This window comes from Pseudomonas sp. B23(2017) (genome assembly GCF_002113725.1).
GTDB lineage: Bacteria > Pseudomonadota > Gammaproteobacteria > Pseudomonadales > Pseudomonadaceae > Aquipseudomonas > Aquipseudomonas putida_Z.
Window position 1 is genome coordinate 1 of record NZ_NEJM01000023.1, and the last position, 51,229, is coordinate 51,229.

52 protein-coding genes are annotated in these 51,229 nt (G+C 63.5%); 15 read left to right on the forward strand and 37 right to left on the reverse strand.

Features of this window, described 5'->3' with window-relative positions:
- Nucleotides 1-107: 107 nt before the first annotated feature.
- Both CAG46_RS25975 and CAG46_RS25980 read right to left on the reverse strand, forming a co-directional pair.
- Nucleotides 108-1,490, reverse strand: coding sequence for a sensor histidine kinase (locus CAG46_RS25975; protein ID WP_085619256.1), 1,383 nt, complete (start codon nucleotides 1,488-1,490; stop codon nucleotides 108-110).
- Between the two features lie 3 nt (nucleotides 1,491-1,493).
- Nucleotides 1,494-2,213 (reverse strand): response regulator transcription factor, encoded by a 720-nt coding sequence (locus CAG46_RS25980; RefSeq protein WP_085619258.1) that lies wholly within the window; start codon nucleotides 2,211-2,213, stop codon nucleotides 1,494-1,496.
- 193 nt (nucleotides 2,214-2,406) lie between these two features.
- Between CAG46_RS25980 and CAG46_RS25985 the strand changes: the two genes are divergently transcribed.
- From CAG46_RS25985 to CAG46_RS26000, 4 genes are all read left to right on the forward strand, one after another.
- Entirely contained in the window at nucleotides 2,407-5,163 is a 2,757-nt protein-coding gene (locus CAG46_RS25985) for a response regulator (RefSeq protein WP_075044003.1), read from the forward strand.
- A 168-nt stretch (nucleotides 5,164-5,331) separates the two neighbouring features.
- Nucleotides 5,332-6,321, forward strand: a complete 990-nt coding sequence (locus CAG46_RS25990) for a 2-hydroxyacid dehydrogenase (protein ID WP_085619260.1) — start codon at nucleotides 5,332-5,334, stop codon at nucleotides 6,319-6,321.
- Nucleotides 6,322-6,352: 31 nt separating this feature from the next.
- Complete coding sequence (locus CAG46_RS25995) at nucleotides 6,353-6,790, forward strand: hypothetical protein (RefSeq protein ID WP_004375491.1); 438 nt, start codon at nucleotides 6,353-6,355, stop codon at nucleotides 6,788-6,790.
- Nucleotides 6,787-7,191: an META domain-containing protein gene (locus tag CAG46_RS26000; protein WP_004375489.1), complete on the forward strand. Its 405-nt coding sequence runs from the start codon at nucleotides 6,787-6,789 to the stop codon at nucleotides 7,189-7,191. The genes CAG46_RS25995 and CAG46_RS26000 overlap by 4 nt, the downstream gene beginning before the upstream one ends.
- A 119-nt stretch (nucleotides 7,192-7,310) precedes the next feature.
- Here the strand turns inward: CAG46_RS26000 and CAG46_RS26005 are convergent, their stop codons facing one another.
- Nucleotides 7,311-7,775 carry a TlpA disulfide reductase family protein gene (locus CAG46_RS26005; protein ID WP_085619262.1) on the reverse strand — a complete coding sequence of 155 codons (465 nt, stop codon included), beginning with the start codon at nucleotides 7,773-7,775 and terminating at the stop codon, nucleotides 7,311-7,313.
- Between the two features lie 85 nt (nucleotides 7,776-7,860).
- Between CAG46_RS26005 and arsC the strand changes: the two genes are divergently transcribed.
- From arsC to CAG46_RS26020, 3 genes are read left to right on the forward strand one after another with little or no spacing between them, the layout of a single operon-like run.
- Entirely contained in the window at nucleotides 7,861-8,214 is a 354-nt protein-coding gene (gene arsC, locus CAG46_RS26010) for an arsenate reductase (glutaredoxin) (RefSeq protein WP_085619264.1), read from the forward strand.
- The gene (gene wrbA, locus CAG46_RS26015) at nucleotides 8,211-8,816 is read left to right on the forward strand and encodes an NAD(P)H:quinone oxidoreductase (RefSeq protein ID WP_085593198.1); all 606 of its coding nucleotides are present in this window, start codon (nucleotides 8,211-8,213) and stop codon (nucleotides 8,814-8,816) included. The genes arsC and wrbA overlap by 4 nt, the downstream gene beginning before the upstream one ends.
- On the forward strand, nucleotides 8,809-9,222 hold the full coding sequence (locus CAG46_RS26020) for a DUF2069 domain-containing protein (RefSeq protein WP_085619266.1): 414 nt from the start codon (nucleotides 8,809-8,811) through the stop codon (nucleotides 9,220-9,222). Before wrbA ends, CAG46_RS26020 begins: the two co-directional genes overlap by 8 nt.
- A gap of 102 nt (nucleotides 9,223-9,324) precedes the next feature.
- Here CAG46_RS26020 and CAG46_RS26025 read toward each other — a convergent pair whose 3' ends face one another.
- Both CAG46_RS26025 and ttcA read right to left on the reverse strand, forming a co-directional pair.
- Nucleotides 9,325-9,996: a DNA-3-methyladenine glycosylase I gene (locus tag CAG46_RS26025; protein WP_054573186.1), complete on the reverse strand. Its 672-nt coding sequence runs from the start codon at nucleotides 9,994-9,996 to the stop codon at nucleotides 9,325-9,327.
- Nucleotides 9,997-10,000: 4 nt separating this feature from the next.
- Entirely contained in the window at nucleotides 10,001-10,825 is an 825-nt protein-coding gene (gene ttcA / locus CAG46_RS26030) for a tRNA 2-thiocytidine(32) synthetase TtcA (RefSeq protein ID WP_012270926.1), read from the reverse strand.
- 262 nt (nucleotides 10,826-11,087) lie between these two features.
- Here ttcA and CAG46_RS26035 point away from each other — a divergent pair, with 262 nt between their 5' ends.
- Entirely contained in the window at nucleotides 11,088-11,687 is a 600-nt protein-coding gene (locus tag CAG46_RS26035; RefSeq protein ID WP_012270925.1) for a Yip1 family protein, read from the forward strand.
- A 131-nt stretch (nucleotides 11,688-11,818) separates the two neighbouring features.
- Complete coding sequence (locus CAG46_RS26040; RefSeq protein ID WP_025338002.1) at nucleotides 11,819-12,313, forward strand: SprT family zinc-dependent metalloprotease; 495 nt, start codon at nucleotides 11,819-11,821, stop codon at nucleotides 12,311-12,313.
- Between the two features lie 125 nt (nucleotides 12,314-12,438).
- Here CAG46_RS26040 and fpr read toward each other — a convergent pair whose 3' ends face one another.
- Nucleotides 12,439-13,218: a ferredoxin-NADP reductase gene (gene fpr, locus CAG46_RS26045; RefSeq protein WP_004375483.1), complete on the reverse strand. Its 780-nt coding sequence runs from the start codon at nucleotides 13,216-13,218 to the stop codon at nucleotides 12,439-12,441.
- Nucleotides 13,219-13,339: 121 nt separating this feature from the next.
- Between fpr and finR the strand changes: the two genes are divergently transcribed.
- Nucleotides 13,340-14,266, forward strand: coding sequence for a LysR family transcriptional regulator FinR (gene finR / locus CAG46_RS26050; protein WP_004375481.1), 927 nt, complete (start codon nucleotides 13,340-13,342; stop codon nucleotides 14,264-14,266).
- Here the strand turns inward: finR and CAG46_RS26055 are convergent.
- The 3 genes from CAG46_RS26055 to CAG46_RS26065 all read right to left on the reverse strand — a co-directional run bounded on the left by CAG46_RS26055 (nucleotide 14,263) and on the right by CAG46_RS26065 (nucleotide 16,141).
- Nucleotides 14,263-14,628 carry a diacylglycerol kinase gene (locus CAG46_RS26055; protein ID WP_025338001.1) on the reverse strand — a complete coding sequence of 122 codons (366 nt, stop codon included), beginning with the start codon at nucleotides 14,626-14,628 and terminating at the stop codon, nucleotides 14,263-14,265. The genes finR and CAG46_RS26055 overlap by 4 nt on opposite strands.
- 73 nt (nucleotides 14,629-14,701) lie before the next feature.
- A complete protein-coding gene (gene erdR / locus CAG46_RS26060) occupies nucleotides 14,702-15,352 on the reverse strand; it encodes a response regulator transcription factor ErdR (protein WP_025338000.1) in 651 nt (216 codons plus the stop codon).
- 78 nt (nucleotides 15,353-15,430) lie between these two features.
- Nucleotides 15,431-16,141 carry a tRNA-uridine aminocarboxypropyltransferase gene (locus CAG46_RS26065; RefSeq protein ID WP_025337999.1) on the reverse strand — a complete coding sequence of 237 codons (711 nt, stop codon included), beginning with the start codon at nucleotides 16,139-16,141 and terminating at the stop codon, nucleotides 15,431-15,433.
- A gap of 222 nt (nucleotides 16,142-16,363) precedes the next feature.
- On the opposite strand from CAG46_RS26065, the gene CAG46_RS26070 reads away from it, so the two are divergent.
- A complete protein-coding gene (locus CAG46_RS26070) occupies nucleotides 16,364-16,783 on the forward strand; it encodes a quorum-sensing-regulated virulence factor family protein (protein ID WP_085619268.1) in 420 nt (139 codons plus the stop codon).
- A 13-nt stretch (nucleotides 16,784-16,796) separates the two neighbouring features.
- Here CAG46_RS26070 and CAG46_RS26075 read toward each other — a convergent pair whose 3' ends face one another.
- Nucleotides 16,797-17,006, reverse strand: coding sequence for a hypothetical protein (locus CAG46_RS26075; protein WP_025337998.1), 210 nt, complete (start codon nucleotides 17,004-17,006; stop codon nucleotides 16,797-16,799).
- Nucleotides 17,007-17,167: 161 nt separating this feature from the next.
- Between CAG46_RS26075 and CAG46_RS26080 the strand changes: the two genes are divergently transcribed.
- Nucleotides 17,168-18,286, forward strand: a complete 1,119-nt coding sequence (locus tag CAG46_RS26080; RefSeq protein WP_025337997.1) for an LOG family protein — start codon at nucleotides 17,168-17,170, stop codon at nucleotides 18,284-18,286.
- Between the two features lie 227 nt (nucleotides 18,287-18,513).
- Here CAG46_RS26080 and recX read toward each other — a convergent pair whose 3' ends face one another.
- The 4 genes from recX to CAG46_RS26100 form a co-directional block, all read right to left on the reverse strand.
- Nucleotides 18,514-18,984 carry a recombination regulator RecX gene (gene recX, locus CAG46_RS26085; protein ID WP_085619270.1) on the reverse strand — a complete coding sequence of 157 codons (471 nt, stop codon included), beginning with the start codon at nucleotides 18,982-18,984 and terminating at the stop codon, nucleotides 18,514-18,516.
- Between the two features lie 21 nt (nucleotides 18,985-19,005).
- A complete protein-coding gene (gene recA, locus CAG46_RS26090) occupies nucleotides 19,006-20,073 on the reverse strand; it encodes a recombinase RecA (RefSeq protein ID WP_015269214.1) in 1,068 nt (355 codons plus the stop codon).
- A 103-nt stretch (nucleotides 20,074-20,176) separates the two neighbouring features.
- On the reverse strand, nucleotides 20,177-20,659 hold the full coding sequence (locus tag CAG46_RS26095) for a CinA family protein (RefSeq protein ID WP_085619272.1): 483 nt from the start codon (nucleotides 20,657-20,659) through the stop codon (nucleotides 20,177-20,179).
- A 122-nt stretch (nucleotides 20,660-20,781) separates the two neighbouring features.
- A complete protein-coding gene (locus CAG46_RS26100; RefSeq protein WP_025337994.1) occupies nucleotides 20,782-21,435 on the reverse strand; it encodes a hypothetical protein in 654 nt (217 codons plus the stop codon).
- A gap of 301 nt (nucleotides 21,436-21,736) precedes the next feature.
- Here CAG46_RS26100 and mutS point away from each other — a divergent pair, with 301 nt between their 5' ends.
- Together mutS and fdxA are read left to right on the forward strand one after the other, a co-directional pair.
- Nucleotides 21,737-24,310, forward strand: a complete 2,574-nt coding sequence (gene mutS / locus CAG46_RS26105) for a DNA mismatch repair protein MutS (RefSeq protein ID WP_178080730.1) — start codon at nucleotides 21,737-21,739, stop codon at nucleotides 24,308-24,310.
- A gap of 140 nt (nucleotides 24,311-24,450) precedes the next feature.
- Nucleotides 24,451-24,774, forward strand: a complete 324-nt coding sequence (gene fdxA / locus CAG46_RS26110; protein ID WP_004375459.1) for a ferredoxin FdxA — start codon at nucleotides 24,451-24,453, stop codon at nucleotides 24,772-24,774.
- A gap of 618 nt (nucleotides 24,775-25,392) precedes the next feature.
- Here fdxA and rpoS read toward each other — a convergent pair.
- From rpoS to CAG46_RS26150, 8 genes are all read right to left on the reverse strand, one after another.
- Complete coding sequence (rpoS, locus tag CAG46_RS26115) at nucleotides 25,393-26,400, reverse strand: RNA polymerase sigma factor RpoS (protein WP_013971277.1); 1,008 nt, start codon at nucleotides 26,398-26,400, stop codon at nucleotides 25,393-25,395.
- Nucleotides 26,401-26,508: 108 nt separating this feature from the next.
- The gene (locus CAG46_RS26120; protein WP_084785063.1) at nucleotides 26,509-27,366 is read right to left on the reverse strand and encodes a peptidoglycan DD-metalloendopeptidase family protein; all 858 of its coding nucleotides are present in this window, start codon (nucleotides 27,364-27,366) and stop codon (nucleotides 26,509-26,511) included.
- A 220-nt stretch (nucleotides 27,367-27,586) separates the two neighbouring features.
- Nucleotides 27,587-28,225 carry a protein-L-isoaspartate(D-aspartate) O-methyltransferase gene (locus CAG46_RS26125; protein ID WP_015269209.1) on the reverse strand — a complete coding sequence of 213 codons (639 nt, stop codon included), beginning with the start codon at nucleotides 28,223-28,225 and terminating at the stop codon, nucleotides 27,587-27,589.
- A gap of 35 nt (nucleotides 28,226-28,260) precedes the next feature.
- A complete protein-coding gene (surE, locus tag CAG46_RS26130; protein WP_025337991.1) occupies nucleotides 28,261-29,010 on the reverse strand; it encodes a 5'/3'-nucleotidase SurE in 750 nt (249 codons plus the stop codon).
- Nucleotides 28,998-30,056: a tRNA pseudouridine(13) synthase TruD gene (truD, locus tag CAG46_RS26135; protein ID WP_085593278.1), complete on the reverse strand. Its 1,059-nt coding sequence runs from the start codon at nucleotides 30,054-30,056 to the stop codon at nucleotides 28,998-29,000. The genes surE and truD overlap by 13 nt, the downstream gene beginning before the upstream one ends.
- Nucleotides 30,053-30,526: a 2-C-methyl-D-erythritol 2,4-cyclodiphosphate synthase gene (gene ispF / locus CAG46_RS26140; RefSeq protein WP_015269207.1), complete on the reverse strand. Its 474-nt coding sequence runs from the start codon at nucleotides 30,524-30,526 to the stop codon at nucleotides 30,053-30,055. The genes truD and ispF overlap by 4 nt, the downstream gene beginning before the upstream one ends.
- 175 nt (nucleotides 30,527-30,701) lie before the next feature.
- A complete protein-coding gene (fghA, locus tag CAG46_RS26145; RefSeq protein WP_025337989.1) occupies nucleotides 30,702-31,556 on the reverse strand; it encodes an S-formylglutathione hydrolase in 855 nt (284 codons plus the stop codon).
- An 8-nt stretch (nucleotides 31,557-31,564) separates the two neighbouring features.
- Complete coding sequence (locus CAG46_RS26150; protein WP_016712915.1) at nucleotides 31,565-32,677, reverse strand: S-(hydroxymethyl)glutathione dehydrogenase/class III alcohol dehydrogenase; 1,113 nt, start codon at nucleotides 32,675-32,677, stop codon at nucleotides 31,565-31,567.
- 107 nt (nucleotides 32,678-32,784) lie between these two features.
- Here CAG46_RS26150 and CAG46_RS26155 point away from each other — a divergent pair, with 107 nt between their 5' ends.
- A complete protein-coding gene (locus CAG46_RS26155; protein WP_015269205.1) occupies nucleotides 32,785-33,681 on the forward strand; it encodes a LysR substrate-binding domain-containing protein in 897 nt (298 codons plus the stop codon).
- A gap of 233 nt (nucleotides 33,682-33,914) precedes the next feature.
- On the opposite strand, the gene ispD is transcribed toward CAG46_RS26155, so the two are convergent.
- The 15 genes from ispD to bamA form a co-directional block, all read right to left on the reverse strand.
- The gene (ispD, locus tag CAG46_RS26160) at nucleotides 33,915-34,622 is read right to left on the reverse strand and encodes a 2-C-methyl-D-erythritol 4-phosphate cytidylyltransferase (protein ID WP_085619276.1); all 708 of its coding nucleotides are present in this window, start codon (nucleotides 34,620-34,622) and stop codon (nucleotides 33,915-33,917) included.
- Nucleotides 34,619-34,900 (reverse strand): cell division protein FtsB, encoded by a 282-nt coding sequence (gene ftsB / locus CAG46_RS26165; protein WP_004375443.1) that lies wholly within the window; start codon nucleotides 34,898-34,900, stop codon nucleotides 34,619-34,621. Before ftsB ends, ispD begins: the two co-directional genes overlap by 4 nt.
- A 168-nt stretch (nucleotides 34,901-35,068) precedes the next feature.
- Nucleotides 35,069-36,358, reverse strand: coding sequence for a phosphopyruvate hydratase (gene eno, locus CAG46_RS26170; RefSeq protein ID WP_025337986.1), 1,290 nt, complete (start codon nucleotides 36,356-36,358; stop codon nucleotides 35,069-35,071).
- A gap of 153 nt (nucleotides 36,359-36,511) precedes the next feature.
- Nucleotides 36,512-37,357: a 3-deoxy-8-phosphooctulonate synthase gene (gene kdsA, locus CAG46_RS26175; RefSeq protein ID WP_025337985.1), complete on the reverse strand. Its 846-nt coding sequence runs from the start codon at nucleotides 37,355-37,357 to the stop codon at nucleotides 36,512-36,514.
- A 3-nt stretch (nucleotides 37,358-37,360) separates the two neighbouring features.
- A complete protein-coding gene (locus CAG46_RS26180; protein ID WP_025337984.1) occupies nucleotides 37,361-38,989 on the reverse strand; it encodes a CTP synthase in 1,629 nt (542 codons plus the stop codon).
- A gap of 269 nt (nucleotides 38,990-39,258) precedes the next feature.
- On the reverse strand, nucleotides 39,259-40,542 hold the full coding sequence (gene tilS, locus CAG46_RS26185) for a tRNA lysidine(34) synthetase TilS (RefSeq protein ID WP_085619278.1): 1,284 nt from the start codon (nucleotides 40,540-40,542) through the stop codon (nucleotides 39,259-39,261).
- A gap of 141 nt (nucleotides 40,543-40,683) precedes the next feature.
- A complete protein-coding gene (gene accA / locus CAG46_RS26190) occupies nucleotides 40,684-41,631 on the reverse strand; it encodes an acetyl-CoA carboxylase carboxyl transferase subunit alpha (RefSeq protein ID WP_015269200.1) in 948 nt (315 codons plus the stop codon).
- 106 nt (nucleotides 41,632-41,737) lie between these two features.
- Complete coding sequence (gene dnaE / locus CAG46_RS26195; RefSeq protein ID WP_085619280.1) at nucleotides 41,738-45,262, reverse strand: DNA polymerase III subunit alpha; 3,525 nt, start codon at nucleotides 45,260-45,262, stop codon at nucleotides 41,738-41,740.
- A gap of 187 nt (nucleotides 45,263-45,449) precedes the next feature.
- Nucleotides 45,450-46,073 (reverse strand): ribonuclease HII, encoded by a 624-nt coding sequence (gene rnhB, locus CAG46_RS26200; RefSeq protein WP_013971261.1) that lies wholly within the window; start codon nucleotides 46,071-46,073, stop codon nucleotides 45,450-45,452.
- Between the two features lies 1 nt (nucleotide 46,074).
- Nucleotides 46,075-47,202, reverse strand: coding sequence for a lipid-A-disaccharide synthase (lpxB, locus tag CAG46_RS26205; RefSeq protein ID WP_085619283.1), 1,128 nt, complete (start codon nucleotides 47,200-47,202; stop codon nucleotides 46,075-46,077).
- A gap of 1 nt (nucleotide 47,203) precedes the next feature.
- Nucleotides 47,204-47,980 (reverse strand): acyl-ACP--UDP-N-acetylglucosamine O-acyltransferase, encoded by a 777-nt coding sequence (gene lpxA, locus CAG46_RS26210; RefSeq protein WP_085619285.1) that lies wholly within the window; start codon nucleotides 47,978-47,980, stop codon nucleotides 47,204-47,206.
- Complete coding sequence (gene fabZ, locus CAG46_RS26215) at nucleotides 47,977-48,417, reverse strand: 3-hydroxyacyl-ACP dehydratase FabZ (RefSeq protein ID WP_004375427.1); 441 nt, start codon at nucleotides 48,415-48,417, stop codon at nucleotides 47,977-47,979. The genes lpxA and fabZ overlap by 4 nt, the downstream gene beginning before the upstream one ends.
- A gap of 114 nt (nucleotides 48,418-48,531) precedes the next feature.
- Nucleotides 48,532-49,587, reverse strand: a complete 1,056-nt coding sequence (gene lpxD, locus CAG46_RS26220) for a UDP-3-O-(3-hydroxymyristoyl)glucosamine N-acyltransferase (RefSeq protein WP_013971258.1) — start codon at nucleotides 49,585-49,587, stop codon at nucleotides 48,532-48,534.
- A gap of 1 nt (nucleotide 49,588) precedes the next feature.
- Entirely contained in the window at nucleotides 49,589-50,092 is a 504-nt protein-coding gene (locus tag CAG46_RS26225) for an OmpH family outer membrane protein (protein WP_015269197.1), read from the reverse strand.
- 44 nt (nucleotides 50,093-50,136) lie between these two features.
- The coding region (gene bamA, locus CAG46_RS26230; protein ID WP_085619287.1) for an outer membrane protein assembly factor BamA at nucleotides 50,137-51,229 on the reverse strand (1,093 nt) is incomplete at its 5' end.

Here is a 51,229-nt window from a genome sequence, read left to right on the forward strand (position 1 = left end):
ACAGCTACAACGGCTATGAAACGCCAGTAGCCATGGAGGAAAAGCTCAAGGCAGCGGCATGAACCTTAACCGGTGTCCAAAATTACTTGACCAGATCAAGGCCGCTCCTACAGGGACCGCGTTAAATTCAAGCGCTGTGGTGAGGCCGGCACATGTAACGGCAATCTCATCCACAACCGCAGCCCGCGTTTGCCATTCTGCGCCCACAAGGTGCCACCCTGGCGCTGGATGGCACTGCGGGCAATGCTCAGCCCCAGGCCGAAACCGCCATCCCCGGGCCGCGAACCGTCCAGCCGCGAGAACGGTGCAAAGATCCGCTCCAGGTCTTCTTCAGCCACGCCACCGCCTTCGTCTTCCAGCCACAACCACCAATACCCGCCTTCACGCTGCCCACCGAGGCGCACCACACCATCGGCCGGCGAATGACGAATGGCATTGCGCAACAGGTTCTCCAGCGCCTGGGCCAGGTGGTTCAGGTTGCCCTGCACCCAGCAGTCGGCCGGTACTTCGCAGCGCAGCCGCGCCAGCGACCAGCCGCTTTCATAGCTGGCATTCTCGGCCAGCAGCTCCCACAGAGCCTGCACCTCGATCGGCTCCAGGTTCATCGGCGCACGTTCGGCGTCCTGCCAGGCCAGTTGCAGGGTGTCCTCGACCAGCTGCTGCATGCAGTCCACCTCCCGCGTCAGGCGTTCACGCAGGCGCTGCAGGTCGGTTTCGCCATCGCAGGCCACCCGCAGCCGGCTGAGTGGCGTACGCATTTCGTGGGACAGGTCACGCAACAACTGCTGCTGCATGGCTACCGTACCCTGCAGCCGCTCAGCCATCTGGTCGAAGGCCCGGGCCAGTTCGCCCAACTCGTCATGCCGGGCGATGGTGCGTGGGTCGAGGCGAGCCGACAACTGGTCGGCGCGCCAGGCATTGGCCTGCTCGCGCAACTGGTTCAACGGCACGATCAGCATGCGGTAAAGGCCCACGCACAACAGCAGGGTGAACAGGCCGGGGATGATGCCGTTGGTGACGATGCGCCACAGCATCCGATACTGCCCGGGGTTGAAGCGCTGCGGCAGTTCGATCACCAGCAGGCCCTGCTCCGGAGCCCCCGGGAACGGTATGCGCAGCCACGGCTGCTCGACGCTGCGCCGGCTCATCGGCCAGTCGACACCGCGCAGGCGGGTCAGCCGCTGCATGATCTGCGGGTCGAGGCTGGCGCTGTCCAGCGGCCGCAGGTTGAGGTCGAGCACGCCAACCCAGCCGCGTTCGCGCTGGTGCATCGCCGCCACCCAACGGTCCAGCCCTGCCCGCCCACTACTGCGCCAGGCCTGCTCGGCCTCGGCAGCGTAGCCACGCAAGGCCTGCCGCGCCGGTTCCGAGAGGAAGGCGTTCTGGGTTTCCATGTGTCGGCCCCAGGTGTAGCTGAGGCCGATCATCAGCAGGCAGAAGCCCACCAGCAGGATCGCCAGCTTCCAGAACAGCGAGTGGCGGTCGAGCATGGGTCACTCCGCCTCGCTGGCGCTGAGTACGTAGCCTTTGCCCCACACGGTGCGGATCTGCCGTTCGTGATAGCCGATGCCCTTGAGCTTGCGACGGATCTGGCTGACGTGCATGTCCAGGCTGCGGTCATGCCGCGAATAGCCCCGCTGCAGCACTTGCTGGTAGAGGAACGGCTTGCTCAGTACTTCGTCGAGGTTGCGGTTGAGGATGTCGAGCAGCCGGTATTCGCTGGGAGTCAGGCCGGCCAGGCGACCCTCCAGGCGCACGTCATACAGCGCCTCGTCGTATTGCAGTTCGCCGCTGCCGGCACGCGCCTGCGGGGCTTGATGGCGCCGCTCGAGGGCGACGCGGCGCAGGATGGCCTCGATGCGTACCTGCAGCTCGGCCATGCTGAACGGCTTGGGCAGGTAGTCGTCGGCACCGCGCTGGAAACCGCTGATGCGGTCGGCCTCGGCGCCCAGCGCCGACATCAGGATCACCGGCGTGGCGCTGCGCTTGCGCAACTGCGCAAGGGCATCCAGGCCGTTGAGCCCGGGCAGCAGGATGTCCATGAGCACCACGTCGAAAGCCTGGCGCCCCGCCGTTTCCAGGCCCTCCAGGCCATTGCGGCACCAGGTCACCTGGAAGCCGCCGCGCTGCAGCTCTTCGTGCAGGTAGGCACCGAGGACCGGATCATCCTCGATGGCGAGGATATTGGAGTTGTGAATAGCTACAGGATTCATTGGCAACTGCCATGCATTCTCAATTGCGCAATTATTGAGTATCCAGCGCCCGCCAGGCAACCGCCCTGCGACCAATGCCCCTGCAAGGGCGCAAAACACGTACTAAAGAGGTGCAATAGCGCGGCAGGCGGAGTAACTTCCCGGCTTGGCCGTCATCGCTTGACGGCGTCCAGGCACATGACAGGAGGCGAGTGTGCTCGATCGCTTGGGAATCCGCAGCCGGGTCCTGCTGCTGGCCCTGCTGCCGGCCGGCCTGATGGCCCTGGTGCTGGGTAGTTACTTCACCTGGCTGCAACAGAACGACCTGCGCACCCAGCTGCTGCAACGCGGCAAGATGATCGCCGAGCAACTGGCGCCGCTGGCCGCGCCCGCCATGGCCAAGCTGGCACCGGCGCAACTTGAGCGCATTGCCGCACAAACCCTGGAGCAGGCCGATGTGCGCGCGGTCGCCTTCCTGGCCCCGGACCGCACGCGCCTGGCCCACGCCGGCCCGAGCATGCTCAACCAGCCACCCAGCGGCGGCACCGGCACCCAGCTGCTGCAGCGCAGCGGCAATGACGCCACACGCTACCTGATGCCGGTGTTCGGCCACCATCGCGACCTGGCCACCGATGCCGTGCCGGCCGAATCCGAACGCCTGCTGGGCTGGGTCGAGATCGAGCTGTCCCACGACGGCACCCTGCTGCGCGGCTACCGCAACCTGTTCACCAGCCTGCTGCTGATCCTCGCCTGCCTGGTGCTCAGCGGCCTGCTGGCACTGCGCATGAGCCGCACCATCAACGACCCGATCAAGCGCATCAAGCACGCGGTCAACCAGCTCAAGGACGGCCACCTCGAGGAACGCCTGCCGGCCATGGGCAGCCATGAGCTGGACGAGCTGGCGCGCGGCATCAACCGCATGGCCGAAACCCTGCACAACGCCCACGAAGAGCTGCAGCACAGCATCGACCAGGCCACCGAGGACGTGCGCCAGAATCTGGAAACGATCGAGATCCAGAACATCGAGCTGGACATGGCGCGCAAGGAAGCCCTGGAAGCCAGCCGCATCAAGTCGGAATTCCTGGCCAACATGAGCCACGAAATCCGCACCCCGCTCAACGGTATCCTCGGTTTCACCCACCTGCTGCAGAAAAGCGAGCTGACACCGCGCCAGCTGGACTACCTGAGCACTATCGAGAAGTCCGCCGACAACCTGCTGGGGATCATCAACGAGATCCTCGACTTCTCCAAGATCGAGGCCGGCAAGCTGGTGCTCGACAGCATCCCCTTCAACCTGCGCGACCTGATCCAGGACACCCTGACCATCCTCGCCCCGGCCGCCCACGCCAAGCAGCTGGAGCTGCTCAGCCTGATCTACCGCGATACCCCGTCGTCGCTGATCGGCGACCCGTTGCGGCTCAAGCAGATCCTTACCAACCTGGTCAGCAACGCCATCAAGTTCACCCGCGAAGGCACCATCGTCGTGCGCGCCATGCTCGAAGACGAGCACGAAGACAGTGCGCAGCTGCGCATCAGCGTGCAGGACACCGGCATCGGCCTGTCGCCACAGGATGTGCGTACGCTGTTCCAGGCCTTCAGCCAGGCCGACAACTCGCTGGCCCGCCAGCCCGGCGGCACCGGCCTGGGGCTGGTGATTTCCAAGCGCCTGATCGAGCAGATGGGCGGCGAGATCGGCGTCGACAGCACCCCGGGCGAGGGTTCGCAGTTCTGGATCAGCCTCAACCTGCCCAAGGCCCACGATGGTGTCGAGGAGTTGCCGCTGCAACCGCTGCTGGGCCGCCGCGCAGCCATCGTCGACGGCCACGAGCTGGCGCGCCAGGCGTTGGAACACCAGTTGGAAGACTGCGGCCTCAGCGTCAGCCTGTTCGCCTCCTACGACCAGCTGCTGCAGGGTGTGCAGGCCGCCAGCCAGGCTGGCTTGCCGTTCGAGTTCGCCGTGCTCGGGGCCAACCTTGGCAACCTGTCGCCCGAGCAGCTGGGCCATTACCACCAGCAGCTCGAGCGCTACCATTGCCAGTGCGTGGTGCTGTGCCCGACCACCGAGCAGGCGCTGTACCATCCGTACCTGCCCAACGGCCATGGCCAGTTGCTGTCCAAGCCGACCTGCACACGCAAACTGCGCCGCCTGTTGCTGGAACTGGTGCAACCGCGCCGCCCGCAGGGCGAGGTGAACAGCGTCAACGGCCAGCGCCAGCCGAAGATCCTCTGCGTCGACGACAACCCCGCCAACCTGCTGCTGGTGCAGACCCTGCTCGAAGACCTGGGCGCCGAGGTGCTGGCCGTCGACAACGGCTATGCGGCGGTGCAGGCGGTGCAGGACGAGCCGTTCGACCTGGTGCTGATGGACGTGCAGATGCCCGGCATGGACGGCCGCGCCTGCACCGAGCAGATTCGCTTGTGGGAAAACACCCAAAGTGGCAACCCGCTGCCAATCGTCGCCCTCACCGCCCACGCCATGGCCAACGAGAAACGCGCGTTGCTGCACGGTGGCATGGACGACTACCTGACCAAGCCGATCAGCGAACGGCAGCTGGCCCAGGTGGTGATGAAATGGACCGGCCTGAGCCTGGGCGCGCCACAGCAGGAACGCCTGGCCGAGCAACTGGCCAACGGTGATGACCTGAAGGTGCTGGACCCCGAGGAAGGCCTGCGCCTGGCCGCCGGCAAGGCGGACCTGGCGGCGGATATGCTGAGCATGCTGCTGACCTCGCTGGAAGCCGACCGCGAAGCCATACGCGCTGCCCGCGAGGCCGACGACCGCAACGGCCTGATCGAACAGGTGCACCGCCTGAACGGCGCCTCGCGTTATTGCGGCGTGCCGCAGTTGCGGGCCGCGTGCCAGCGCAGCGAGACCTTGCTCAAGCAGGAAAACCCGCTGGCACAGCAGGCACTGGACGAACTGGATGCGGCAATCAACCGCTTGGCGGCGCAGGCCAGATTGAGCGCCTGACCTCACCGGCCCTATCGCCGGCAAGCCAGCTCCCACAGGAAATCACTGCTCTTGAAGGCCGTGTTGTACCTGTGGGAGCTGGCTTGCCGGCGATAGGGCCGGTCCAGGTCAACACCCCTTTCAACCCGCTGGCTACAATCCCCAGACCATTGCAAAGGAAGCCCCACCATGCGCGCCCTGTTGTTCAGCAGCCAGCACTACGACCAGGAAAGCTTCACCGGTGCCGCCAGCGGCACCACCCTGGACCTGCACTTCCAGCCTGCCCGCCTGACCCTCGACACCGCTGCCCTGGCCGATGGCTACGAGGTGGTATGCGCCTTCATCAATGACGAGCTCGACGCCCAGGTGCTGCAACGCCTGGCCGCAGGCGGCACGCGCCTGGTGGCCCTGCGTTCGGCCGGCTACAACCATGTCGACCTGGCCGCCGCCCAGCGCCTGGGCCTGACCGTAGTGCGAGTGCCGGCCTACTCGCCGCACGCCGTGGCCGAACACGCCGTGGCGCTGATCCTGGCCCTGAATCGGCGCTTGCACCGGGCCTACAACCGCACCCGCGAGGGTGACTTCACCCTGCACGGGCTGACCGGCTTCGACCTGCACGGCAAGACCGTCGGCGTGGTCGGTACCGGCCAGATCGGCACCGCCTTTGCCCGCATCATGGCCGGTTTCGGCTGCCAGTTGCTGGCCTATGACCCTTACCCCAACCCCGAGCTGCTGGCCTTGGGTGCGCGCTACCTGCCATTGCCCGAGCTGCTGCGCGAAGCCCGCGTCATCAGCCTGCACTGCCCGCTGACCGAGCACACCCGGCACCTTATCAATGCACAAAGCCTGGCCCAGTTGCAGCCCGGCGCCATGCTGATCAACACCGGCCGCGGCGCGCTGGTCGACACCCCGGCGCTGATCGACGCGCTGAAGAGCGGCCAGCTCGGCTACCTGGGCCTGGACGTCTACGAAGAAGAAGCCCAGCTGTTCTTCGAAGACCGCTCCGACCTGCCGCTGCAGGACGACGTACTGGCCCGCCTGCTGACCTTCCCCAACGTGATCATCACTGCCCACCAGGCGTTCCTTACCCGCGAGGCACTGGATGCCATCGCCGCGACCACGCTGGACAACATCAACCGCTGGGCGGCAGGCAATCCACAGAATCTGGTGATGGGTTAGTGCTAGGATACGCGGCATTTCTGGAGGACCCATGGTCGAGCACGATTTCCGCTACACCCTTTTCAACCCGCAACACACCCTGATCGAGTGCCGCGCCCTGGTGCCGGGCCGCTATCAGGTCACCGGCAACGGCGGTTCGATGCACAAAGGCGACACCCTGCTGGTCACCCTCAAGGGCAGCAAGGACTTGTCCATGCGCCTGACAGTGGAGAGCGTGCGCCACCTGATCAATCCACGCGGCCAGTGGGTTGCCGTGGCCAGCGGCCCGGTGTTCAACGAGCTGGAAATCCTCACCTGGCAGGTTGCGTGCGACAGCTGCGACGCCGTGCTGGACTTCGAGTTCGCGGTGGACGCCAAGCTGGGCAAGAAAGCCCGCCAGCCTGCCGCCAGCGCGCGCGTTGCCGAGCTGGGCTGGGCCAGCCGTGGTGAAAAACACCTGTGCCCGCGTTGCCAGGAGAGCGCCGAGTGAAGAATCTGCTGACCGGCGTGCTGATTGCCACCGGCCTGCTCGGCTGCGCCGCGGAACCTTCCAAGCTGCAGCAGGAGCGCAGCTACGTGCTGGAGTGGATTGGCGAACGGCCGCTGATCGACTACAGCCACCTGACCCTGACCTTGGCCAGCGATGGCCGTGCCTATGGCAACGGCGGCTGCAACCACTGGTTTGCGCCGTACACACTGGACGGCGAGCACCTGAGCTTCGGCAAGGTCGGCAAGACCCGCAAGCTCTGCGCACCGGCGTTGATGGAGCAGGAAAAGCGCTTCCTGCAGGCGCTGGAAACAGTGCAGCGCTGGGATGTGTCGCCTATCGAGCAGATGCGTTTCTGGCCGGCCGAAGGCAAGCCGCTGCGCTTCTGGCCCGAGGAAGGCTGAATATTGCCGGGGCCGCTTTGCGGCCCATCGCGACACAAGGCCGCTCCTACAGGGGGATGCGATCTCCTGTAGGAGCGGCCTTGTGTCGCGATGGGCTGCAAAGCAGCCCCCCAAATGCATCAGGCGCCCTTCAGGGCCTTGATCTTGGCCTGCAGCCCTTCCAGGGTCTGCTCGCCCATCAGCTGTTCCCGAACCTTGCCCTTGTCATCGATGATGTAGGTCACCGGCAATGCCTCGCTACGTGGCAGGTCATAGCGCTCGGCCGGGTCCTGCGCCAACACGGTGAAAGCGATGCCCAAGGTTTCGGCAGCCTGCTTCAGCTCCTGCCCCTGCAAGCCATCGAAGTTCACCCCCACCACCTTGATCCCGTCGGCCGCCCACTGCGTGGATGCCGCGTTCAGTTCAGGGATTTCGGTACGGCACGGCCCGCACCATTCGGCCCAGTAGTTGAGCACCAGCCAGTGCCCGTCGATCTGTTCGGCCTTAACCGTATTACCGTGTTGGTCCACGCCATAATCGGCACCGCAACCACCGAGCAACAGGCTCGCGGTGATGGCCAGTACTGCTGCCAGACGCCTTGCCATGGGTCAATCCTTCTCGAGTTTTAAAGCAAATTGGTCAGTCGCTGCGGTTAGAATAGCCGCCACACCCTGCTGGATGCGACCCGACATGACCGACCTCACGCTCTATCATAACCCGCGCTGCTCGAAATCCCGCGGCGCCCTGGAACTGCTCGAAGCTCGCGGCCTGGCGCCGACCATCGTGCGCTACCTCGAGACCCCGCCCGACGCTGCCACCCTGAAGGCCCTGCTCGGCAAGCTGGGCATCGCCCCGCGCCAGCTGCTGCGTACCGGCGAGGACGAGTACAAGGAGCTGAACCTGGCCGACCCGGCGCTGACCGACGCACAACTGATCGAGGCCATGGCCCGGTACCCCAAGCTGATCGAGCGGCCGATCCTGGTCGTCGGTGACAAGGCCGTGGTCGGCCGACCGCCCGAGAAAGTACTGGAGATCCTGCCGTGAGCCAGCCCTACATCCTGGTGCTGTATTACAGCCGCCATGGTTCGACCAGCGAGATGGCCCGGCACATCGCCCGCGGCATCGAGCTGGCCGGCATGGAAGCCCGCCTGCGCACGGTGCCGGCGATTTCCACCGAGTGCGAAGCAGTGGCCCCGGACATCCCGGCCAGTGGCGCGCTGTACGCCACCCTGGACGACCTGCGCCACTGCGCCGGCCTGGTACTGGGCAGCCCGACCCGCTTCGGCAACATGGCAGCGCCGCTCAAGTACTTCCTGGATGGCACCAGCAGCCTGTGGCTGGGTGGTGAACTGGTCGGCAAGCCGGCGGGCGTTTTCACCTCAACCGCCAGCCTGCATGGCGGGCAGGAAACCACCCTGCTGTCGATGATGCTGCCACTGATGCACCACGGCATGCTGGTAATGGGCCTGCCGTACAGCGAATCGGCACTGCTCGAGACCCGCGGCGGCGGCACCCCGTATGGCGCCAGCCATCATGCTGGCGCCGACGGCAAGCGCGAGCTCGACCAGCACGAGATAACCCTGTGCCGCGCCCTTGGCCAACGCCTGGCGACCACCGCCAAGGCCCTGGAGGCCGCACGTGGCTAAAAAGCCCAAGGTATTGCCGGCGCTGGAATGGCTGGCACCGCGTCTGCGCCTGACTCGGGCGTTGAGCCTGGCGTTCTTCTTTGGCCTGATTGCCCTGCTGCTGGTGAACAACCTGTGGTTCGCCAACCTGCACGGGGCGCGAGTCGAGGTAATCCTGGCGATCGAACTGGTGCCGTTGCTGCTGTTGCTGCCGGGCATGCTGACGGGCAGCGCCCGGGCACATGCCTGGACCTGCTTCGTGGTGAATATCTATTTCATCAAGGGCGTGCTGGCGGCGTTCGACCCGGCACGGGCGGTATTTGGCTGGGTTGAAGTGCTGGTGAGCCTGGGGCTGTTCATTGCCGGGCTGCTGTATGTGCGCTGGAAGTTCCAGCACGAGCGGCGCATGGCCGGCGAAGGGCGTTAGATTCTTCGCGGGCTTGCCCGCTCCCACAGGGTTCGCGCCACACTTGAGGTCGGCGCTGTACCTGTGGGAGCGGGCATGCCCGCGAAGGGGCCAACACAAATCTCAATGGTTGACGGTATGCGCCAGCATCACCGACAACTGGCACAGCGGCCGCCCACTCTCGGCATGCCACTGGTTGAACGCCTGCTGCACCAAGGCCAGGTCCCGCTGGCTGGTCGGCGGTTTGTCGATCACCTTCTGCGCAATCAACGCCGCAGCCATGTCATCGGTAGGGATGAACGTGTCCTTGCCGACCATGCGCAAGAAGCGCGGTGCCGACAACCCGCCCAGCTGGTTGCCGTGCTTGGCCAGGTACTTCCACAAACCGACGATGTCAGTCACCGGCCAGTCGGCGATGAAGGCGCCGAAACTGCCCTTCTCCTTGGCCACGTCAAGAACCATCTGCGCATTGCGCGGCACGCTCTTGAGCTTGCCCAGGTGGCGGATGATGCGCTCGTCGTGCATCAGCCGCTCGAGGTGCTCGGCGCCCATCAATACCACTTTCTCCGGGTCGAAGCCGAAGAACACCTGCTCGAACGCCGGCCACTTGGCATCCACCAGGCTGTGCTTGAGCCCGGCGCGAAACACGCGCAGGGCCAAGGTCGACAGGTAACGGTCGTCGCTGATATCACGCAGTTGCGCCGGTGTGCGCGGCTGCGGCAGGAAGGCCTCCAGGGCCTGGGCCGAGCCGAAGCGGTTCAGGCAGTACTCGTGCAACCACTGGTAATCGCGCATGGGCTCAGATGTTCAGCACGTCAAGGAAACGCGGGGTAGCGTTTTCGTCGATCTTCAGGCTGGTGAAGTCGAACAGGTTACGGTCAGCCAGCTGCGACGGTGCCACGTTCTGCAGGGCGCGGAAGATGCTCTCGGTACGCCCCGGGTGCTTGCGCTCCCACTCCACCAGCATGTCCTTGACCACCTGGCGCTGCAGGTTTTCCTGCGAACCGCACAGGTTGCACGGGATGATCGGGAATTCCTTCATGTCCGAGTAGGCCTGGATATCCTTCTCGCTGCAGTAGGCCAGCGGGCGGATCACCACGTTGCGGCCATCGTCGGCGCGCAGCTTCGGCGGCATGCCCTTGAGCGCGCCGTTGAAGAACATGTTGAGGAAGAAGGTTTCGACGATATCGTCGCGGTGGTGTCCCAGCGCCATCTTGGTCGCGCCGATTTCGTCGGCGAAGGTGTACAGGGTGCCACGGCGCAGGCGCGAACACAGCGAGCAGGTGGTCTTGCCCTCGGGGACCAGCTCCTTGACCACCGAGTAGGTGTCCTTCTCGACGATGTGGTACTCGACGCCCAGTTCCTTGAGGTAGGCCGGCAGCACATGCTCGGGGAAACCCGGCTGCTTCTGATCCATGTTCACCGCGACGATCTCGAACTTGATCGGTGCCACCTTCTGCAGGTGCAACAGAACGTCGAGCATGGTGTAGCTGTCCTTGCCGCCGGACAGGCAGACCATGACCTTGTCGCCATCCTCGATCATGTTGTAGTCGGTGATGGCTTCGCCGGCGAGACGACGCAGGCGTTTTTGCAGTTTGTTCTGGTTGACCGAGAGGGTGCCCATAGCGCTTGGATCCGCGAGGTGTGACAAAAGCCGGCTATTTTACGCACAAACGCGGCGGCGCTGTAGGCATTCCGATAAAGACTTCATTGTAATCAACAGCGCGCCTTACAGCGCAATTTGCTCTAAAAAGCTCGGTTTATGCAGGTAACCGCTTCCTATACTGCGACATAAGGCCACATTACCGCTTGCTTCGGTGTTCGGGCCTCGGGCCGCTTGCGCTCCATCTGGGGGGCGTTTGGCAACATTGAGAGGAGTGATCGGCATGATTCATCACGTTGTGGGGCTGTTTACCCATCCCGACCAGGAATGGCGGGAAATTCGTGGCGAAGAAGAAACCATCAGCCACATGTACCTGACGCACACCCTGATCCTGGCTGCGATCCCCGCCATTTCGGCGTTCATCGGTACCACCCAGGTCGGCTGGGTGATCGGCGACCGGCCAGCGGTGATGCTGACCATGGAAAGCGCCATTTGGATGAGCATCATGTCGTACCTGGCGATGCTTGCCGGGGTAGCGGTAATGGGGGCGTTCATCCACTGGATGGCTCGCACCTACGATGCCAACCCGTCCATGGCACAGTGCATCGCCTTTGCCACCTACACCGCCACCCCGTTGTTCATCGGCGGCCTGGCGGCGCTGTACCCGCACCTGTGGCTGGGCATGCTGATTGGCACCGCCGCCATCTGCTACACGGTGTACCTGCTGTACGTCGGCTTGCCGACGTTCATGAACATACCGTCCGACGAAGGCTTCCTGTTCTCAAGCTCGGTGCTGGCGGTGGGCCTTGTGGTACTGGTGGCGATCATGGCCGCCACGGTGATCATCTGGGGACTGGGCGTGGGGCCCGTCTACACCAACTAGAACAGACTCGACCAACACTGGGGCATCAACCTGGGGCCGCCGCAAGGCGGCCTCTGGCTGTGCGCTGACCGGTGGCTCGGCAGGCTGCCCGGGGTTGCGGCATAATGCCCGGTCAGGAGAACCACCCCGCCATGCCCGAGCTGCTCAGACAACGCGTCGAAACCTGTTACCAGCAAGCTGAAACCTTCTTCAAACGCCCCTTCCCGCGCCCGGAAGTCAGCTTCAAGCTGCGCGGGCAAAAAGCCGGTGTCGCCCACCTGCACGAGAACCTGCTGCGCTTCAACCTGCAGCTTTACCGCGAAAACCAGGAAGACTTCCTGCGCCAGACCGTGGCCCATGAAGTGGCGCACCTGGTGGCCCACCAGCTGTTCGGCGACCGCATCCAGGCCCATGGCGAGGAGTGGCAGCTGATCATGCGCGGGGTGTATGAACTGCCGCCCAACCGTTGCCACAACTACGAAGTGCAACGGCGCGTGGTGACCCGCTACATCTACCGCTGCCCGTGCCCGCAAAGCGACTTCCCGTTTACCGCGCAGCGGCACAAGCTGGTGCGCCAGGGGCGGCGCTACCTGTGCAAGCGGTGTCGGGAGATATTGGTGTATAGCGGCGAGACGCGCGTCGAATAGATTGTGTCTTGCCTGTTCCGGCCTCTTCGCGGGCAAGCCCGCGAAAGGGCCGGTACAGGCGATACATGAATCACAGGCACAAGAAAGGCGACCCAAGGGTCGCCTTCTTTGCATCAGCCTGCGCCTTACTTCTCGACGAAGGCACGCTCGATCAGGTAATCACCCGGCTCGCGCATGCGCGGGGAGATCTTCAGGCCGAAGCTGTCCAGCACTTCGCTGGTCTCGTCGAGCATGCTCGGGCTGCCGCAGATCATCGCGCGGTCGTCCTGCGGGTTGATCGGTGGCAGGCCGATGTCGCTGAACAGCTTGCCGCTGCGCATCAGGTCGGTCAGGCGGCCCTGATTCTCGAACGGTTCACGGGTCACGGTCGGGTAGTAGATCAGCTTGTCGCGAACCGACTCACCGAAGAATTCGTTCTGCGGCAGGTGCTCGGTGATGAACTCGCGGTAGGCCACTTCGTTCACGTAGCGCACGCCGTGCACCAGGATCACCTTCTCGAAGCGCTCGTAGGTTTCCGGGTCCTGGATGACACTCATGAACGGTGCCAGGCCAGTGCCGGTGCTCAGCAGGTACAGGTGCTTGCCCGGGTTCAGGTCGTCGAGTACCAGGGTACCGGTAGGCTTCTTGCTGATGATGATCTCGTCGCCTTCCTTCAGGTGCTGCAGCTGCGAGGTCAGCGGACCGTCCGGCACCTTGATGCTGAAGAACTCCAGGTGCTCTTCCCAGTTCGGCGAAGCGATGGAATAGGCGCGCATGAGCGGACGGCCGCTTTCTTGTTGCAGGCCGATCATCACGAACTGACCGTTCTCGAAGCGCAGGCCCGGGTCGCGGGTGCACTTGAAGCTGAACAGGGTGTCGTTCCAGTGGTGCACACTGAGGACACGTTCGTGGTTCATGTTGCTCATTTAATGGGGCTCCTGAAGAAAGACGCGGCGCGCGCAAGACGCGCAGTTGCGCGATAGTTTAGGGGCAGCGACAATATCTGTTAACTGGATTATCAAGATATGTGTTATCGGTTATATCGATATGCGATTTACACTTCGTCAGCTGCAAGTCTTCGTTGCCGTGGCCCAGCACCAGAGCGTTTCGCGCGCCGCCAGTGTGCTGGCCCTGTCGCAGTCGGCCGCCAGCACCTCGATCACCGAGCTTGAGCGCCAGTCCAGCTGCCAGCTGTTCGACCGCGCCGGCAAGCGCCTGAGCCTCAACGCCCTGGGCCAGCAACTGTTGCCGCAGGCCGTGGCCCTGCTCGACCAGGCCAAGGAAATCGAAGACCTGCTCAACGGCAAGTCCGGTTTCGGCTCGCTGGCGGTTGGTGCCACGCTGACCATCGGCAACTACCTGGCCACCCTGCTGATCGGCAGCTTCATGCAGGTGCACCCGGAAAGCCAGGTGAAGCTGCATGTGCAGAACACTGCGCATATCGTGCAACAGGTGGCGCATTACGAAATTGATCTGGGTCTGATCGAAGGCGATTGCAACCACCCGGACCTGGAAGTGCAGCCCTGGGTCGAGGACGAGCTGGTGGTGTTCTGCGCGCCGCAGCACCCGCTGGCCAAGCTGGGCCGCGCCGATGTACAGACCTTGTCCCAGGAAGCGTGGATCCTGCGCGAACAGGGCTCGGGCACGCGCCTGACCTTCGACCAGGCCATGCGCCACCACCGCACCAACCTCAACATCCGCCTGGAGCTGGAACACACCGAAGCGATCAAGCGCGCGGTGGAGTCGGGCCTGGGCATCGGCTGCATCTCGCGCCTGGCCCTGCGTGACGCCTTCCGCCGCGGCAGCCTGGTAGCGGTAGAAACCCCGGAGCTGGACCTGATGCGCCAGTTCTACTTCATCTGGCACAAACAGAAGTACCAGACCTCGGCCATGCGCGAATTTCTCGAACTGTGCCGCAACTTCACTGCGGGCTTCACCCGCAGTGACGAGATCGTGTTGCCACCAATCGCTTAAAGCAAGATCACACCCCACACCAGCGCCACCATGGTCAGTGCCACCAGTTGCGCGGCGCTGCCCATGTCCTTGGCGTTTTTCGACAGCGGGTGGCGCTCCAGCGAAATGCGGTCGATGGCTGCTTCCACCGCCGAATTGAACAGTTCGACGATCAGGCCCAACAGGCACACGGCGATCATGATCGCCCGCTCCGCACGGCTGACCGGCAGCCAGAAGGCGACCGGGACCAACAGCACGTTGAGCAGCACCAGCTGGCGGAACGCGGCCTCGCCCTTGAAGGCGGCACGCAGGCCGTCCAGCGAATAGCCGGCGGCGTTGAGGATACGTTTGAGGCCGGTCTGGCCCTTGAATGGCGATGTCATGTGAGTCACTTCACAACGGAAAGGCCAGCAGACTAGACCGGCACGGGTCAAAAAAGCGTGAAGCCACGCGCACTCAGCTGCTGGCAACCGATTCAAGTTGTTGCAGCAACAACGCCGCCTGGGTGCGAGTACGCACACCCAGCTTGCGGAAGATCGCGGTCACGTGGGCCTTGATGGTCGCTTCCGACACGTTCAGCTCATAGGCGATCTGCTTGTTCAGCAAGCCTTCGCAGACCATGGTCAGCACGCGGAACTGCTGCGGCGTGAGGCTGGCAAGGCCTTCGCTGGCGGCCTTGGCCTCGGCCGAGACATCGACCTTTTCGAACGCCTGCGGCGGCCACCAGACCTCGCCGTCGAGCACCTTGCGCACCGCATCCTGGATCACTTCCAGGGTGCTGGACTTGGGAATGAAGCCACTGGCGCCGAACTCGCGGGACTTGACCACCACTGCGGCCTCTTCCTGCGCCGATACCATCACCACGGGGATCTGCGGGTATTGCCCGCGCAGCAGCACCAGCCCGGAAAAACCGTAGGCACCCGGCATGTTCAAGTCCAGCAACACCAGGTCCCAGTCGGCTTTTTCGCTCAGACGGGTTTCCAGTTCGGCAATGCTGGCGACTTCAACCAGGCGTACATCCGGGCCCAGGCCGAGGGTAACGGCCTGGCGCAAGGCGCCACGGAACAGCGGGTGGTCATCGGCAATCAGGATTTCGTAAGTGGCCATCGATCTGGGGATCCTGTTCTGTGTCGGGCACTCGGGTAAGGGTCATTATGAACCAAAGCAGGGGTTGTGCCCCTTGGACTATAGGAAGGTATGCAAACGCTGGTGGGTGTCGTCCTGCTCGTCCAGCGGCAGGCGCCGCTTGCCGCTCAGGTAATGCAGGCTGAATACGTCCAGGTAGGCGTCCAGCGCCTGCGAGGCCTGGGTATCGCCGGCCAGGTCCAGGCACATGGCAGCGACTTCCGCGGTGCAGAAGTGGTCGTCGCGCTTGGAGCGGCGCAGGCGGTAGCGGGACATCTGCTCGGCCTGCAGGCTCAACACCGGGAAGCGGTCAAGGTACGGGCTTTTGCGGAACATCTTGCGCGCTTCGGTCCAGGTGGCATCCAGCAGGATGAACAGCGGGCGCTTGCCCGGCTCGCGTACTACCTCGCTGACCACCCGCTCCTGGGCAACGAATTCGCCAGGGAAGACGATGTAGGGCTGCCAACGCGGATCGCCCAGCAACGCCAGCAAGCGTTCGTCGACCGAAGTGCGCAGCCAGCCGAAGGCCGAGGTGTCCTCGATCAGGTCGGCGATCAGCCAGCCGGTATTGGTGGGCTTCAGCGGCTCGGTGTCATGCATCAGCAGGCACACGCCGGACTCGGCCTGCACCCGCGGCTTCCAGGCGCACAGGCAATGAGTGGCGATGACCCGGCAATCGGGGCAGCGCTCGGCACGCGAACCACGGGCGATGAAGGGCTTGTTGCTGCGGGCCAGGCGTTCGGCGCGCAGGCGCGCTACCGCATGGCTCATGCCGGCAGGCCTCTGGACAGGTTGGGAATGGACACAAGGATGACTCGGAAAAAACTAAGGGCGCCAGTCTACCAGAACAGGGGGCAATTGCTGTGCAGGTGGCGGCGCGGTCCTTATAATCGCTGTTTTTACCGTACCCCAAGCCGCGCGCCTGCGCGATTTTCAGGGAACGCCGTCGACCCGCGCATGTCAAAGCGCCAGTCATCGAACCAGGAGAGATTCATGCTGCGCCGTATCGTCCCCGCCCTGAGCCTGCTGCTCGTCCTGCCCCTGGCAGCCCAGGCGGCTTCCAAGCAGGAATACGACCTGAACAACACGCTGCAGAAGGTTGCCAAAGAGAGCAGTGTCGGCACCCCGCGAGCCATCAACGAGGACATCCTCGACCAGGGTTACACCGTGGAAGGCAAGGCACTGGTCAACCACCTGAGCGTGCGCCAGGAGCATGCCGAGCGCATGCAGGCCAACCCCGAACAGGTACGCAGCCAGCTGGGTGACAGCGTCTGCCGCAACAGCGGTTTCCGCAACCTGATGTCCAAAGGCGCGGTCATGGTCTACCGCTTCACGGTCTACAAGACCAACCAGCCGATCATGGACCAGGCGTTCGACAATGCCAGCTGCGTGGCCGGCAACCAGAAGAAGTAACCAACTTCGATCGCTACGCCTTCTCGTCTTCACGGGCGCGCCAGCGCCCTTCAGCGGCATCGGCGCGCATCTCTGCCAGCAGCGCCTGCAGGTAGCGCGACTGGCATTCCAGCCCCGACAGCCTGCGCCGGCACTCGGCTTCCAGGCTCAGGTGATGCACCTGGGCCGCATTCTCCAGCTGCTGGTAAAGCTGCCGGTCCACTTCGATGATCAAGCGATGCATACCGCCACCTCCTGCATCGACACGTTTCGCTTTACCCAGTTAACCAAACCCGCATCCCCCGTGGCTGCATGCCGACGGGCGGCTGTGCCGAACCCTCCGGCACAATTGAGCGCAAGGGTCTAGATTGAGGTCAGAGGTATTGGTGCAGAAGGAGACGTTGCATGCCTTACCAATCGAGTGAACTGCTGTTCAGCCACTTCCGCGACAACAACATCGACCTGAGCAACATCGACGCACAACTGCAACTGGTGGCACCGAACAGCCCCAACCTGCCGCTGTACCGCGACATGATGCTGACCATCCTGCGCATGGCCCATGACGACACCGACCGCTGGAGCGCGAAGATCACCCTGCAGGCCCTGCGCGAACTGGACCATTCGTTCCGCACCCTGGAACGCTACAAGGGCCGGCGCAAGGTGACCGTGTTCGGCTCGGCGCGCACTCCGCTGGAGCACCCGATGTACGCCCTGGCCCGCGAACTGGGCGCAACCCTGGCACGCTCCGACCTGATGGTCATCACCGGTGCCGGCGGCGGCATCATGGCAGCTGCCCACGAAGGCGCCGGCAGCGACCACAGCCTGGGGTTCAACATCACCCTGCCCTTCGAACAACACGCCAACCCCACGGTGGACGGCACCGACAAGCTGCTGCCGTTCCATTTCTTCTTCATCCGCAAGCTGTTCTTCGTCAAGGAGGCCGATGCCCTGGTGCTGTGCCCGGGTGGTTTCGGCACTCTGGATGAAGCGCTGGAGGTGCTGACCCTGATCCAGACCGGCAAGAGCCCGCTGGTACCGGTGGTGCTGCTGGATTCGCCAGGTGGCAGCTTCTGGCGCGACTGCCTGGACTTCATCAGCCGCCAACTGGAGGAAAACCGCTACATCCTGCCCAGCGACCTGAAACTGCTGCGCCTGGTGCACAGCGCTGACGAGGCAGTGGAAGAAATCAACCAGTTCTACAGCAACTACCACTCCAGCCGCTGGCTGAAGAGCCAGTTCGTGATCCGCATGCATCACCCGCTCAGCGAGGCGGCGCTGTATGACATCCAGGAAGGCTTTGCCGACTTGCGCCTGAGTGGCAAGTATCACCAGCAACCTGACAGCAGTGCCGAGCACGAAGTGGGCAACTTCAGCCACCTGACCCGTTTGTCATTTGCCTTCAATGGCCGGGACCAGGGCAGGTTGCGCGAGCTGGTGGACTTCATCAACCTGCCGGAGAACTGGGCCAAGCCGCAGCCCATGCATACCACACAGCGGGCCAGGGAGGCGTTGAAGGTCAGTTGATTGTCGAACAAATTCCCAAAGCGCCGCGCAACCTGTGGGAGCGGCGGTGCCGGTACTCGCGGGTAAACCCTAATGCCGGTCAGATAACGTTTGCCGGCTGGATTGGGGCTGCTTTGCAGCCCTTCGCGGGCTTGCCCGCTCCCACAGGGACCGCGCATTTTCTGAACCTTGCACCAAACCTGTGGGAGCGGGCAAGCCCGCGAAGGGCCGCAAAGCGGCCCCAGTCTTCAGTAGTCGTCGATATCACGCCCACTGAGCAGGCGGCCGATCATGTCCATGGGGAAACCCCGGTAAGCCAGAAACCGGGTCTGCTGGGCACGGCTGCGGGGGTCTTGCGGGCGCTGACCAGCAAACTTGCGCTGCCATACGTCACGCATGCGCTCGCCCCAATCCACCTCGCTCTCGCGTAGCGCCTGCTCGATATCAGCACGTGCCAAACCGCGCTGGCCTAGCTCTTCGCGAATACGCGCAGGGCCGTAGCCGGAGCTGGAACGGTATCGGATGAAACTTTCGAGGTAACGGGCTTCGCTAAGCAGCCCTTCTTCGGCGAGCCGGTCGAGTTCAGGCTCGATCAGCTCGTCCGAAGCGCCGCGCTGACGCAACTTGCGCGTCAGCTCGACGCGACCGTGCTCACGTCGCGCGAGCAGGTCCATGGCTGTCCGCCGAATGGCGACGGGGGTGTCGAGTACGGCGGACATGTTCGGCTATCTACCGCGCAATCAATAACCGGCGTCAGCGTCGGCCATGTCATCGGCATCGGCTTCGGCAGCAGCAGCCTTACCAGCAGCCGCAACAGCACCAGAGGTCAGCAGCTTCTCGCGAATCTGCTTCTCGATCTCGGCACCAATAGCCGGGTTCTCAGCCAGGTACTTGGCAGCGTTTGCCTTACCTTGACCGATCTTGTTGCCCTGGTAGGCGTACCAGGCACCGGACTTCTCGACCAGGCCTTGGGAAACACCCAGGTCAATGATCTCGCCGTTACGGTAGATACCCTTGCCGTAGAGGATCTGGAACTCGGCCTGACGGAATGGCGGCGAAACCTTGTTCTTGACGATCTTGACGCGGGTTTCGCTACCGACCACCTCGTCGCCTTCCTTGACCGCGCCGGTACGGCGGATATCCAGACGCACCGAGGCGTAGAACTTCAGGGCGTTACCACCGGTGGTGGTTTCCGGGCTGCCGAACATCACGCCAATCTTCATACGGATCTGGTTGATGAAGATGACCAGGCAGTTGGCGTTCTTGATGTTACCGGTGATCTTGCGCAGCGCCTGGGACATCAGGCGCGCCTGCAGGCCCACGTGCATGTCGCCCATCTCGCCTTCGATCTCGGCCTTCGGTACCAGAGCAGCCACGGAGTCGACGATGATCACGTCAACAGCGTTGGAACGCACCAGCATGTCGGTGATTTCCAGGGCCTGTTCGCCGGTGTCCGGCTGCGATACCAGCAGGTCGTCGACGTTGACGCCCAGCTTGCCGGCGTACTCGGGGTCGAGGGCGTGTTCGGCGTCGACGAAGGCGCAGGTGGCGCCGTTTTTCTGGGCTTCGGCGATGACCGACAGGGTCAGCGTGGTCTTACCCGACGATTCCGGGCCGTAGATCTCGACGATACGGCCTTTTGGCAGGCCGCCGATGCCCAGGGCGATGTCCAGGCCCAGCGAGCCGGTGGAGATGGCAGGGATAGCCTGGCGCTCGTGGTCGCCCATGCGCATGACGGCGCCCTTGCCGAATTGGCGTTCGATCTGACCCAGGGCCGCAGCCAAGGCGCGCTTCTTGTTGTCGTCCATTGAAATCCTCACGTGTTCGACTTGGCCCTGACGGCCGGAATACCTGTATAAGTAGCCAGTATTATTCCACAGGCAAGCGCCCGCGCAAACCCCTGTCGTCGATTTACTCGGCACCAAGCTGTAACAAGCCGTCTAACGCGGCGATCACCGTCTGTCGGCGCACCGCCTCGCGGTCGCCGTCAAACTGGCGCCGCTTGCTGAACACATGGTTGCCGTCGCCCCAGGCCAGCCACACGGTGCCCACCGGTTTGGCCGGCGAACCACCGTCCGGCCCGGCCACGCCGCTCACCGCCACGGCAAAGCGCGCGCCGCTGGCGGCCTGGGCGCCGCGGACCATGGCTTCGACCACTTCCTGGCTGACCGCGCCAACCTGGCCGAACAACGCCGCGGGCACTCCCAACTGAAGGGTTTTCTGGGTGTTGGAATAGGTCACGTACCCAGCCTCGAACCAGGCCGAGCTGCCGGGCACGCGGGTGATGGCCTCGGCGATGCCGCCACCGGTGCAGGATTCGGCGGTGGTCACCTGCGCGTTGAAACGGCGCAGGTGTTCACCCAGGCGGGTGGCAAGCGTGGTGATCGGGTCCATGTCGGGCTCCTTGAAGGCTGCCCTCTACCCTAGCATTTCAGGGATGGGGAATGGGCGTCTGGCGGCGTGCTGGGCATGAGGATGTTCGCCTCTGGATTTTTGCCGCCTGAAGCCCACACCAATCAGAAATTCAGCCGAAGCACGGTCCGCCAGATGTTCTTCATCGGTGAACGACGATGCTTGGCCCAGTTGCGCTCCCACCACTCATCCTCGTTGCGCACCACCTGTTCCAGGTCGCTACCGGCCACGGCAGCGGCGTGCTGGCGGAACATCATGGGGAACACGCAGTGCTGGCGGATCCGGTGCTTGACCACCACATCCACCGGGGTGCCATCGTAGGGCGTCTCTGCCAGGATCCGGCAGCCCTCGCGCGACAGCACATAGGCATGCAGCGCCACTACCCGCCCGCGGGCGATGAACGGGAACCAGGTCAACCAGGTTCGCCCCATGGAATAGCCCAGGTGCAAGGCCTCGAAGGGCCGTTTCTGCATGAAGCGGTTTACCCAGCGCACCCGCGAAGGTTCGAACTCATAGGCCTTGGCATCGTCTTCGAAGATCAGGATTCGATCGAGGCCATTGTCCAGCGCATGACGGGCCAGTTGCTGATGGGACTCGTAGCAACCGCGCTTGGGGTCGCTGTTTTTCTCGACGACATGAAAGTGCACTTCGTTGTCGAGCTGTCGCCCGATGGTTTCGCTGAACAGCGTGCGCCGGTCAGCGCGGGTGTCGAGGGAAATACAAAAAACCGCATCTACATCAAAACGAATTGCGCTCACTGCACTAATCAACCTGTTGCAATAACTTTTTACCGGGCCGCGGGCCACCGCCAATGCGTCAGGCAAGCCATCCCTGATGGGCGAAGGCAGGCAATTCTCCATGGAGCCACCATGATGTCAACCTGCCTTCAGCGCATCCCTGTGCACTCGCCGGACTTGCAGGTACAGCCTGCCGGGTAGCCGTGTTAACCTATGCGGCTTGAAAATCCGGTGGGTCTCGGCGTCGCGCATGCAACACAGAACGCCCCAATTTGCCCCACAATATTGAGACCTACTTTCTAAGCCCTTGATGAATAAAGCAATTTCCGATTTCTCCGCACACACCCCGATGATGCAGCAGTACTGGAAGCTGAAGAACCAGCACCCGGACCAGCTGATGTTCTACCGCATGGGCGACTTCTACGAGATCTTCTACGAAGATGCGAAAAAAGCCGCAAAACTGCTGGACATCACCCTGACCGCGCGCGGTCAGTCGGCCGGCCAGTCCATCCCCATGTGCGGGATTCCGTTCCATTCGCTGGAAGGCTACCTGGCCAAGCTGGTCAAGCTCGGCGAATCGGTGGTGATCTGCGAGCAGATTGGCGACCCCGCCACCAGCAAGGGCCCGGTGGAACGCCAGGTGGTGCGCATCATCACCCCGGGTACGGTCAGCGACGAGGCCCTGCTCGACGAGCGTCGCGACAACCTGATTGCCGCGCTGCTCGGTGACGAGCGCCTGTTCGGCCTGGCCGTACTGGACATCACCAGTGGCAACTTCAGCGTCCAGGAGATCAAGGGCTGGGAAAACCTGCTGGCCGAGCTCGAGCGCCTGAACCCGGTCGAGCTGCTGATCCCCGACGACTGGCCGCGCGACCTGCCTGCCGAGAAACGCCCGGGCGCCCGTCGCCGTGCGCCATGGGACTTCGACCGCGACTCGGCGCGCAAGGCCCTGTGCCAGCAGTTCGCGACCAAGGACCTCAAGGGCTTTGGCTGCGACAAGCTGACCCTGGCCATCGGCGCCGCCGGTTGCCTGCTGATCTATGCCAAGGAAACCCAGCGCACCGCCCTGCCGCACCTGCGCAGCCTGCGCCACGAACGCCTGGACGACACGGTCATCCTCGACGGCGCCAGCCGCCGCAACCTGGAGCTGGACATCAACCTGGCCGGCGGCCGTGACAACACCCTGCAGTCGGTGATCGACCGCTGCCAGACCGCCATGGCCAGCCGATTGCTGAGCCGCTGGTTGAACCGCCCGTTGCGCGACCTCAAGGTGCTGCAGGCACGCCAGGACTCGATCCGCTGCCTGCTCGACGGCTACCGCTTCGAGAAGCTGCAGCCGCAGCTCAAGGAAATCGGCGATATCGAGCGGATTCTCGCCCGTATCGGCCTGCGCAACGCCCGCCCACGCGACCTGGCACGCCTGCGCGATGCCCTGGGCGCGCTGCCCGAGCTGCAGAACGCCATGGCCGAGCTGGAGGCGCCGCACCTGGCACGCCTGGCCGCCATTACCGGCACCTACCCCGAACTGGCCAGCCTGCTGGAACGGGCGATCATCGACAACCCGCCAGCGGTGATCCGCGATGGCGGCGTGCTCAAGGCCGGCTATGACAACGAACTGGACGAGCTGCTGGCGATCAGCGAGAACGCCGGCCAGTTCCTGATCGACCTGGAAGCCCGGGAAAAGGCCCGCACCGGCCTGGCCAACCTCAAGGTCGGCTACAACCGGGTGCATGGCTACTTCATCGAGCTGCCGACCAAACAGGCCGAGCAGGCCCCGGGCGACTACATCCGCCGCCAGACCCTGAAAGGCGCCGAGCGCTTCATCACCCCGGAGCTGAAGGCGTTCGAGGACAAGGCCCTGTCGGCCAAGAGCCGCGCCCTGGCCCGCGAAAAGATGCTCTACGACGCCCTGCTGGAAACCTTGATCAGCCACCTGGCACCGCTGCAGGACAGCGCCGCCGCCCTGGCCGAACTGGACGTGCTCAGCAACCTGGCCGAACGTGCACTGAACCTGGACCTGAACTGCCCGCACTTCGTCGACGAGCCGTGCCTGCGCATCGAGCAGGGCCGCCACCCTGTGGTGGAACAGGTATTGACCACGCCGTTCGTGGCCAACGACCTGGGCCTGGACAACAGCACACGCATGCTGATCATTACCGGCCCGAACATGGGCGGTAAGTCCACCTACATGCGCCAGACCGCCCTGATCGTGCTGCTGGCGCATATCGGCAGCTTCGTGCCGGCTGCCAGCTGCGAGCTGTCGCTGGTTGACCGCATCTTCACCCGCATCGGCTCCAGCGACGACCTGGCCGGCGGCCGCTCGACCTTCATGGTCGAGATGAGCGAAACCGCCAACATCCTGCACAACGCCACCGACCGCAGCCTGGTGCTGATGGACGAAGTGGGCCGTGGCACCAGTACCTTCGACGGCCTGTCGCTGGCCTGGGCCGCCGCCGAGCGCCTGGCCCAGCTGCGTGCCTACACGCTGTTCGCCACGCACTACTTCGAGCTCACCGTGCTGCCGGAAAGCGAGCCGCTGGTGGCCAACGTGCACCTTAACGCCACCGAGCACAACGAACGCATCGTGTTCCTGCACCACGTGCTGCCTGGCCCTGCCAGCCAGAGCTACGGCCTGGCCGTGGCGCAGCTGGCCGGCGTGCCGACGGCCGTCATCCAGCGTGCCCGTGAACACCTGGCAAGGCTGGAAACCACCAGCCTGCCGCATGAACAGCCCCCGGCCCAAAAGGCCAAGGACGTGCCACAGGTCCCGCACCAGAGCGACCTGTTCGCCAGCCTGCCACACCCGGCCATCGAGAAGCTGGGCAAGCTGCAGCTGGACGATATGACCCCGCGTCAAGCTATCGAAATGCTATATCAACTAAAGAACCTGTTATAACGGCGCCCACTACAAGCTGGTAGAATCCGCCGCGGTTTGCTGGTGCTGCAGGTTATTAGCCTGGCCTGCAGCCACATGCCCGCAAACCGCGCGGCCCTGAGAGGAAGGGCCGCCGCCGTCGCCTGAGGAGAGAATTAGAAATGACCTTCGTCGTCACCGACAACTGCATCAAATGCAAATACACCGACTGCGTGGAAGTCTGCCCGGTGGACTGCTTCTACGAAGGCCCGAACTTCCTGGTCATCCACCCGGACGAGTGCATCGACTGCGCTCTGTGCGAGCCGGAATGCCCAGCGCAAGCCATCTTCTCGGAAGACGAAGTGCCTGCGGGCATGGAGAACTTCATCGAGCTGAACGCCGAACTGGCGGAAATCTGGCCGAACATCACCGAGCGTAAGGACGCCCTGCCGGACGCTGAAGAGTGGGATGGCAAGACTGGCAAGATTGCAGACCTGGAGCGCTGATAGCGTCCGGACACGAAAAAGGCCCCTTGGGGCCTTTTTTGTTTTCTGCGGGCAAAAAAAAGGGGCGGTTTGACCCGCCCACATTTTTTCCGTAGTCCCTGCTTGTCCCAAACATCATCCTGATGAAATCGCCTCTTGCGACGTCCCTGGCTTTCCTCCTGAAAGCCTGTGCATGTCCCTGTGCACAGTTCGAATACTAGCGACTTGAACCGGGCGGGCAACCGCTAAACCTCACAGGGTGTTGCAGGTGACACATTTCCTCACAGCTGAATAAGCCAGGTTTTTCAATGAGTTGGGAAAACGCAGGATCTGGATACGACAATGATTTACTGAAACGTACATAGAAGGCTTACAAAACAAGTAAGCAAAGGCTTACACGCGATGTTACTGGGGTAGCGCAGTACATAATGTCTTGGGGCTGCTTTGCAGCCCTTTCGCGACACAAGGCCGCTCCCACAGGATAGTGGCGCATTCGAAGGCGATGAAATACCTGTGGGAGCGGCCTTGTGTCGCGAAAGGGGCGCAAAGCGCCCCCGGCAATTTTGAATGGGGCACCTCTGATCGAAACATACAAAAACGCCCCGAAATCATCGGGGCGCTTTGTGTTGCAGGCTTCCGCTACTGGAACAACGACTCACTGGACAGGCCGTTCTTCTCGAGGATCTCACGCAAACGCTTGAGCCCCTCGACCTGGATCTGCCGCACCCGCTCACGGGTCAGGCCAATCTCCAGGCCGACATCTTCCAAGGTACTGCTTTCATGCCCGCGCAGGCCAAAGCGGCGCACCACCACTTCACGCTGCTTGTCAGTCAACTCGCCCAGCCATTGGTCGATGCTCTGCGACAGGTCGTCATCCTGCAGCAGTTCGCACGGGTCGGTCGGGCGGTCGTCGGTCAGGGTATCGAGCAGGGTCTTGTCCGAGTCCGGGCCGAGCGACACATCCACCGAAGACACCCGCTCGTTCAGGCCCAGCATGCGCTTGACCTCGGCGACCGGTTTTTCCAGCAGCGTGGCGATTTCTTCTGGCGAGGGTTCGTGGTCCAGTTTCTGGGTCAGCTCGCGCGCAGCGCGCAGGTAGACGTTCAGTTCCTTGACCACGTGGATCGGCAGGCGAATGGTGCGGGTCTGGTTCATGATCGCCCGCTCGATGGTCTGGCGAATCCACCAGGTCGCATAGGTCGAGAACCGGAAACCACGCTCCGGGTCGAACTTTTCGACGGCACGGATCAGCCCCAGGTTGCCCTCCTCGATCAGGTCGAGCAGCGACAGGCCGCGGTTCACGTAACGACGGGCAATTTTTACAACCAGGCGCAGGTTGCTTTCGATCATGCGCTTGCGGCCGGCAGGGTCGCCCTTTTGCGACAGGCGCGCAAAGTGCACTTCCTCTTCCGGCGAAAGCAGAGGCGAGAATCCGATCTCGTTGAGATACAACTGGGTGGCATCGAGCGCCCGGCTGTAATCGATATACTTGTGTTGCTTGAGCGAAGAGCCCGACTTGGCCCTCGTCCGAACCGAAGATACAGCAGGTTCGTCTGACACCACATCCGTTTCCAAAACGATACCTGTCTCCATCAGAAGCAGGTCATCGTCGATGTCAAACTCCGGCACTTCTTTACTGAGAGCCATTGTTATAGTCCTTTGCTGAGTTCGAACTCAGACTCGAGCGGCACCTATCTCCCTGGCAGCGCTGGAGCCTGTCCCCTCTACATCACAGGAACAGGCCGGGTACAACGGTCAACGACGTGGCAGGAACTGGAGCGGATCGACGGGTTTGCCCTGGCGGCGAATCTCGAAATGCAGCTTCACCCGATCTGTGCCCGTGGACCCCATTTCAGCAATCGACTGCCCTGCCTTGACCTGCTGCCCCTCCCGAACCAACAGCCTGCGGTTATGGCCGTAGGCACTGACGTAGGTATCGCTGTGCTTGATGATGATCAGTTCGCCGTAGCCCCTCAAGCCACTCCCGGCGTACACCACTGCACCATCAGACGCAGCAAAAACAGGCTGTCCCAAATCACCGGCGATATCAATGCCTTTATTCAAACTACCGTTTGAAGCGAATTTTCCAATCAGCACGCCATTGGCAGGCCAGGTCCAGCCGCCTACCGCGCGCTCCGCGGCAGGCACCGTGGCGACCACCGGGGCGCTGCTGGAGGCTGCCGGCGTGGCCGGTTTGCTGGTGCTGGCAGGGGGTGTGCTGGTGCTTCCCACAGGCCGCCGGATGACCGTGGTCTTGCTCGACGACGACGGGCTGGACACCACCGTGGTGCTGCCGGTAGAGCCGCTGCTGAAACGAATCGCTTGCCCCGGGCGAATGGTGTAAGGCGCCGCGATGCCGTTGCGCGCAGCCAGTTCCTTGTAGTCCCAGCCATAACGGAAGGCGATGGAGAACAGCGTATCGCCAGGCTTGACGATGTACTGCCCGGTGGTTACCGCCGGGCGCTTGGGCACGGTGTTATTGCGGTCGACCACCCGCGCGCTGTTGCTGCTGGTGCTCGAGCAACCCACCAGTAGCGTGCCCATGGCCAGTGCAATCACCAGAAGCGTGAAACCCGACCCGTCCTTGCGCTGCCGAATGACTGTGTGACCCACCCGCGCTCCCCTCATGGTGCCGAAAACGATATGAAGACAAGAAATGCAATATTATTGCAATTATAACCAAGCCCGCCCGCATTGGCAGGGTTGGTGAAAGACTGCTGCAAAGCCATGGCACACGCTGTGCGCTAGCGCTTCACCCCGCCAGATAGACAGGGCGTTGCTGCAAGAATTCGGTGCTGGCGCAAAAATATCGCGCGGCTCGAACCAGCAGTGTTCAGGCCAGCGGGCCGTTGAGCAGCGGTACGAAGCGCACTGCCCCCAGCACGCGGCGGGAGAATCCATGCTCCTCGCGCACGATCAGCATCAGCTGCTGGGTTTCGCCGGCTGGCCCCACCGGGATCACCATACGGCCACCGGGCGCCAGCTGGTCGAGCAATGCCTGCGGCACTTCCGGCGCCACGGCGGTGACGATGATGCCGTTGTACGGCGCCAGCGCCGGCCAGCCTTCGCAACCGTCGCCCCAGCGGAACACCACGTTGCGCAGGTTCAGTTCCACCAGGCGCTCCTTGGCCCGGTCCTGCAACACCTTGATGCGTTCCACCGAGAACACCCGCTCGACCAACTGGGCCAGGATTGCCGTCTGGTAGCCCGAGCCGGTGCCGATCTCCAGCACCTTGTCCAGCGGCCCGGCCTCGAGCAGCAGCTCGCTCATGTGGGCAACCATGAACGGTTGCGAGATGGTCTGGTTGTGGCCGATCGGCAGCGCGGTGTCTTCGTAGGCGCGATGCGCCAGCGCCTCGTCGACGAACAGGTGGCGCGGGGTACGACGGATCACGTCGAGCACCTTGGTGTTCGAAACGCCCTCCTCGCACAGGCGCTGGATCAGCCGCTCCCGGGTACGCTGGGAGGTCATGCCGATGCCACGCCGCAGCATATCGTCCTCGCGCATCAGAGCAGGCCCTCCAGCCAACCGTCGAGCTGCTCGAAGGCATCACTGAAGGTGCGGTCGAGCTGCAGCGGAGTGATCGATACATAGCCTTGCATCACCGCGTGGAAGTCGGTACCCGGGCCACCATCCTCGGCATCCCCGGCCACGGCGATCCAGTAGCCTTCCTTGCCGCGCGGGTTGACCACCTTGGTCGGCGCCGCCGCCCGCGCCCGGTGACCGAGGCGGGTGAGCTGGATGCCACGAATGTGCTCCAGCGGCAGGTTGGGGATGTTGACGTTGAGCACGGTGCGCGGCGGCAAGGCCAGGCGCGACTGCGCCTCGACCAGGCGGCGGGCGATATGGGCCGCGGTTGGCAGGTTGTCCGGCTGGCGCGACAACAGCGAAAACGCCAGCGAGGTACCGCCAAGAAAACGGCCTTCCAACGCGGCCGCGACCGTGCCCGAATAGAGCACGTCGTCGCCCAGGTTGGCACCGAGGTTGATCCCCGACACGACCATGTCCGGCGCCTGCGGCAACAGCCCATTGAGCCCCAGGTGCACGCAGTCGGTCGGCGTGCCGTTGAGGCTGATGAAGCCATTGGCCAAGGTCTGCGGATGCAGTGGCCGGTCCAGCGTCAGCGAACTGCTGGCGCCGCTCTTGTCTTGATCCGGGGCAATAACCACGCACTCGGCGTAATCCGCCAGCGCAGCGTGCAGCGCGGCGATGCCGGGTGCGGTAACACCGTCGTCGTTCGAAATCAGAATACGCATGAGCTGTCCGTCTGCCCCGCCGACACCAGATCCACGACTTCGCGCACCACCACGGTGGCGAAGCATCCGGCCGGAAGGACGAATTCCAGTTGCAGGATATCAGGCTCCGGATAATGCCACGTAAGACCGCCAATAGGGAGCCGCAGAATGCGTCGTTCGTGATCCATGCCCGCCAAGGCCAGCCACTGGCAAAGTGCCGGCTGCCGTGCGGCGATCGCATCCTCTTGTTGCGCAGTACTCCCCGTAGCCGGCGAATCGCCTGCCCCCCACAGCGGGCCGGTCGGATGCAGGTCAAGGATCGCCAGCCGAGGATCGGAACATTCCGACTCCCCAGCAGGAAAGAAGCTACGACTCGTGGTGAACGCCAACAGGTCGCCCACCTGCGCACGCGCCCAGCTGCCGTCGGCAACACGGGCTGCCAGCACCTGGTTGAACAGGTAGCTGCGCCCGGCCGAGAGCAACCGCGAACGCACGTTGCGCTGTTCGGGCAGGGCCTTGCGTGCGGCCCAATCGAGAGCGTCGTGAACATTGCCGCCACCATGGCCGAAGCGCTGGGTGCCGAAATAATTCGGCACACCGTGCTGCTTGAGCTGTTCCAGGCGCGCATCCACCGCTTGATGATCGGCAGCCAGGGCAGTCAGGCGCAGCGTGAAGCCGTTGGCCGAATGCGCACCGCGCTGCAGCTTGCGCTGGTGGCGCACCTGCTTGAGCACACGCAGGCTGGCATCCTCGGCACGCGACAGGTCCGGGTCGGCCTTGCCTGGCAGGTGCAGGCTGAACCACTGGCGGGTCAGGGCCTGGCGGTCCTTGAGGCCGGCGTAGCTGATCGTGCGCACCGGCACCCCAGCGGCACGGGCCAGGCGGCGGGCCGCCTCTTCGGTGTTCAGGTCACGCTTCTCGACCCACAGCCACAGGTGTTCGCCCTGGCCCGAGAGGGGGATATCCAGCACTTCGTCGACCTGGAAATCCTCGGCCACCGCCTTGAGGACGGCGGTACCCAGTGGTTCGCCCGATGCGCGCGGGCCCAGCAGTTCCAGTTCGGTCATGCTGGCAGCAGCAGGGCTACCGAATGCACGGCGATGCCCTCCTCGCGGCCGGTGAAGCCGAGCTTCTCGGTGGTGGTAGCCTTGACGTTGACCTGGTCGAGTTCGACCTGCAGGTCTTCGGCGATCAGCTTGCGCATGGTCTCGATGTGCGGGGCCATCTTCGGCGCCTGGGCGACGATGGTGGCGTCGATGTTGCCGACCTTCCAGCCCTTGGCCTGGACGATGCCGACCACATGGCGCAGCAGCACCCGGCTGTCGGCGCCCTTGAACTGTGGATCGGTGTCGGGGAAGTGTTTACCGATGTCACCCAGCGCCGCCGCGCCAAGCAAGGCATCGCTCAGGGCGTGCAGCAGCACGTCGCCATCGGAGTGGGCCAGGAGGCCGTATTTGTGGGGGATACGCACCCCGCCCAGGGTAATGAAATCACCGTCGCAGAAACGGTGCACATCGTAGCCGTGGCCAATACGCATAGAAAAACGCCCTGAATGAGTCAGGGCGTGATTCTACCTGCTTTTGAGGCATTGGGGCTGCTTCGCAGCCCATCGCCGGCAAGCCAGCTCCCACAGGTATGGCACAGGCCCGATGCCCATGCGGTCGAGGTGGGAGCTGGCTTGCCTGCGATGAAGCAAGCACCACAGCTACGCCTTACACCCGCCCCAAGGCCACCGCATGATGACGCAGGTGCTCCTCGATGAAGCTGGCGATGAAGTAGTAGCTGTGGTCATAGCCAGGCTGCAGGCGCAGGGTCAGTTCATGCCCACCTTTGCGTGCCGCCTGCTCCAGGGCTTCAGGCTTGAGTTGCTTCTCGAGGAAGTCGTCGCGGTCGCCCTGGTCCACCAGCAAAGGCGGGCATTCGCCGGCCGGGGTCTCGGCCAGCAGCACGCTGGCATCCCACTCGCGCCAGCGCGCACGGTCTTCACCCAGGTAGCGGCTGAAGGCTTTCTCGCCCCACGGGCAATCCATCGGGTTGCTGATCGGCGAGAACGCCGACACCGAGCGGTAGCGCCCCGGGTTGCGCAAGGCGCACACCAGCGCGCCATGCCCACCCATGGAGTGGCCACTGATGCTGCGCTCGCCCGAAGCCGGGAAGTGCGCCTCGATCAACGCGGGCAACTCCTCCACCACATAGTCGTGCATGCGGTAGTGCTGGGCCCAGGGCTGCTGAGTAGCATTGAGGTAGAAGCCGGCACCCAGGCCGAAGTCCCAGGCACCGTCCGGGTCACCCGGCACCTGCTCGCCACGCGGGCTGGTGTCGGGGGCGACGATGATCAACCCAAGCTCCGCGGCCAGGCGCTGGGCGCCGGCCTTCTGCATGAAGTTCTCGTCGGTGCAGGTGAGGCCGCTGAGCCAGTACAGCACCGGCAGCTTCTCGCCCTGTTCGGCCTGCGGCGGCAGGTAGACGGCGAACACCATGTCGCAGCCCAGCACCTTGGAGTGATGCCGGTAACGCTTGTGCCAGCCGCCGAAGCTCTTCTGGCAGGAGATGTTATCCAGGCTCATGGCAAACCTCAGAAGTGGATCACGCTGCGAATGCTCTTGCCTTCGTGCATCAGGTCGAAGGCCTTGTTGATGTCTTCCAGGCCCATGGTGTGGGTGATGAAGGTATCCAGCGGGATCTCGCCCTTCTCGGACATTTCCACGTAGCTTGGCAGCTCGCTGCGGCCACGTACGCCACCGAACGCCGAACCACGCCATACGCGGCCGGTGACCAGCTGGAACGGACGAGTGGCGATTTCCTGGCCGGCACCGGCCACGCCGATGATCACCGACTCGCCCCAGCCCTTGTGGCAGCATTCCAGCGCAGCACGCATCAGCTGCACGTTGCCGATGCACTCGAAGGAGAAGTCCACGCCGCCGTCGGTGAGGTCGACGATCACTTCCTGGATCGGGCGGTCGTAGTCTTTCGGGTTGATGCAGTCGGTGGCACCCAGCTGGCGGGCGATTTCGAATTTGGCCGGGTTGATGTCGATGGCAATGATGCGCGACGCCTTGGCCTTGACCGCACCGATCACTGCCGACAGGCCGATGCCGCCCAGGCCGAAGATGGCCACGGTGTCACCCGGCTTGACCTTGGCGGTGTTGAGCACCGCGCCGATACCGGTGGTGACGCCACAACCCAGCAGGCAGACCTTTTCCAGCGGCGCTTCTTTCTGGATCTTGGCCACGGAGATTTCCGGCAGCACGGTGTACTCGGAGAAGGTCGAGGTACCCATGTAGTGGAACAGTTGCTGGCCTTTGTAGGAGAAGCGCGTGGTGCCGTCCGGCATCAGGCCCTTGCCCTGGGTGGCGCGGATGGCTTGGCACAGGTTGGTCTTGCCCGAGAGGCAGAACTTGCACTTGCCGCATTCCGGGGTGTACAGCGGGATGACGTGGTCACCGACGGCGACCGAGGTGACGCCCTCGCCTACCGCCTCGACGATCGCGCCACCTTCGTGGCCGAGGATCGACGGGAAGATGCCCTCCGGGTCGGCGCCCGACAGGGTGTAGGCGTCGGTGTGGCAGACACCGCTGGCGACCACGCGCAGCAGCACTTCACCGGCCTTGGGCATGGCCACGTCGACTTCGACGATTTCCAGGGGTTTCTTGGCTTCGAAGGCTACGGCAGCACGGGACTTGATCATCAAAGGTCTCCAGACAGAGGGTCGATTCAGTCTGGCAGTGTAATTCACCGCCTTTTGATGAATAATCCGGCCAAAGACAAAACATTATTGCCATACAGGGATAATCAATGAGCAGCCGCTGGGAAGGCATCGACGAGTTCGTCGCCGTGGCCGAGTCGGGCCAGTTCACCGCGGCCGCCGAGCGCCTGGGGGTTTCCTCGTCGCACATCAGCCGGCAGATCGCCCGGCTGGAGGAACGGCTGCAGACGCGCCTGCTGTACCGCAGTACCCGGCGGGTGACCCTGAGCGAGGCCGGGCAGACATTCCTGCAGCACTGCCAGCGCCTGCAGGATGGCCGCGAGGAAGCCCTGCGCGCCATGGGCGACCTGGCCAGCGAGCCCAAGGGGTTGCTGCGCATGACCTGCGCGGTGGCCTATGGCGAGCGCTTCATCGTGCCGCTGGTGACACGGTTCATGGCGCTGTACCCGCAGCTGCGGGTGGATGTGGAACTGAGCAACCATACCCTCGACCTGGTGCACGAAGGCATGGACCTGGCCATCCGCCTGGGCCGGTTGGCCGATTCACGACTGGTGGCAACCCGCCTGGCGCCCCGGCGCATGTACCTGTGCGCTTCGCCGGCCTACCTGGAACGTTACGGTCGGCCACACAGCCTGTCGGAACTGGCGCGGCACAATTGCCTGGTGGGCAGCTCGGATTTGTGGGCGCTGCAGCAGGACGGCCGCGAGATCAGCCAGCGAGTGCAGGGCAACTGGCGTTGCAACAGCGGGCAGGCGGTGCTGGACGCGGCGCTGCAGGGGATGGGGTTGTGCCAGTTGCCGGATTATTACGTGCTGGAGCACTTGAACAGTGGTGCGCTGGTGTCGTTGCTGGAGGCGCACCAGCCGCCGAATACCGCGGTGTGGGCGCTGTATCCGCAGCAGCGGCACCTTTCGCCGAAGGTACGGCGGCTGGTGGATTACCTGAAGGAAGGGTTGGCGGGGCTGCCGGAGTATCGCTTGAACTGAAACCTTGTGCTGGCTGGTCTGGCCCCTTCGCGGGTAAACCCGCTCCCACAGGTACAGCGCAAACCTGAAGGGATGTGCGATACCTATAGGAGCGGGTTTATCCGCGAAAAGGCCGGCACAGGAGCAAGAAATTCAGCGGCGCCCTGCCACAGGTACAGCGCAAACCTGAAGGGATGTGCGATACCTGTGGGAGCGGGTTTACCCGCGAAGAGGCCGGCACAGGAGCAAGAAATTCAGCGGCGCCCTGCCCAACGCTGGCGCAACCACTCCAGGTCTTCCGGCCGGGTCACCTTGATGTTGTCGCTGCGCCCTTCGACCAGCCGCGGCGCCTGGCCGGACCACTCGATGGCGGAGGACTCGTCGGTTACCAACACATCCGACACCAGGCACTCGGCCAGCGCCCGATGCAACGCCCCCAGGCGGAACATCTGCGGCGTATAGGCCTGCCAGATGGTGCTGCGGTCGACGGTAGCGCCCACCCGGCCATCGGCATCGGCCCGCTTGAGGGTATCGCGCGCCGGCACCGCCAGCAGGCCACCAACCGGGTCGTCCGCCAGTTCCGACAACAGCTTGTCCAGATCGCTGCGCGCCAGGTTCGGTCGCGCGGCATCATGCACCAGCACCCAGTCGCTGTCCGCCGCCCCTTGGGCATGCAGCATCAGCAAGGCATTGAGCACCGAGTCGGCACGCTCGCGGCCGCCTGCGGCGCGCTGGATGCGCGGGTCGCTGGCACAGCGCAGGCGAGGCCAGTACGGGTCATCTTCGGCAATGCTTACCACCACGCCCTTGAGCATCGGGTGGCCAAGAAAACAGTCGAGGCTGTGCTCGAGAATGGTCTGCCCGGCCAGCTCCAGGTACTGCTTGGGGCGGTCGGCAGCCATGCGGGCACCTACGCCCGCAGCAGGAATCACGGCCCAGAAGGCCGGTAAGGTTTCGATCATTTCTGTGGCAACTGGAAGAGGGTTTCGCCCTCTTTGACCATCCCCAATTCGTGGCGAGCCCGCTCTTCAACGGTCTCCATGCCTTTTTTCAGCTCCAGCACTTCGGCATCGAGCACGCGGTTGCGCTCGAGCAAGCGCTCGTTTTCGGCATGCTGCTCGGCAATCTGCTGCTTCAGCTCGGTCACTTGCGCCAGGCTGCCATTACCCACCCACAGGCGGTACTGCAGGCCACCCAGCAGCAGGAGCAGGACGAGGAACAACCAATAGGGACTGCGCATCACGTTATCCAGGTTAAAAAGGCTGCCGGGTACTTTTTACTTCGGGGCCTCGAATAGCACGAAGCCTGGCCGAGGCCAGGCTTCGTCGACAGAAACCCGTTGGAATGTAGGAAAGAACAGTACGAACGTTCCTACAACTCCGGCTGCTGTCTTTTTACCATCTCTTGCTTAGCCGCGAAACTCGGCACGACCGCGGTAAACCGCTTTGGCACCCAGTTGCTCTTCGATGCGCAGCAGCTGGTTGTACTTGGAAACGCGGTCGGAACGGCACAGCGAACCAGTCTTGATCTGGCCAGCAGCGGTACCCACGGCCAGGTCGGCAATGGTCGAGTCTTCGGTTTCACCGGAACGGTGCGAAATCACCGCGGTGTAGCCAGCAGCCTTGGCCATCTGGATGGCTTCCAGGGTTTCGGTCAGCGAGCCGATCTGGTTGAACTTGATCAGGATCGAGTTACCGATGCCCTTCTCGATGCCTTCCTTGAGGATCTTGGTGTTGGTCACGAACAGGTCGTCGCCAACCAGCTGCACCTTGGTGCCGATCTTGTCGGTGAGGATCTTCCAGCCAGCCCAGTCGGACTCGTCCAGGCCGTCTTCGATCGAGATGATCGGGAAGCGCTCGGTCAGGCCTTTCAGGTACTCGGCAAAGCCTTCGGCGTCGAACGACTTGCCTTCGCCAGACAGGTTGTACTTGCCGTCTTCGTAGAACTCGGAAGCCGCGCAGTCCAGGGCCAGGGTCACGTCGGTGCCCAGCTTGTAGCCGGCTTTCTCGACAGCTTCGGCGATGGCGCCCAGAGCGTCTTCGTTGGAAGCCAGGTTAGGGGCGAAACCACCCTCGTCACCAACAGCGGTGTTCAGGCCACGGGCCTTCAGCACGGCTTTGAGGTGGTGGAAGATTTCGGTACCCATGCGCAGGCCGTCGGAGAAGGTCTTGGCGCCAACTGGCTGAACCATGAACTCCTGGATGTCGACGTTGTTGTCGGCGTGCTCGCCACCGTTGATGATGTTCATCATCGGTACCGGCATCGAGTACTGGCCCGGGGTGCCGTTCAGGTTGGCGATGTGCGCGTACAGCGGCAGGTCCTGGTCCTGGGCAGCGGCCTTGGCGGCAGCCAGGGAAACGGCCAGGATGGCGTTGGCGCCCAGCTTGGCCTTGTTCTCGGTACCGTCCAGTTCGATCATGGCGCGGTCCAGGCCCTTCTGGTCGGCAGGGTCCTTGCCCAGCAGCAGGTCACGGATCGGGCCGTTGATGTTGGCGACGGCCTTCAGCACGCCCTTGCCCAGGTAACGGCTCTTGTCGCCATCACGCAGCTCCAGCGCTTCGCGCGAGCCAGTGGAAGCACCGGACGGCGCGCAGGCGCTGCCGATGATGCCGTTGTCGAGCAGTACATCGGCTTCCACGGTGGGGTTGCCACGCGAATCGAGAACTTCACGACCTTTGATGTCGACGATTTTTGCCATTGTTGTAAGCACTCCAGAATTGACGAAAACAACTTAGCTTAGGAAATTCTTGCCGTTCACCGGGCGGACTTGCAGTGGGCAGGCCGGGTGAAGGGAACCCCTGACCGACTGGTCAGGGGTGGATCGGACGGTACTTTACCCGAGAATCGAGCTTTACGCGGTTTCTACCGTCGGAAAACTTTTCACCAGGTCGTCCAGTTGCTTGAGCTGGGCCAGGAACGGCTCCAGTTTGTCCAGGCGCAGGGCGCATGGGCCATCGCACTTGGCGTTGTCCGGATCGGGGTGGGCTTCGAGGAACAGCCCGGCCAGGCCCTGGCTCATGCCGGCCTTGGCCAGGTCGGTGACCTGGGCGCGGCGACCACCGGCGGAATCGGCGCGACCACCCGGCATCTGCAGGGCGTGGGTCACGTCGAAGAACACCGGGTACTCGAACTGCTTCATGATGCCGAAGCCGAGCATGTCCACCACCAGGTTGTTGTAGCCGAAGCTCGAACCACGCTCGCAGAGGATCAACTGGTCGTTACCGGCCTCCTCGCACTTGGTCAGGATGTGCTTCATTTCCTGGGGTGCGAGGAACTGGGCCTTCTTGATGTTGATCACCGCGCCGGTCTTGGCCATGGCCACCACCAGGTCGGTCTGCCGCGACAGGAAGGCCGGCAGCTGGATGATGTCGCACACCTTGGCTACAGGCTCGGCCTGGTAAGGCTCGTGCACGTCGGTGATGACCGGCACGTTGAAGGTGCGCTTGATCTCTTCGAAGATCTTCAGCCCCTCTTCCATGCCCGGGCCACGGTACGAGGTTACCGACGAACGGTTGGCCTTGTCGAAACTGGCCTTGAACACGTACGGGATACCGAGCTTCTCGGTCACCCGCACGTACTCCTCGCAGACCTTCATTGCCAGGTCACGGGACTCCAGGACGTTCATGCCGCCGAACAGGACGAACGGCTTGTCGTTGGCGATCTCGATGTTACCGACGCGAATGATCTTCTGGGTCATTGATCAGGCCTTGTTCTTCTGAGCCAGGGCTGCCTTGACGAAGCCGCTGAACAGCGGGTGGCCGTCACGCGGGGTCGAGGTGAATTCCGGGTGGAACTGGCAGGCGACGAACCATGGGTGGTCCTTGGACTCGACCACTTCCACCAGCGCACCGTCTTCGGAACGGCCGGAAACCACCAGGCCGGCGTCGACCAGTTGTGGCAGCAGGTTGTTGTTCACTTCGTAGCGGTGACGGTGACGCTCGGTGATCACGTCCTTGCCGTAGCAGTCGTGCACCTTGGAGCCGGCGGCCAGCTGGCAGTCCTGTGCACCCAGGCGCATGGTGCCACCCAGGTCGGAGGCTTCGCTGCGGGTTTCGACGGCACCGGTGGCATCGGCCCACTCGGTGATCAGGCCGACTACCGGGTGGCCGCTGTTGCGGTCGAACTCGGTGGAGTTGGCGTCTTTCCAGCCCATCACGTTACGGGCGAATTCGATCACGGCCACCTGCATGCCCAGGCAGATACCCAGGTACGGCACCTTGTTCTCACGGGCGTATTGCACCGCGGTGATCTTGCCTTCCACGCCGCGCAGGCCGAAACCGCCCGGTACCAGAATGGCATCGGCGCCTTCGAGCAGGCTGGTGCCCTGGTTCTCGATGTCTTCCGAGTCGATGTAGCGCAGGTTGACCTTGGTGCGGTTGGTGATGCCGGCGTGGCTCATCGCTTCGATCAGCGACTTGTACGCATCCAGCAGCTCCATGTACTTGCCGACCATGGCGATGGTCACTTCGTGCTCGGGGTTGAGCTTGGCATCGACTACCTTGTCCCACTCGGACAGGTCGGCGCCATTGCACTGCAGGCCGAAGCGCTCGACGACGAAGTCGTCCAGGCCCTGTGCGTGCAGCACGCCCGGGATCTTGTAGATGGTGTCGACGTCTTCCAGCGAAATCACCGCACGCTCTTCAACGTTGGTGAACAGCGCGATCTTGCGACGCGACGAGGCATCGACCGGGTGGTCGGAGCGGCAGATCAGCACGTCAGGCTGCAGGCCGATGGAGCGCAGCTCCTTGACCGAGTGCTGGGTCGGCTTGGTCTTGGTCTCGCCAGCGGTGGCGATGTACGGGACCAGGGTCAGGTGCATCAGCATGGCGCGCTTGGAGCCCACTTCGACGCGCAGCTGGCGGATGGCCTCGAGGAACGGCTGCGACTCGATGTCACCCACGGTACCGCCGATTTCCACCAGGGCCACGTCGGCATCGCCGGCGCCCTTGATGATGCGACGCTTGATTTCGTCGGTGATGTGCGGGATGACCTGGATGGTCGCGCCCAGATAGTCACCACGACGTTCCTTGCGCAGTACGTGCTCGTAGATGCGGCCGGTGGTGAAGTTGTTGTTCTGGGTCATGGTGGTGCGGATGAACCGCTCGTAGTGGCCCAGGTCGAGGTCGGTCTCGGCGCCATCGTGGGTGACGAACACTTCACCGTGCTGGAACGGGCTCATGGTGCCCGGATCGACGTTGATGTACGGATCCAGCTTGAGCATGGTGACCTTCAGGCCCCGCGCTTCCAGGATGGCCGCCAGGGAAGCCGAGGCAATGCCTTTCCCCAATGAAGAAACAACACCGCCCGTGACGAATATGTAGCGCGTCATGAAAAACCCTAGAAGTCTGCGTTAAGGCGGCCAGCGCCGCCGGAGAAAGCGAAGGAAGGCCGAAGCCCCCGATCACCTGCGTCAATCACAGTGCATCTCGAAAAACTGCCGCGTCTGTACAGACCAGGGGTATCCCCGGCATGGAGCTCGCTCGTCATTTCCAGAATCAGCCCAGCAAAAAACTGCTTGGTAATCGGCAACTCCTGTGTTTTCGCGGAACCCACAGAAGCTGTATCAAGAAGGGAGGGTAGTCTACCCGAATGTACCCTTCAGCTCAAACCTTGCGCGTTCGTCGGCAACTGCCAGGACAGCTGGCAATCAGCCTGCACCAGCCCGGGCAGGTTGGCCACCGCCAGCAGGCGCTCGCCCTGGTACAGCAGTGGCAGGCGCGGGCGCAGGAAAAGCGGCACCTGCAACTCGTTGAGCAGGCGCTTGAGGTCGCGTCGGCCGCGGCCGGGGAGGTCCAGCACTTCACCGCCCTGACGGTAGGCAACGCGCAAGCCGTGCAGCGGCGCTGCGCCAACAAGACGCACACTGCCGTTACCCGGCAACGGCAAAGGCTTGGCGGGATCGGCCCAGGCCAGTTCGCCGACGGGCAGCTGCAGCCAGTCACCGCTCAACCACCAGATGCGCCCATGACTGCGCAGCAGTTGCCCATCGGCAAGTTGCCAGGCGGGCTGGGCATCGGCGGCGGCATCGCGCAGGTCGGCCCAGCCGGCCCAGTGCCGGGTGTCGGGCAGGCGGGTACGGCGGCTCAGCCAGTATTGCAGGGCATTGCGCTGACGGGCCGGCGACAGCGCCACCAGAGTAGCCAGGTCGAGGGAGTCCAGCCCCGGCCAAGCCACCGGCGCGCCCTCCCCGGCGAGCGCCAGGTCGTCTTGGGCCAGCTCGTCCAGCAGGCCTTGGGCTTCGCCCAGGTGCTCGGCGGCGCGAGCCAGGTTCTGGCTGGCCTGCGGCCAACGTTGCTGAAGCAGCGGAAACACTTCGCTGCGCAGGTAGTTGCGGGCAAATTGTGTGTCAGCGTTTGACGGATCTTCGATCCAGGCCAGCCCATTGGCCTGGGCATGGTCCTGCAGTTGCTGACGGGAACAGCCCAGCAATGGCCTGACCAGGCTGCCCTGCCCTAGCGCCCGCTGCCCCGGCATTGCAGCCAGGCCACGCAGGCCTGCGCCGCGCAGCAGGCGGAACAGCAGGGTTTCGGCCTGGTCATCGCGGTGCTGGCCGGTGAACAGGATGTCGCCTGGGCCGAGGGCTTGCCTGAAGGCAGCATAGCGGGCGTCGCGGGCGGCCTGTTCGAGGCTGGCGCCAGAGGTGACCTGGACGTGGATGACCTGGAGTTCGATGCCGAGATTGTCGCAGACGGTTTGGCAGTGGGCGGGCCAGGCATCGGCGGCGGCTTGCAGGCCGTGGTGGACGTGGATGGCGCGCAGTGGAGGGGATGCGTGATTGCGGGCGTAGTCGGCCAGCAGGTGCAGGAGAACGGTGGAATCGAGGCCGCCGGAGAAGGCGATGTACCAGGTGGGGGCGTTGAGCCAAGGTGTGAGGTTGATCATCGAACCCGCACTCAATTCGAGAATGCATTCGCGGGTGAACCCGCTCCCACAGGGATCGCGCCGTTTCAGAGGGCTGCGCAATACCTGTGGGAGCGGGTTCACCCGCGAACACCGGCGAAGCCGGTGCCATTCATCTCACTATCAGAGACCGTAGCTCATCAGGCGATCGTAACGGCGGGCCAGCAGCGCGTCATGGTCGAGCTTGCCGAGCATGTCCAGCTGCTGTACCAGGTCGGCACGGATGCTTTCCGACATCTTCGCCGGGTCACGGTGGGCGCCGCCCAGCGGCTCCTGGATGACCTTGTCGACGATGTTCAGGCTCTTCAGGCGCTCGGCAGTGATGCCCATGGCCTCGGCTGCGTCGGCTGCCTTGTCGGCAGTCTTCCACAGGATCGAGGCACAGCCTTCCGGCGAGATCACCGAGTAGGTGGAGTACTGCAGCATGTTCAACTGGTCGCACACGCCGATGGCCAGCGCACCGCCGGAACCACCCTCGCCGATCACGGTGGCGATGATCGGGGTTTTCAGGCGCGCCATCACGCGCAGGTTCCAGGCGATGGCCTCGCTCTGGTTGCGCTCTTCGGCGTCGATGCCCGGGTAGGCGCCCGGGGTGTCGATGAACGTCAGGATCGGCATCTTGAAGCGCTCGGCCATTTCCATCAGGCGGCAGGCCTTGCGGTAGCCTTCAGGGCGCGGCATGCCGAAGTTGCGGCGTACCTTCTCGCGCACTTCACGGCCCTTCTGGTGGCCGATGACCATGACCGGCTTGCCGTCCAGGCGCGCGGTACCACCGACGATGGCAGCGTCGTCGGAGAAGTGGCGGTCGCCGTGCAGCTCTTCGAACTCGGTGAAGATGTGCTCCAGGTAGTCCAGGGTGTAAGGACGACGCGGATGACGGGCCAGGCGGGCGATCTGCCAGCTGGTCAGGTTGCCGAAGATGCTTTCGGTCAGGGTGTTGCTCTTGTCTTGCAGACGGGCAATTTCATCGCTGATGTTCAGCGAGTTGTCGTTGCCTACCAGGCGCAGGCCTTCGATCTTGGCTTGCAGGTCGGCAATCGGCTGTTCGAAATCGAGAAAATTCGGGTTCATAGTCATCCGTCTTGGGTCTACGGCCAGGCGGCCGGCCGGTTGATCCGTTTGGCGCCCTACCTTAAGGGATCAGGCGCATTCAGGTCGAGATTAAATTTTTGTCGGTTCAACGATATTGCAGGAAGACGTTCTCACGCCCGAACTGGTCACGCAGCGCCTGAATCAGCCCATCGGCCGGGTCGATCGCCCACTGCTCGCCGAACTGCAGCATGGCCTTGGCGTCGCTGCCGGTGTACTCGAGGGTGATCGGGCAAGCGCCGCGATGGCGGGTAATCAGCTCGCCCAGCCACTTCAGCCGGTCGCCCTTTAGCGCTTCGTGTGCCACCTTCAGGCGCAGGCTCTCGGCCAGCTTGGTGCGCGCATCCTCCATGGTCATCACCTGCTTCACCCGCAGGCGCAGGCCACCGGAGAAATCGTCGTTGCTGACCTCGCCTTCGACCACCACCATGGCATCGGTCTGCAGCAAGGACTGTGCCGCCATGAAGGCATCGGCAAACAGCGACGCCTCGATGCGCCCGGAGCGGTCATCCAGGGTGACGAAGCCCATCTTGTCGCCCTTCTTGTTCTTCATCACCCGCAGGGCAATGATCATGCCGGCGATGGTCTGGGTTTCGCGTGACGGCTTGAGGTCGATGATGCGCTGGCGGGCGAAGCGGCGGATCTCGGTCTCGTACTCGTCGATCGGGTGGCCGGTGAGGTACAGGCCGAGGGTGTCCTTCTCGCCCTTCAGGCGTTCCTTGAGGGTCAGTTCGCGCACCTTGCGGTGGTTGGCGTAGACGTCGGCATTCGCCTCTTCGAACATGCCGCCGAACAGGTCGACGTGGCCACTGTCGGCGGTGTGGGCGGCCTGCTCGGCAGCCTTGATGGCCTCGCCCAGCGCCGAGAGCAAGGTTGCACGGTTGATGTCGATGTTGGCGTGGTAGGCCTTGATCTCGTCATGGAAGTGCGGGCCCAGGCGGTCCAGCGCGCCACTGCGGATCAGCGCGTCGAGGGTACGCTTGTTGACCCGCTTGAGGTCGATGCGCTCACAGAAATCGAACAGGTCCTTGAACGGGCCACCCTGGGCGCGGGCCTCGACGATCGCCTCCACCGGGCCTTCGCCGACGCCCTTGATGGCGCCCAGGCCGTAGACGATGCGCCCGTCATTGTTGACGGTGAACTTGAAGTCGGAGAAGTTCACGTCCGGCGCGTCGAGGCGCAGCTTCATGCTGCGCACCTCCTCGACCAGCACCACGACCTTGTCGGTGTTGTGCATATCCGCCGACAACACCGCGGCCATGAATGGCGCCGGGTAGTGGGTTTTCAGCCAGGCGGTCTGGTACGACACCAGGCCATAGGCGGCGGAGTGGGATTTGTTGAAGCCGTAGCCGGCGAACTTCTCTACCAGGTCGAAAATGTTACCCGCAAGATCCGCATCGATATTGTTGGCCACGCAGCCTTCGATGAAACCACCGCGCTGCTTGGCCATTTCCTCGGGCTTTTTCTTACCCATCGCACGGCGCAGCATGTCGGCGCCGCCGAGGGTATAGCCAGCCATGACCTGGGCGATCTGCATCACCTGCTCCTGGTACAGGATGATGCCGTAGGTCGGTGCCAGTACCGGTTTCAGGCCCTCGTACTGGTAGTCGGAGTGCGGGTAAGCCAGCTCGGCGCGACCGTGCTTGCGGTTGATGAAGTCGTCCACCATGCCCGATTGCAGCGGGCCCGGGCGGAACAGTGCCACCAGTGCGATCAGGTCTTCCAGGCAGTCGGGCTTGAGCTTCTTGATCAGCTCCTTCATGCCACGCGATTCAAGCTGGAACACCGCCGTGGTTTCGGCCTTCTGCAACAACTCGTAGGTCTTGCGGTCGTCCAGCGGGATGAAGTCGATGTTGACGTCAGGCAGGTTCTTCTTGGCCTGCTCGCGGTTGATGATCTCCATCGCCCACTTGATGATGGTCAGGGTCCGCAGGCCGAGGAAGTCGAACTTCACCAGGCCGGCAGCCTCGACGTCATCCTTGTCGAACTGGGTTACCAGGCCGCCGCCCTCTTCGTCACAGGCGATCGGCGAGAAGTCGGTGAGCTTGGTCGGGGCGATGACCACACCACCGGCGTGCTTGCCGGTACCGCGCGTCACGCCCTCGAGCTTCAGGGCCATGTCCCAGATCTCGCGGGCGTCTTCGTCGCCCTTGAGGAAATCACGCAGGATCTCTTCCTGCTCGTAGGCCTTCTCCAGGGTCATGCCCACTTCGAAGGGGATCATCTTCGACAGGCGGTCGGCCAGGCCGTAGGACTTGCCCTGTACCCGCGCCACGTCTCGCACCACCGCCTTCGCCGCCATGGTACCGAAGGTGATGATCTGGCTGACCGCGTTGCGGCCATAGGCTTCGGCCACGTAGTCGATCACCCGGTCACGGCCATCCATGCAGAAGTCGACGTCGAAGTCGGGCATGGAAATACGTTCAGGGTTGAGGAAGCGCTCGAACAGCAGGTCGTAGGCCAGCGGATCGAGGTCGGTGATCTTCAGCACGTACGCCACCAGCGAGCCGGCACCCGATCCTCGGCCCGGGCCAACCGGTACGTCGTTGTTCTTGGCCCACTTGATGAAGTCCATGACGATCAGGAAGTAACCGGGGAAGCCCATCTGGATGATGATGTCCAGTTCGAACTTCAGGCGGTCCAGGTAGACCTGGCGCTTCTCTTCGTAATTGGGTGTGGTCTCTTTCGGCCACAGCACCGCCAGGCGCTCTTCCAGGCCTTCGTGGGACACATGCCGCAGGTAGTCATCGATGCCCATGCCGTTGGGCGTGGGGAAGTCGGGCAGGAAGTACTTGCCCAGCTGCACCTGGATGTTGCAGCGCTTGGCGATCTCGACAGTGTTGGCGATGGCGTCGGGCAGGTCGCTGAACAGCTCGGCCATTTCCTCGGCCGACTTCAGGTACTGCTGGTCGCTGTACATCCTTGGCCGACGCGGGTCGTCGAGGGTCCACCCCTCACCGATGCACACGCGGGTTTCGTGGGCATCGAAGTCCGATTGCTTGATGAAACGCACGTCGTTGGTTGCGACCAGCGGAGCGCCGAACTTGTCGGCCAACGCCACGGCGGCGTGCACGTACTCTTCGTCACGGGCACGGTTGGTACGCTGCACTTCGACGTAGAAGCGCTCGGGGAACATGCCCATCCAGTCTTGCAGCAGGGCCTCGGCTTCATCGTCCTTGCCGGCCAGCAAGGCCATGCCGATATCGCCTTCCTTGCCTGCGGAAAGGGCGATCAGGCCCTCGCTGGCGGGGGCGATCCATTCACGCTGGAGGATGACCAGGCCGTTACGCTGGCCGTCGGTCCAGCCGCGCGAGATCAGCTCGGTGAGATTGCGGTAGCCCTTGGGGTTCATGGCCAGGAGGCAGATACGCGACAGCGGTGCTTCCGGGTCGGCAGCGGCCAGCCACAGGTCGGCGCCGCAGATCGGCTTGATGCCGGCGCCCATGGCAGTCTTGTAGAACTTTACCAGCGAGCACATGTTGCTCTGGTCGGTGATCGCCACCGCCGGCATGTTCATCCCGGCCAGCGCCTTGGCCAGCGGCTTGATCCGCACCAGGCCGTCGACCAGCGAGAATTCGGAGTGGACGCGCAGGTGAACGAAGGGAACCGACATGGAAGATCCTGTAGCAGTGCTGAACGACAAGGGCGGGATTGTAGCCTAAATGGGGATGTTTTTTGGGGCTGCTTCGCAGCCCTTCGCGGGCACGCCCGCTCCCACAGGGATATCATCGCCCTCGGGAACGGCGCCATACCTGTGGGAGCGGGCGTGCCCGCGAAGGGCCGCAAAGCGGCCCCTTACGTCAGATCAGAGAATCGGTGACGCCTTCACGTGCATCCCACGCGGCCCGCACCGGGGCAAAGGAACGCCGATGAATGGGTGTAGGCCCCAAGCGTGCCAGTGCCTCGAGGTGCACCGGGGTCGGGTAGCCCTTGTGCCCGCCAATGCCATAACCCGGGTAGATCAGCTCGAATGCGCTCATCTCCCGGTCGCGGGTCACCTTGGCCAGGATCGACGCCGCCGCGATGGCCGGCACCTGGCTGTCGCCCTTGACTACCGGCGACGCCGGTACGGCCAGTTTCGGGCAGCGGTTGCCGTCGATCAGGGCCAGCTTCGGTGTAATGTGCAGGCCTTCCACGGCGCGCTGCATGGCCAGCATGGTCGCATGCAGGATGTTCAGGCGGTCGATTTCCTCGACCTCGGCGCGGGCGATGCAGAAGCTCAGGGCCTTTTCGCAGATCTCGTCGAACAGCGCCTCGCGCTTGGCTTCGGTGAGTTTCTTGGAATCGTTCAGGCCGAGGATCGGGCGCGCCGGGTCGAGGATCACCGCCGCGGTCACCACCGCGCCGCACAGCGGGCCACGGCCCACTTCGTCGACGCCGGCGACCAGGTCTTCGACCAGGTTGAAGTCCAGTCCAATTTGCATGTCAGCGGTCCTTGAGCAAGGCCAGTACCGCCTCGGCCGCCTGGTTGGAGGCGTCACGGCGCAGGGTGCGGTGAATTTCGTCGAAACTTTCGGTCTGCTGGCTGCCATCGGCCACCAGCGGCGCCAGGGTGTTGGCCAGGGCTTCGCTGGTGGCGTCGTCCTGCAGCAACTCGGGTACCAGCGCCCGCTGGGCCAGCAGGTTCGGCAACGACACGTAGGGGCTCTTTACCAGGCGCTTGAGGATCCAGTAGGTCAGGGGCGCCAGACGATAGGCCACTACCATCGGTCGTTTGTACAGCAGTGCTTCGAGGGTGGCGGTACCCGAGGCGATCAGCACCGCGTCACAGGCCGCCAGGGCCTGGTGCGACTGGCCATCGAGCAGGGTCAGCGGCAGCTGGCGCCCTTCGAGCATCTGCTCGACCTGGACGCGACGCGCGGCATTGGCGCAAGGCAGCACGAAACGCACGCCCGGTACCTGCTGGCGCAGCCGTTCGGCAGCATCCAGGAACAGTGCGCCCAGGCGCCCTACTTCGCCGCCCCGGCTGCCCGGCATCAACGCGACTACCGGCCCTTCGCCCAGGCCCAGCGCGGCACGTGCGGCAGGGCGGTCGGCTTCGAGCGGGATGGTGTCGGCCAACGGGTGGCCGACGAAGCGCACCGGTACGCCCTGCTCTTCATAGAACCGCGCCTCGAATGGCAACAGCGTCAGCATCAGGTCGCAGCCTTCGCGAATCTTCAGCACACGCTTCTGCCGCCAGGCCCAGACCGACGGGCTGACGTAGTGCACGGTCTTGATCCCGGCCTGACGCAGTTTCAGTTCGATGTTGAGGGTGAAGTCGGGGGCATCGATGCCGATGAACACATCGGGCTTTTCGCCGATCAGGGTCTCGATCAGCAGCTTGCGGCGCTTGAGCAGCTCGCGCAGGCGCCCCAGCACTTCGACCAGGCCCATGACGGCCAGGCGTTCCATGGGGAAATAGGATTGCAGGCCTTCAGCTTCCATCAAGGGGCCGCCAACGCCGATGAACCGTACGTCGGGGTGGCGTGCCTTGATGGCACGCATCAAGCCGGAACCGAGAATGTCGCCGCTGGCCTCACCTGCGACCAAGGCTACGCAAAGCTGGGCCATGTCAGCGGGTGATGCCGCGGGCGGAGTTCACGATCGACTGACGGAACAGATCGACCTCAGGGTGCGTCGCAGCCAGTTCGTCCAGCTCCTTGAGCGCGTCTTCGACGGTCAGGCCCTGGCGATAGACGATCTTGTAGCAACGGCGCAGCACATGGATCACCTCGTCGCTGAAACCCCGGCGGCGCATGCCTTCGAAGTTCATGCTGCGGGCTTCGGCCGGGCTGCCGAACACGGTGACGAAGGCCGGGACATCCTTGCCGATCGCCGTGCCCATGCCGGAAAACGCGTGGGCACCGATATGGCAGTACTGGTGCACCAGGGTGTAGCCGGACAGGATCGCCCAGTCACCCACGTGCACATGGCCGGCCAGGGCCGTGTTGTTGACCAGGATGCAGTGGTTGCCGATGACGCTGTCGTGGCCGATGTGGGCATAGGCCATGATCAGGTTGTGGTCGCCCACGGTGGTTTCCGCACGGTCCTGGACGGTGCCGCGGTGAATGGTCACCCCTTCGCGGATCACATTGTGATCGCCGATCACCAGGCGCGTCGGCTCACCCTTGTACTTGAGGTCCGGGGTGTCTTCGCCGATCGAGGAAAACTGAAAGATACGGTTGTGCTTGCCGATGCGGGTCGGCCCTTTGAGCACAACATGCGGGCCGATAACGGTGCCCTCCCCGATTTCCACATCGGGGCCAACGATCGACCAGGGGCCGACCTCGACACCATCGGCCAGCTTGGCCGACGGGTCGATAATGGCCCGAGGATCAATCGAATTCATAGGGAGCGTTCCGCGCAGGTGATTTCTGCCGAGCAGACCGGCTTGCCGTCGACCAGGGCGCGGCACTCGAATTTCCAGATCATGCTCTTGCGGCTGAGGAACTTGGCTTCCAGCACCAACTGGTCACCCGGCAGTACCGGCTGACGGAAACGCAGCTTGTCGGAGCCGACGAAGTAGTACAGGGTGCCATCGGCCGGCTTGGCGTCGAGCATCTTGAAACCGAGGATACCCGCGGCCTGTGCCATGGCTTCGATGATCAGGACGCCCGGCATGATCGGGTGAGCCGGGAAATGGCCGTTGAAGAACGGCTCGTTGATGCTGACATTCTTGTAGGCACGAATGCTCTGGGCCTCGTAGTCCAGCTCCGTCACGCGGTCCACCAGCAGGAACGGGTAACGGTGAGGCAGGTATTCGCGAATCTCGTTGATGTCCATCATTTCGGGGGGGAAGCCTGTAATAAGAATAGGGAGCGCAGGTGCTGACCACACGCTCCTTTTGCAGTCCAAAGAGGAGCCAGCTAGCGACTGTTCACTCTTGCTCAGGGAATGGTATCAGCCTTCTGATGTCGGCTGGCCACCTGAGGTCACGGTATCGACGCGTTTTTCCAGCTGCTGGAGACGCTTGGCCATGTCGTCCAGGTGGCGGATACGCGCGGCGCTCTTGCGCCATTCAGCCAGTGGCTGCATGGCAGTGCCGGAAGAATAGGCACCCGGTTCGGTGATCGAACGGGTCACCATGGTCATCCCGGACACGAAAACGTTATCACAGACATCGATATGACCCACCATGCCGACACCTCCGGCAATGGTGCAATGCTTGCCGATGCGCGTGCTGCCGGAAATTCCGACGCAGGCGGCCATGGCCGTGTGCTCACCGATCTGCACGTTGTGGGCGATCTGGATCTGGTTGTCGAGCTTGACCCCATCAGCGATCCGCGTATCCGACAGCGCGCCACGATCGACTGCGGTGTTGACACCGATTTCCACGTCGTCGCCGATGGTCACGCCACCGATCTGGGCGATCTTGCGCCACACGCCCTTCTCGTTGGCAAAGCCGAAGCCTTCACCGCCGATCACCGCACCCGACTGGATGACCACACGCTTGCCGATGGTCACATCATGGTACAGGGTGACCCGTGGGGCCAGCCAGCCGCCCTCTCCGATCACGCAACGGGCACCGACCACGCAGTGTGCACCCACACTGACATTGGCCGCGATGCGCGCACCGCTTTCGATGACCGCGAACGGCCCGATGCTGGCACTGGCGTCCACCTGCGCGTCCTCGGCCACCACGGCGCTGGGATGAATACCCGCCACAGCCTTGGGTTTGGGGTCGAACAGGTGGGAAATGCGCGCGTAGGCCAGGTACGGATCGGCGACGATCAGCGCATTGCCGGCAAAGCCTTCGGCGTCCGCCGCCTTGAGCAGCACCGCGGCCGCCTGGCTGCTATCCAGGAATTTGCGGTACTGCGGGTTGGCGAGGAAGCTCAACTGACCTGGGCCAGCCTCCTGCAAGGTGGCCAGCCCGGTAATCTGCAGCGCCTCGGGCCCCTTGAGGGTGGCGCCGAGGGCCTCGGCCAACTGGCCTAGCGTCATGGTCACGGTCATATCAACGGGCTTGGTTCATGCGCTCGATGACCTGGCGGGTGATGTCGTACTGAGGCTTGACATCGATGACCGCGCCACGCTCGAGGACCAGGTCGTAACCGCCTTTCTTGATCACTTCCTCGACAGCGCCATCCAGCTTCGGCTTCAGCTGCTTGAGCATGTCGCGGTCAGCAACGGCCTTGGCTTCGTTCAGTTCCTTGGACTGGAACTGGAAGTCACGGGCCTTCTGCTTGAACTCGAGCTCCAGGCGCTCGCGCTCCTGCTGCTGCATCTTGTCGCCGCCCTTGATCAGACGGTCCTGGATGCCCTTGGCGCTGCTTTCCAGGCTTTTCAGCTTGGTCAGTTGCGGGCCGAACTTCTTCTCGGCATCCACCGCGTATTTCTTGGCGGCATCCGACTCCAGCAGGGCCATCTGATAGTTCAGGACGGCAACCTTCATTTCGGCGAAAGCCGGGGTGGCGACCAGCGCCGCGGCCACTACGGCCAGTTGGGTCAACTTACGCACGATGCACTCCTGGATAAACCGTTGTCATTAAGCGAGGGCCGACCTCAGAAGGTCTGGCCCAGAGAGAATTGGAACACCTGGGTGTCGGCATCGTCCGGCTTCTTGACCGGCATTGCCAGGCTGAAGCTCAGCGGGCCCAGTGCGGTGATCCAGGTCACGCCCAGGCCGACCGAACTGGCCATGCCCGAGAAACCGACCTTCTCGCAATCCGGCTGGTTGCCGCAATTGGTGTCGAACACGTTACCCACGTCCCAGAACACGGAGGTGCGCAGCGAACGCTGGTCCTTGACGAACGGCAGCGGGAACAGCAGCTCGACACCACCTTGTACCAGCACGTTGCCACCAAACGGCAATGGATCCTGGTCCGGGTCGGCGAGGGTGCCTTCGTTGCCAGTCACTGCTGCACCACGGCTCGGCGTGCTGCGTGGGCCCAGGCTGCTGTCCTTGAAGCCACGGACGGAGTTGAAGCCACCCGCGAAGTAGTTCTCGTAGAACGGCAGGCCCGAGGTGCTGCCATAACCGTCACCATAACCCAGCTCGGTGTGCAGGCGCAGGGTGTAGTCGTTGGTGATCGGCTTGAACAGCTGGCCGCGGTAGTCGAGCTTGAAGAACGACAGGTCGCTGCCCGGAATGGTGGATTCCAGGGTCAGGCTCTGGGAGTGACCACGGGTTGCCAGCACACCTTTGTTCAGGGTCGACTCGGACCAGCCGATCGAGGCCTTGAAGTTCAGGAAGTTATCGCCTTCCTGCTCCAGGAAGTCGAAGATCTCATCAACTGTATAACGGCCAGTCTTGATCTTGTCCTGCTGCACGCTCAGGCCATAGGTCAGGCGCGATGTCTCGCTGATCGGGTAACCGAGGCTGACGCCCGCACCGTAGCTGTCCACCGCGTAGCTGGCCACGTCGACGTCGAGGTCGTCGTAGTCGGTGCTGCGGTAGAAGGCGTTGTAGCCCAGGCTCACGCCATCGGCAGTGAAGTAGGGGTCAACGAAGCCGAAGTTGTAGCGGGTCTGGTATTCCGAACGGGTCAGGCCGATCGACACCTTGTTACCGGTACCGAGGAAGTTGCTCTGGCTGATCGAGCCACCGAGGATCAGGCCGGCGCTCTGGGCGAAACCGACGCTGGCGGTGATCGAG

What these genes read in the sequence shown, in the direction of transcription:
- recA (WP_015269214.1), bottom strand. Translation starts at nt 20,073, where the DNA reads ATGGACGACAACAAGAAGCGCGCCTTGGCTGCGGCCCTGGGTCAGATC.
- CAG46_RS25990 (WP_085619260.1), top strand. Translation starts at nt 5,332, where the DNA reads ATGCGCGCCCTGTTGTTCAGCAGCCAGCACTACGACCAGGAAAGCTTC.
- kdsA (WP_025337985.1), bottom strand. Translation starts at nt 37,357, where the DNA reads ATGACCCAGAAGATCATTCGCGTCGGTAACATCGAGATCGCCAACGAC.
- CAG46_RS26150 (WP_016712915.1), bottom strand. Translation starts at nt 32,677, where the DNA reads ATGATCAAGTCCCGTGCTGCCGTAGCCTTCGAAGCCAAGAAACCCCTG.
- erdR (WP_025338000.1), bottom strand. Translation starts at nt 15,352, where the DNA reads ATGGCCACTTACGAAATCCTGATTGCCGATGACCACCCGCTGTTCCGT.
- ispF (WP_015269207.1), bottom strand. Translation starts at nt 30,526, where the DNA reads ATGCGTATTGGCCACGGCTACGATGTGCACCGTTTCTGCGACGGTGAT.
- CAG46_RS26180 (WP_025337984.1), bottom strand. Translation starts at nt 38,989, where the DNA reads ATGACGCGCTACATATTCGTCACGGGCGGTGTTGTTTCTTCATTGGGG.
- ftsB (WP_004375443.1), bottom strand. Translation starts at nt 34,900, where the DNA reads ATGCGCAGTCCCTATTGGTTGTTCCTCGTCCTGCTCCTGCTGCTGGGT.
- arsC (WP_085619264.1), top strand. Translation starts at nt 7,861, where the DNA reads ATGACCGACCTCACGCTCTATCATAACCCGCGCTGCTCGAAATCCCGC.
- CAG46_RS26095 (WP_085619272.1), bottom strand. Translation starts at nt 20,659, where the DNA reads ATGGACCCGATCACCACGCTTGCCACCCGCCTGGGTGAACACCTGCGC.
- CAG46_RS25975 (WP_085619256.1), bottom strand. Translation starts at nt 1,490, where the DNA reads ATGCTCGACCGCCACTCGCTGTTCTGGAAGCTGGCGATCCTGCTGGTG.
- CAG46_RS26065 (WP_025337999.1), bottom strand. Translation starts at nt 16,141, where the DNA reads ATGAGCCATGCGGTAGCGCGCCTGCGCGCCGAACGCCTGGCCCGCAGC.
- tilS (WP_085619278.1), bottom strand. Translation starts at nt 40,542, where the DNA reads ATGATCAACCTCACACCTTGGCTCAACGCCCCCACCTGGTACATCGCC.
- lpxD (WP_013971258.1), bottom strand. Translation starts at nt 49,587, where the DNA reads ATGACCGTGACCATGACGCTAGGCCAGTTGGCCGAGGCCCTCGGCGCC.
- eno (WP_025337986.1), bottom strand. Translation starts at nt 36,358, where the DNA reads ATGGCAAAAATCGTCGACATCAAAGGTCGTGAAGTTCTCGATTCGCGT.
- lpxA (WP_085619285.1), bottom strand. Translation starts at nt 47,980, where the DNA reads ATGAATTCGATTGATCCTCGGGCCATTATCGACCCGTCGGCCAAGCTG.
- fabZ (WP_004375427.1), bottom strand. Translation starts at nt 48,417, where the DNA reads ATGATGGACATCAACGAGATTCGCGAATACCTGCCTCACCGTTACCCG.
- ttcA (WP_012270926.1), bottom strand. Translation starts at nt 10,825, where the DNA reads ATGGGCACCCTCTCGGTCAACCAGAACAAACTGCAAAAACGCCTGCGT.
- accA (WP_015269200.1), bottom strand. Translation starts at nt 41,631, where the DNA reads ATGAACCCGAATTTTCTCGATTTCGAACAGCCGATTGCCGACCTGCAA.
- truD (WP_085593278.1), bottom strand. Translation starts at nt 30,056, where the DNA reads ATGACCGAACTGGAACTGCTGGGCCCGCGCGCATCGGGCGAACCACTG.
- CAG46_RS26155 (WP_015269205.1), top strand. Translation starts at nt 32,785, where the DNA reads ATGAGCAGCCGCTGGGAAGGCATCGACGAGTTCGTCGCCGTGGCCGAG.
- ispD (WP_085619276.1), bottom strand. Translation starts at nt 34,622, where the DNA reads ATGATCGAAACCTTACCGGCCTTCTGGGCCGTGATTCCTGCTGCGGGC.
- recX (WP_085619270.1), bottom strand. Translation starts at nt 18,984, where the DNA reads ATGTCCGCCGTACTCGACACCCCCGTCGCCATTCGGCGGACAGCCATG.
- CAG46_RS26035 (WP_012270925.1), top strand. Translation starts at nt 11,088, where the DNA reads ATGATTCATCACGTTGTGGGGCTGTTTACCCATCCCGACCAGGAATGG.
- CAG46_RS25980 (WP_085619258.1), bottom strand. Translation starts at nt 2,213, where the DNA reads ATGAATCCTGTAGCTATTCACAACTCCAATATCCTCGCCATCGAGGAT.
- fdxA (WP_004375459.1), top strand. Translation starts at nt 24,451, where the DNA reads ATGACCTTCGTCGTCACCGACAACTGCATCAAATGCAAATACACCGAC.
- fghA (WP_025337989.1), bottom strand. Translation starts at nt 31,556, where the DNA reads ATGAGCCTGGATAACATCTCCTGCCAGAAGAGCTTCGGCGGCTGGCAC.
- rpoS (WP_013971277.1), bottom strand. Translation starts at nt 26,400, where the DNA reads ATGGCTCTCAGTAAAGAAGTGCCGGAGTTTGACATCGACGATGACCTG.
- finR (WP_004375481.1), top strand. Translation starts at nt 13,340, where the DNA reads ATGCGATTTACACTTCGTCAGCTGCAAGTCTTCGTTGCCGTGGCCCAG.
- fpr (WP_004375483.1), bottom strand. Translation starts at nt 13,218, where the DNA reads ATGAGCAACATGAACCACGAACGTGTCCTCAGTGTGCACCACTGGAAC.
- dnaE (WP_085619280.1), bottom strand. Translation starts at nt 45,262, where the DNA reads ATGTCGGTTCCCTTCGTTCACCTGCGCGTCCACTCCGAATTCTCGCTG.
- CAG46_RS26070 (WP_085619268.1), top strand. Translation starts at nt 16,364, where the DNA reads ATGCTGCGCCGTATCGTCCCCGCCCTGAGCCTGCTGCTCGTCCTGCCC.
- CAG46_RS25995 (WP_004375491.1), top strand. Translation starts at nt 6,353, where the DNA reads ATGGTCGAGCACGATTTCCGCTACACCCTTTTCAACCCGCAACACACC.
- CAG46_RS26125 (WP_015269209.1), bottom strand. Translation starts at nt 28,225, where the DNA reads ATGACCTCCCAGCGTACCCGGGAGCGGCTGATCCAGCGCCTGTGCGAG.
- lpxB (WP_085619283.1), bottom strand. Translation starts at nt 47,202, where the DNA reads ATGGCCCAGCTTTGCGTAGCCTTGGTCGCAGGTGAGGCCAGCGGCGAC.
- CAG46_RS26080 (WP_025337997.1), top strand. Translation starts at nt 17,168, where the DNA reads ATGCCTTACCAATCGAGTGAACTGCTGTTCAGCCACTTCCGCGACAAC.
- CAG46_RS26025 (WP_054573186.1), bottom strand. Translation starts at nt 9,996, where the DNA reads ATGCGCGATTACCAGTGGTTGCACGAGTACTGCCTGAACCGCTTCGGC.
- CAG46_RS26075 (WP_025337998.1), bottom strand. Translation starts at nt 17,006, where the DNA reads ATGCATCGCTTGATCATCGAAGTGGACCGGCAGCTTTACCAGCAGCTG.
- CAG46_RS26005 (WP_085619262.1), bottom strand. Translation starts at nt 7,775, where the DNA reads ATGGCAAGGCGTCTGGCAGCAGTACTGGCCATCACCGCGAGCCTGTTG.
- CAG46_RS26040 (WP_025338002.1), top strand. Translation starts at nt 11,819, where the DNA reads ATGCCCGAGCTGCTCAGACAACGCGTCGAAACCTGTTACCAGCAAGCT.
- surE (WP_025337991.1), bottom strand. Translation starts at nt 29,010, where the DNA reads ATGCGTATTCTGATTTCGAACGACGACGGTGTTACCGCACCCGGCATC.
- rnhB (WP_013971261.1), bottom strand. Translation starts at nt 46,073, where the DNA reads ATGCAAATTGGACTGGACTTCAACCTGGTCGAAGACCTGGTCGCCGGC.
- CAG46_RS26055 (WP_025338001.1), bottom strand. Translation starts at nt 14,628, where the DNA reads ATGACATCGCCATTCAAGGGCCAGACCGGCCTCAAACGTATCCTCAAC.